This window comes from Occultella glacieicola (genome assembly GCF_004353825.1).
GTDB classification, from domain to species: domain Bacteria; phylum Actinomycetota; class Actinomycetes; order Actinomycetales; family Beutenbergiaceae; genus Occultella; species Occultella glacieicola.
Genome location: NZ_SMNA01000012.1, coordinates 56255 through 112842, shown reverse-complemented (window position 1 = coordinate 112842; position 56588 = coordinate 56255). Strand labels below are relative to the sequence as shown.

53 protein-coding genes (2 of these 53 running past the window's edge) are annotated in these 56588 nt (G+C 70.3%); 26 read left to right on the top strand and 27 right to left on the bottom strand.

Annotation, left to right across the window (positions count from 1 at the left end):
• The 3 genes in view from EXU48_RS20565 to EXU48_RS20555 are tightly spaced (each overlapping or abutting the next) and all read left to right on the top strand, a layout consistent with a single transcriptional unit that may run on beyond the window.
• Positions 1-1197, top strand: partial view of a rhamnulokinase gene (locus EXU48_RS20565; protein WP_133109561.1) — the 3' portion only. 210 nt of this gene lie to the left of the window's left edge; only the last 1197 of its 1407 coding nucleotides appear in the window; its start codon lies beyond the left edge, outside the window; its stop codon occupies positions 1195-1197.
• Complete coding sequence (gene rhaI, locus EXU48_RS20560) at positions 1194-2372, top strand: L-rhamnose isomerase (protein WP_133109560.1); 1179 nt, start codon at positions 1194-1196, stop codon at positions 2370-2372. Before EXU48_RS20565 ends, rhaI begins: the two co-directional genes overlap by 4 nt.
• Positions 2369-3127 carry a class II aldolase/adducin family protein gene (locus EXU48_RS20555; protein ID WP_165962925.1) on the top strand — a complete coding sequence of 253 codons (759 nt, stop codon included), beginning with the start codon at positions 2369-2371 and terminating at the stop codon, positions 3125-3127. Before rhaI ends, EXU48_RS20555 begins: the two co-directional genes overlap by 4 nt.
• Positions 3128-3166: 39 nt before the next feature.
• On the opposite strand, the gene EXU48_RS20550 is transcribed toward EXU48_RS20555, so the two are convergent.
• The 8 genes from EXU48_RS20550 to EXU48_RS20515 form a co-directional block, all read right to left on the bottom strand.
• Positions 3167-4198, bottom strand: a complete 1032-nt coding sequence (locus tag EXU48_RS20550) for a Gfo/Idh/MocA family protein (protein WP_133109558.1) — start codon at positions 4196-4198, stop codon at positions 3167-3169.
• A complete protein-coding gene (locus tag EXU48_RS20545) occupies positions 4195-5073 on the bottom strand; it encodes an NAD(P)-dependent oxidoreductase (protein ID WP_133109557.1) in 879 nt (292 codons plus the stop codon). The genes EXU48_RS20550 and EXU48_RS20545 overlap by 4 nt, the downstream gene beginning before the upstream one ends.
• A complete protein-coding gene (locus EXU48_RS20540) occupies positions 5070-5864 on the bottom strand; it encodes an SDR family NAD(P)-dependent oxidoreductase (RefSeq protein WP_133109556.1) in 795 nt (264 codons plus the stop codon). The genes EXU48_RS20545 and EXU48_RS20540 overlap by 4 nt, the downstream gene beginning before the upstream one ends.
• Complete coding sequence (locus tag EXU48_RS20535; RefSeq protein ID WP_133109555.1) at positions 5861-6733, bottom strand: carbohydrate ABC transporter permease; 873 nt, start codon at positions 6731-6733, stop codon at positions 5861-5863. The genes EXU48_RS20540 and EXU48_RS20535 overlap by 4 nt, the downstream gene beginning before the upstream one ends.
• A complete protein-coding gene (locus EXU48_RS20530) occupies positions 6730-7725 on the bottom strand; it encodes a carbohydrate ABC transporter permease (RefSeq protein ID WP_133109554.1) in 996 nt (331 codons plus the stop codon). The genes EXU48_RS20535 and EXU48_RS20530 overlap by 4 nt, the downstream gene beginning before the upstream one ends.
• Positions 7726-7793: 68 nt before the next feature.
• A complete protein-coding gene (locus EXU48_RS20525; protein WP_133109553.1) occupies positions 7794-9149 on the bottom strand; it encodes an ABC transporter substrate-binding protein in 1356 nt (451 codons plus the stop codon).
• Positions 9150-9160: 11 nt separating this feature from the next.
• Entirely contained in the window at positions 9161-9985 is an 825-nt protein-coding gene (locus tag EXU48_RS20520; RefSeq protein ID WP_133109552.1) for a sugar phosphate isomerase/epimerase family protein, read from the bottom strand.
• Positions 9982-11094: a Gfo/Idh/MocA family protein gene (locus EXU48_RS20515; RefSeq protein ID WP_133109551.1), complete on the bottom strand. Its 1113-nt coding sequence runs from the start codon at positions 11092-11094 to the stop codon at positions 9982-9984. The genes EXU48_RS20520 and EXU48_RS20515 overlap by 4 nt, the downstream gene beginning before the upstream one ends.
• 81 nt (positions 11095-11175) lie before the next feature.
• Here EXU48_RS20515 and EXU48_RS20510 point away from each other — a divergent pair, with 81 nt between their 5' ends.
• Complete coding sequence (locus EXU48_RS20510; RefSeq protein WP_133109550.1) at positions 11176-12354, top strand: XylR family transcriptional regulator; 1179 nt, start codon at positions 11176-11178, stop codon at positions 12352-12354.
• A gap of 30 nt (positions 12355-12384) precedes the next feature.
• Here EXU48_RS20510 and EXU48_RS20505 read toward each other — a convergent pair whose 3' ends face one another.
• A complete protein-coding gene (locus tag EXU48_RS20505; RefSeq protein WP_133109549.1) occupies positions 12385-13077 on the bottom strand; it encodes a helix-turn-helix transcriptional regulator in 693 nt (230 codons plus the stop codon).
• Between the two features lie 135 nt (positions 13078-13212).
• Here EXU48_RS20505 and EXU48_RS20500 point away from each other — a divergent pair, with 135 nt between their 5' ends.
• The 6 genes from EXU48_RS20500 to EXU48_RS20475 all read left to right on the top strand — a co-directional run bounded on the left by EXU48_RS20500 (position 13213) and on the right by EXU48_RS20475 (position 19186).
• Positions 13213-14487: an ABC transporter substrate-binding protein gene (locus EXU48_RS20500; RefSeq protein ID WP_235857169.1), complete on the top strand. Its 1275-nt coding sequence runs from the start codon at positions 13213-13215 to the stop codon at positions 14485-14487.
• Between the two features lie 70 nt (positions 14488-14557).
• Complete coding sequence (locus tag EXU48_RS20495) at positions 14558-15484, top strand: carbohydrate ABC transporter permease (protein ID WP_133109548.1); 927 nt, start codon at positions 14558-14560, stop codon at positions 15482-15484.
• Positions 15481-16311: a carbohydrate ABC transporter permease gene (locus EXU48_RS20490; protein WP_235857168.1), complete on the top strand. Its 831-nt coding sequence runs from the start codon at positions 15481-15483 to the stop codon at positions 16309-16311. The genes EXU48_RS20495 and EXU48_RS20490 overlap by 4 nt, the downstream gene beginning before the upstream one ends.
• Positions 16312-16316: 5 nt before the next feature.
• The gene (locus EXU48_RS20485; protein ID WP_165962924.1) at positions 16317-17486 is read left to right on the top strand and encodes a M20 family metallopeptidase; all 1170 of its coding nucleotides are present in this window, start codon (positions 16317-16319) and stop codon (positions 17484-17486) included.
• A gap of 27 nt (positions 17487-17513) precedes the next feature.
• A complete protein-coding gene (locus EXU48_RS20480) occupies positions 17514-18707 on the top strand; it encodes an alanine racemase (protein WP_133109546.1) in 1194 nt (397 codons plus the stop codon).
• A 74-nt stretch (positions 18708-18781) separates the two neighbouring features.
• The gene (locus tag EXU48_RS20475) at positions 18782-19186 is read left to right on the top strand and encodes a RidA family protein (RefSeq protein ID WP_133109597.1); all 405 of its coding nucleotides are present in this window, start codon (positions 18782-18784) and stop codon (positions 19184-19186) included.
• A gap of 59 nt (positions 19187-19245) precedes the next feature.
• Here the strand turns inward: EXU48_RS20475 and EXU48_RS20470 are convergent, their stop codons facing one another.
• The 11 genes from EXU48_RS20470 to EXU48_RS20420 form a co-directional block, all read right to left on the bottom strand.
• Complete coding sequence (locus EXU48_RS20470; RefSeq protein ID WP_133109545.1) at positions 19246-20130, bottom strand: aldo/keto reductase; 885 nt, start codon at positions 20128-20130, stop codon at positions 19246-19248.
• Positions 20131-20214: 84 nt separating this feature from the next.
• A complete protein-coding gene (locus EXU48_RS20465; RefSeq protein ID WP_133109544.1) occupies positions 20215-20583 on the bottom strand; it encodes a DUF1330 domain-containing protein in 369 nt (122 codons plus the stop codon).
• Between the two features lie 80 nt (positions 20584-20663).
• Positions 20664-21845 (bottom strand): ROK family protein, encoded by a 1182-nt coding sequence (locus EXU48_RS20460; protein ID WP_165962923.1) that lies wholly within the window; start codon positions 21843-21845, stop codon positions 20664-20666.
• Positions 21846-21965: 120 nt separating this feature from the next.
• Positions 21966-23057: a Gfo/Idh/MocA family protein gene (locus tag EXU48_RS20455; RefSeq protein WP_133109542.1), complete on the bottom strand. Its 1092-nt coding sequence runs from the start codon at positions 23055-23057 to the stop codon at positions 21966-21968.
• Between the two features lie 40 nt (positions 23058-23097).
• Positions 23098-23883 (bottom strand): SDR family NAD(P)-dependent oxidoreductase, encoded by a 786-nt coding sequence (locus EXU48_RS20450; protein ID WP_133109541.1) that lies wholly within the window; start codon positions 23881-23883, stop codon positions 23098-23100.
• A gap of 35 nt (positions 23884-23918) precedes the next feature.
• Complete coding sequence (locus EXU48_RS20445; protein ID WP_133109540.1) at positions 23919-25235, bottom strand: ABC transporter substrate-binding protein; 1317 nt, start codon at positions 25233-25235, stop codon at positions 23919-23921.
• A 76-nt stretch (positions 25236-25311) separates the two neighbouring features.
• Positions 25312-26376: a Gfo/Idh/MocA family protein gene (locus tag EXU48_RS20440; protein ID WP_165962922.1), complete on the bottom strand. Its 1065-nt coding sequence runs from the start codon at positions 26374-26376 to the stop codon at positions 25312-25314.
• Complete coding sequence (locus EXU48_RS24630; RefSeq protein WP_165962921.1) at positions 26373-27014, bottom strand: hypothetical protein; 642 nt, start codon at positions 27012-27014, stop codon at positions 26373-26375. Before EXU48_RS24630 ends, EXU48_RS20440 begins: the two co-directional genes overlap by 4 nt.
• A gap of 106 nt (positions 27015-27120) precedes the next feature.
• On the bottom strand, positions 27121-28140 hold the full coding sequence (locus EXU48_RS20435) for a Gfo/Idh/MocA family protein (RefSeq protein WP_165962920.1): 1020 nt from the start codon (positions 28138-28140) through the stop codon (positions 27121-27123).
• Positions 28137-29000 carry a carbohydrate ABC transporter permease gene (locus tag EXU48_RS20425; protein ID WP_133109537.1) on the bottom strand — a complete coding sequence of 288 codons (864 nt, stop codon included), beginning with the start codon at positions 28998-29000 and terminating at the stop codon, positions 28137-28139. Before EXU48_RS20425 ends, EXU48_RS20435 begins: the two co-directional genes overlap by 4 nt.
• Complete coding sequence (locus tag EXU48_RS20420; protein ID WP_133109536.1) at positions 28997-29950, bottom strand: carbohydrate ABC transporter permease; 954 nt, start codon at positions 29948-29950, stop codon at positions 28997-28999. Before EXU48_RS20420 ends, EXU48_RS20425 begins: the two co-directional genes overlap by 4 nt.
• 224 nt (positions 29951-30174) lie before the next feature.
• On the opposite strand from EXU48_RS20420, the gene EXU48_RS20415 reads away from it, so the two are divergent.
• Both EXU48_RS20415 and EXU48_RS20410 read left to right on the top strand, forming a co-directional pair.
• A complete protein-coding gene (locus tag EXU48_RS20415) occupies positions 30175-31356 on the top strand; it encodes a XylR family transcriptional regulator (RefSeq protein WP_133109535.1) in 1182 nt (393 codons plus the stop codon).
• A gap of 140 nt (positions 31357-31496) precedes the next feature.
• A complete protein-coding gene (locus tag EXU48_RS20410; protein ID WP_133109534.1) occupies positions 31497-32285 on the top strand; it encodes an IclR family transcriptional regulator in 789 nt (262 codons plus the stop codon).
• Positions 32286-32289: 4 nt separating this feature from the next.
• Here the strand turns inward: EXU48_RS20410 and EXU48_RS20405 are convergent, their stop codons facing one another.
• Both EXU48_RS20405 and EXU48_RS20400 read right to left on the bottom strand, forming a co-directional pair.
• On the bottom strand, positions 32290-33048 hold the full coding sequence (locus tag EXU48_RS20405) for an SDR family NAD(P)-dependent oxidoreductase (RefSeq protein ID WP_133109533.1): 759 nt from the start codon (positions 33046-33048) through the stop codon (positions 32290-32292).
• A 3-nt stretch (positions 33049-33051) separates the two neighbouring features.
• Entirely contained in the window at positions 33052-33750 is a 699-nt protein-coding gene (locus tag EXU48_RS20400) for an RraA family protein (RefSeq protein WP_133109532.1), read from the bottom strand.
• Positions 33751-33863: 113 nt separating this feature from the next.
• On the opposite strand from EXU48_RS20400, the gene EXU48_RS20395 reads away from it, so the two are divergent.
• The gene (locus EXU48_RS20395) at positions 33864-35048 is read left to right on the top strand and encodes an enolase C-terminal domain-like protein (protein WP_133109531.1); all 1185 of its coding nucleotides are present in this window, start codon (positions 33864-33866) and stop codon (positions 35046-35048) included.
• On the opposite strand, the gene EXU48_RS20390 is transcribed toward EXU48_RS20395, so the two are convergent.
• Positions 35049-36131 carry a substrate-binding domain-containing protein gene (locus tag EXU48_RS20390; RefSeq protein WP_268958248.1) on the bottom strand — a complete coding sequence of 361 codons (1083 nt, stop codon included), beginning with the start codon at positions 36129-36131 and terminating at the stop codon, positions 35049-35051. It lies immediately after the preceding gene.
• 149 nt (positions 36132-36280) lie between these two features.
• On the opposite strand from EXU48_RS20390, the gene EXU48_RS20385 reads away from it, so the two are divergent.
• The gene (locus EXU48_RS20385; RefSeq protein WP_133109529.1) at positions 36281-39691 is read left to right on the top strand and encodes a CBM96 family carbohydrate-binding protein; all 3411 of its coding nucleotides are present in this window, start codon (positions 36281-36283) and stop codon (positions 39689-39691) included.
• Positions 39692-39755: 64 nt separating this feature from the next.
• On the opposite strand, the gene EXU48_RS20380 is transcribed toward EXU48_RS20385, so the two are convergent.
• From EXU48_RS20380 to EXU48_RS20365, 4 genes are all read right to left on the bottom strand, one after another.
• A complete protein-coding gene (locus EXU48_RS20380) occupies positions 39756-40256 on the bottom strand; it encodes an AAA family ATPase (RefSeq protein WP_133109528.1) in 501 nt (166 codons plus the stop codon).
• 25 nt (positions 40257-40281) lie between these two features.
• Positions 40282-41697 carry a sulfatase family protein gene (locus EXU48_RS20375; protein ID WP_133109527.1) on the bottom strand — a complete coding sequence of 472 codons (1416 nt, stop codon included), beginning with the start codon at positions 41695-41697 and terminating at the stop codon, positions 40282-40284.
• An 89-nt stretch (positions 41698-41786) separates the two neighbouring features.
• Positions 41787-42590, bottom strand: coding sequence for an enoyl-CoA hydratase/isomerase family protein (locus EXU48_RS20370; protein WP_133109526.1), 804 nt, complete (start codon positions 42588-42590; stop codon positions 41787-41789).
• Positions 42587-44137: an acyl CoA:acetate/3-ketoacid CoA transferase gene (locus tag EXU48_RS20365; RefSeq protein ID WP_133109525.1), complete on the bottom strand. Its 1551-nt coding sequence runs from the start codon at positions 44135-44137 to the stop codon at positions 42587-42589. The genes EXU48_RS20370 and EXU48_RS20365 overlap by 4 nt, the downstream gene beginning before the upstream one ends.
• Positions 44138-44404: 267 nt before the next feature.
• Between EXU48_RS20365 and EXU48_RS20360 the strand changes: the two genes are divergently transcribed.
• The 12 genes from EXU48_RS20360 to EXU48_RS20305 form a co-directional block, all read left to right on the top strand.
• On the top strand, positions 44405-45775 hold the full coding sequence (locus EXU48_RS20360; protein ID WP_165962918.1) for an ABC transporter substrate-binding protein: 1371 nt from the start codon (positions 44405-44407) through the stop codon (positions 45773-45775).
• Positions 45776-45846: 71 nt separating this feature from the next.
• Positions 45847-46788, top strand: coding sequence for a carbohydrate ABC transporter permease (locus EXU48_RS20355; protein WP_133109523.1), 942 nt, complete (start codon positions 45847-45849; stop codon positions 46786-46788).
• Positions 46785-47621, top strand: a complete 837-nt coding sequence (locus EXU48_RS20350) for a carbohydrate ABC transporter permease (RefSeq protein ID WP_133109522.1) — start codon at positions 46785-46787, stop codon at positions 47619-47621. The genes EXU48_RS20355 and EXU48_RS20350 overlap by 4 nt, the downstream gene beginning before the upstream one ends.
• Positions 47618-48442 carry an enoyl-CoA hydratase/isomerase family protein gene (locus tag EXU48_RS20345; protein ID WP_133109521.1) on the top strand — a complete coding sequence of 275 codons (825 nt, stop codon included), beginning with the start codon at positions 47618-47620 and terminating at the stop codon, positions 48440-48442. The genes EXU48_RS20350 and EXU48_RS20345 overlap by 4 nt, the downstream gene beginning before the upstream one ends.
• Positions 48443-48453: 11 nt before the next feature.
• Positions 48454-49665 carry a CaiB/BaiF CoA transferase family protein gene (locus EXU48_RS20340; protein WP_133109520.1) on the top strand — a complete coding sequence of 404 codons (1212 nt, stop codon included), beginning with the start codon at positions 48454-48456 and terminating at the stop codon, positions 49663-49665.
• A complete protein-coding gene (locus tag EXU48_RS20335; protein WP_133109519.1) occupies positions 49662-50114 on the top strand; it encodes a MaoC family dehydratase in 453 nt (150 codons plus the stop codon). The genes EXU48_RS20340 and EXU48_RS20335 overlap by 4 nt, the downstream gene beginning before the upstream one ends.
• Complete coding sequence (locus EXU48_RS20330; RefSeq protein ID WP_133109518.1) at positions 50111-51295, top strand: acyl-CoA dehydrogenase family protein; 1185 nt, start codon at positions 50111-50113, stop codon at positions 51293-51295. Before EXU48_RS20335 ends, EXU48_RS20330 begins: the two co-directional genes overlap by 4 nt.
• Complete coding sequence (locus EXU48_RS20325) at positions 51292-52074, top strand: SDR family NAD(P)-dependent oxidoreductase (RefSeq protein ID WP_133109517.1); 783 nt, start codon at positions 51292-51294, stop codon at positions 52072-52074. The genes EXU48_RS20330 and EXU48_RS20325 overlap by 4 nt, the downstream gene beginning before the upstream one ends.
• Positions 52071-53180 carry a LacI family DNA-binding transcriptional regulator gene (locus EXU48_RS20320; RefSeq protein ID WP_133109516.1) on the top strand — a complete coding sequence of 370 codons (1110 nt, stop codon included), beginning with the start codon at positions 52071-52073 and terminating at the stop codon, positions 53178-53180. Before EXU48_RS20325 ends, EXU48_RS20320 begins: the two co-directional genes overlap by 4 nt.
• 399 nt (positions 53181-53579) lie before the next feature.
• Entirely contained in the window at positions 53580-55490 is a 1911-nt protein-coding gene (locus tag EXU48_RS20315; RefSeq protein WP_133109515.1) for a heparinase II/III domain-containing protein, read from the top strand.
• A 70-nt stretch (positions 55491-55560) separates the two neighbouring features.
• Positions 55561-56538 (top strand): chymotrypsin family serine protease, encoded by a 978-nt coding sequence (locus tag EXU48_RS20310; protein WP_133109514.1) that lies wholly within the window; start codon positions 55561-55563, stop codon positions 56536-56538.
• Positions 56535-56588: the 5' end (the start) of a hypothetical protein gene (locus EXU48_RS20305; protein ID WP_133109513.1), read on the top strand. 165 nt of this gene lie beyond the right edge of the window; 54 of the gene's 219 nt are visible here — the first part of the coding sequence; it begins with the start codon at positions 56535-56537; its stop codon lies off the right edge, out of view. The genes EXU48_RS20310 and EXU48_RS20305 overlap by 4 nt, the downstream gene beginning before the upstream one ends.

The following is a 56588-nucleotide window of genomic DNA, read 5'->3' as shown; positions in this document are numbered from 1 at the left end:
GGCATCGACGCGTGGGGGGCCGACTATGGCTTGCTCGAGCGAGGTGGCTCCCTCATCGGCGCGCCCTTCCGATACCGGGACACGCGGACGCGGGGAGTGAGCCGTCGCTTCGACGAGCGCAGGACGAGGGCGATCACGGGCCTGATGCCCCATGACTTCAGCACCGCTGCCCAACTGCTCACTGAGCCCAAGCCGACACTCGGCAGGACCGCCAAGTTGCTGTCGATCGGTGATCTTGTCGCATATCGCCTGACTGGCCACGCAGCGACCGACTGCTCGTGGGCGAGCACCACCCAGTTGTTCGATCTCCGGACGCTGGGCTGGTCAGCGGAGCTGTTGGCCAACGTGGGCATCCACCGGAACGCGATGCCACAGGTACAGCCGTGCGGCACCGTCCGGGGCGAGCTCCTGCCGCACCTGTGTGACCAATTAGGCGTGGCGGGCCGGACGCCGCTCGTGACGGTCGCCGGGCATGACACCGCATCAGCCATCGTGGCCACTCCTGCCGGAAGCGACGACTTCATCTATATCTCGTGCGGAACGTGGGCCCTCGTCGGAGTCGAGTCGGCCGAGCGCCTCCCCGCCGAGAGCGCGCTCGGTACCGGATTCGTCAACGAACTCGGTGTCGACGGAGTCAGCACGATCCACCGCAATGCGGCCGGGCTGTGGCTGTTGAACCAGTGCCTGGGCCGTTGGACCGACACGCCCGCGGACCCGTTGCTCGCGGCCGCCGCTGTGCTTCCGGCGGGCCAGTTGGTCTTCGACAGCGAGGATCCCCGCCTGTTCGCACCCGAGGACATGCCGACCCTCATCGCCGAGCTGACCCGGGAGAGGTCCGGCCGGGGTCCGGCGAATCGTGCCGAGATGGTGCGAGCCATCATCGACAGCCTGGTCCTGACATTCGTGCGAGCGATCGAGGACCTCGAGGCCATGCTCGGAACCCGGGGCCAGGCCATCCATCTCGTGGGCGGTGGTGCTGCCCTGCCGATCCTCGGACGAGCCCTGGCCACCGCCGCCGGCCGGACCGTTCTCGCCGGACCGGTGGAGGCATCCCTGCTCGGAAACGCCCTGCTCCAGGCGCGTGCCCTGGGCAGCGTCCAGGACACCCCAGCCTGCCGGGCACTCGTCAGCCATACCCAGACCGTTCACAGATACGAACCCGACCAGCAGCCGAACCCACGAGAGGACACCGCATGACCCGGGACCCGCAGGAAGTCGTCGACAGAGTCGTCAGGCTGGCCATCGAGACGCAGTCGTGGGGATACGTCAGCACCGGCACCCGCTTCAAGGTCTTCGACACGCCTGGAACAGCCAGAGACGTCTGGGAGAAGATCGAGGACGCCGCCGAGGTTCACCAACTGACCGGTGTCACACCGACCGTGGCCCTGCACATCCCATGGGATGCCGTTGACGACTACGCCGCGCTCGCCACGTACGCACAACAGCGAGGTGTGCGAATCGGCTCGATCAGTCCGAACCTGTTCCAGGAGGACAACTACAGGCTCGGCTCCCTCACCAACGTCGACGCGTCCATCCGCGCCCAGGCGATCGGCCACGTAGTCGACTGCATCGCCATCGCTCAATCCACGGGATCGCACCAGATCTCACTCTGGTTGGCCGACGGCACCAACTACCCGGGGCAAGGGGACTTCCGGCGCCGGCGCCGATGGCTCGAGGAAGGACTGGCCGAGATCTACGGCCACCTGCCGAACGACATGTCCCTGCTGCTCGAGTACAAGTTCTTCGAACCTGCCTTCTACCACACCGACATCGCCGACTGGGGACAGTCGCTCCTGCTGTGCGAATCGCTCGGACCTCGGGCGCGCGTGCTGGTGGACATCGGGCATCACCCGCTGGGGACCAACATCGAACACATCGTCGCGACCCTGCTCAGCCGCGGGCGGCTCGGCGGGTTCGACCTGAACAGCAAGAAGTACGGTGACGACGACCTGTTCGTCGGCGCGGTCAACCCGCACGAACTCTTCCTGATCTGTCTGGAGCTGATCAAGGCCGAGGAGGACCCGGACCCCGTTGTGGCGGGTCCCGCTCGCGAGATCCTCTACAAGATCGACCAGTGCGCGATGGTCGAGGACAAGATGTCGGCCATGCTGCGCAGCATCGATGCGGTCCAACTGGCCTTCGCCAAGGCACTCCTGGTCGATCTCGACGAATTGGAACGTGCCCAGGCCGACGGCGACGTGGTCGGGTGCAACCAGATCATCGACGACGCCTACCAGACCGACGGCCGGCCGCTCGTTCTCCAGGCACGGCAACAGCTCGGCGTGCCTGACAAGCCACTGGATGCCTACCGGCGATCCGGCGCAGCACTCGCCCGCGAACGCACCCGTGTCGGCAGTCCGGCGGGATGGTGAGCCACACGACGGCCGCCGATGACCAGGAGCTGGCGTTGGCCGCGGAGACGGCCAGAGCCGCCGGCGCCCCGGGCGGCGACCTCGTCGTCGCGGCCGAAGGCAACATCTCGGTCCAGACGCCGGACGATCGTTTCCACGTCACGGCGAGTGGCACACGCCTGAGCCATCTCCGGCCATCCGACTTCGTCGAGGTGAGCCGCAACCGCCTGGTCGCCGGGATCGAGCAGTGTTCGACCGACGCCGACTGGAAGGAGGTCTTGGTCGACCGAGCGAACCCGGCCGCCGCACGTCCGTCCGTTGAGGCCGGCCTGCATGCGGTACTCGGCGCGGAGCTCGGTGCCGGGGTCATCCTGCATACCCATCCGACACCCGTGCTTGCCCTGATGGCCGCCGGACGCGGGGAGGAGCTGGCCCGGCAGCGCATGATCCCCGATCACGTGGTGATGTGCGGGACACGATCCGTTCTTCTCGACTACCACGATCCGGGCCTGGAACTCGCGAAGCAGGCGCTGAACCTGGTTCGGGCGGGGACCGGCTGTTCGAACGTCTGGCTGTTGGAGGGTCACGGGATGGTCGCACATGCCTTGACGGCGCACGCTGCGCTGGACGTCACGCTCATGGTGGTGAAGATGGCACGGCTGCTGCTCGCGGCCGGGCGCGATGCGGTGGCTCTCCCGTCGTCCGAGGTCCGGCGGATCGCGACCCGGGAGGATGAGAGCTACCGCCGTGCCCTGCTTCGGCTGGACGCTGGCTGACCCGGGCTCATGGGGCAGCACCAACCATTGGTGAAGCCACTACGGCAGATCGACCACGACCCCACCCGCTGCCGCTGACCGGTGTGCTGCCTCGAGCACCTCGACCACCACCGCCGCCTCGTTCGGGTCCACCGGCGGCGGACCGCCGTCCCGCAGCGCGACGGCCAGCGCCTCGTAGAACTCGTCGCACGCCTGCAGGGGGCGCAACCCGGTCTCCAGCCGGCTGGTCCCGTCGGAGCGGTCCAGGCGCAGGGTCTGGAAGTCCGGGCACACGATCGTGCCCTCGGACCCGAACACCGACCACTTCGGCAGATCCACCGCGTTCTCCCGGAAGATCTCGATCCGCGCATCCCGCGCCCCGGGGAACCGCAGGCGCAGGTCGAGGTAGTGCTCCACCTCGTCGCCGGGGTAGGTGTGGGTGAGGGCCGCGACGGACTCCGGGCGGGCGCCGTGCAGCACCACCTGGTGGTCGATCAGGTGCGGCGCGATCAGGTAGCCGACGCCGCCACCGCCGGCGGTAGTGTGCGCCCACTGGGCCAGCGCGGTCCCGGCGTGGGCCCGTTCGGCGGAGACGGTGTACTTGCCGGCGTGCATGCGGCGTTCCTCGACCCGCCAGACGTCTCCGATCTCCCCGGCCGCCACGAGCTCCCGGATCAGCCGGAAGGTCGGCTCCCAGCGGCGGTTCTGGAAGACCGTCAGGAGCCTTCCAGTGCGCTCGGCGGTGGCGATCATCCGGTCGGTCTCGGCGGCGGTGACCGCCATCGGCTTCTCGACGACGACGTCCTTGCCGGCCTCCAGGGCGGCGACCGCGACCGGCTCGTGCAGGTGGTGCGGGGTCGCGATCACCACGAGCCGCACGGCCGGGTCCTCGATCAGGACCTGCCAGGTGGCGTGGCCACGCGCGCCGAACCGTGCCGCGGCCGCCTCGGTGCGCTCGGTGGTCCGGGCGTTCACGGCCGCGATGGTGTAGTCCGGGCTGTGCTCGAGGGTGCCCTCGGCGTGGTAGAACCAGCCGCTGTTGCCCATGCCGACGATGCCGACGCCGATCGGGTCCGGGCTCGTCGTGCTCACTCGTCGTCTCCGTCCGTGGCGTCCCGGTCCTGTGCGAGGAACCACTCGATCAGGGCGGTCTGACCCCAGCGCGGGTCGCCGGCGGCGAGGGTCTCCTGGAACACGGTCAGGAGGGCCTGCGTGAACGGCATCCGGGCGTCGATCTGCTCGGCGGCGCGCAGGGCGTAGCCCATGTCCTTGGCGTGCAGCGCCATCGTCCCGGCCGACCCGTACCGCCGTTCTCGCATCGCGGGCATGGTGCGCTCCAGCATCCGCGAGTGCGCGCCGGTCGGGCGCAGCGCCGCGGCCAACGCGTCCAGGTCGGTACCGGCCCGGCTGGCGAAGCCGAGCACCTCGGCGATCACGCCCATCTGCACACCGCTGAGGATGTTCTGGACGAGCTTCGCGTACTGGCCCTGGCCGTGCGCACCAACATGGGTCCATTGGGTCACGACGGCGTCCAGCCACTCCCGCTGTGCCGTCACGTCCTCAGGTGGGCCGCCGACGAAGGCGACCAGCCCGTCCGGTCCGTAACTGACCGGGGCATCGAGCACCGTGAGGCCGCGCTCGCGGCCGGTGGCCGCGAGCGTCACCGCGTTCTGCGGCAGGTTCGTGGACATGTCGATGAGCGCCCCGCCCGGGCGCAGCGCGTCCAGGGCGCCGCCGGCGAGGACCGCGTCGACCACCTCGGCATTGGGCAGCGACAGGACCAAGGTGGCTGCGCCGTCGACGGCCTCGGCCGCGGACTCGTGGACGACGGCGCCGGCGTTGCCGGCCCGCTCCCGGGCCGCGGCGTCGAGGTCGTAGACGTGCAGGTCGAGCCCGGCGGCGACGGCGGCGCTGGTCAGGTCCGAGCCGACGTTGCCCAGGCCGACGAGGGCGTACCGGGCGCTCATCGGCTACCCGCCCCGCCGCCGTCGACGGCGATCGTGGTGCCGGTGATGAAGCTCGCGTCCGCGCTGGCCAGGAACGCGATCGCGGCCGCGATCTCCTCCGGTTCGGCGAGCCGGCCGAGCAGGTTGGACCCGCCGGCCGCCCGCATCCGGCTGCGCGTCGCCTCCGGGTCGTCATGGTCGAGCAGGTGCATCTCGGTGATCGTGCCGCCGGGGGCCACGCCCACCACCCGCACCCCGTCGGGGGCCAGTGCCGCGGCCATCGAGCGGGTCACCGAGACCAGCGCCGCCTTGGACGCGTCGTAGATCCAGCGGCCGGCCCGGGAGCGGTAGGCGGCCTCGGAGGACACCGTGACGACCACGCCGCGGGCGGCCACCAGGGGTGCGACCAGCTCGTGCACCAGCTGGGCCATGCCGCGCACGTTCACGCCGAACAGCAGGTCCCAGCCGGCCAGGCCGCGGTCGAGGAACGGGTTCTCCTGCACGCCGTCGATGTGGACCACGCCGGCGCACCCGATCAGGCCGTGCAGCCGGGGGTGTTCGGCGGCCAGGGTGTGCGCGGTCTCGGTCACCGAGGCCTCGGAGGAGAGGTCCAGCTGATGCGCCAGGACCTGCCCGCCGGCCTCCCGGACGGCCTGCTCGGTGGCCGCCAGGCCGTCGAGATTGCGGTCCAGGAGCACCACCTGGGCGCCCTCGGCAGCGAGACGGGTGGCGGTGGCGCGGCCGATGCCGGAGGCGGCGCCGGTCACGGCCATGGTGCGGTTGTCGAATCGTCGAGGGGTGGGGCTGGTCATTTGAGTCCCGTCGTTGAGATGCCGTCGAGGAGGAGTTTCTGGAAGGCCAGGAAGAAGCCGATCACCGGGATCAGCGAGAGCAGGGACATCGCGAACAGGGCGCCGTAGTTGGAGGTGCCCGAGGAGTCCACGAACAGGGACAGGGCGATCGGCACGGTGTAGTTCGACTGGCTGGTCAGGTAGATCAGTGGCTGGAGGAAGTCGTTCCAGGACCAGATGAACGAGAACGCCGCCGCGGTGGTCAGCGCGGGCACCGACAGCGGCAGGATCAGCCGAAGGAAGATCCGCGGGTGTCCGCAGCCGTCGATCCGGCCGGCTTCGGTGATCTCCCGCGGGATCAGCCGGAAGAACTGCACCAGCAGGAACACGAAGAACGCCTCGGTCGCCAGGAACTTCGGCACGATCAGCGGCAGGAACGTGTCCACCCAGCCGAGCGCGTTGAAGAGCAGGTACTGCGGGATCAGCAGCACGTGGATCGGCAGCATGATGGTGCCGATCATCAGGCCGAACCAGAACTTGCGCCCCCGGAACGGGAGCCGGGCGAACGCATACGCGGCCAGGGCGCAGGAGAGTACGTTCCCGATCACCGCCAGGCCCGCCACGATGAAGGAGTTCAGGAAGAACACCCCGAACCCGCTCTGACCGACCGCGCTCCAGCCCTGGACGAAGTTTTCCAGGGTGGGCTCCGGGACCCACAGGGAATCCTCGATCAGGGCCTGCTCGGACGGACGGAACGCCGTCGCCGTCATCCACAGCAACGGGTAGACCATCACGAACGCGGCCGAGACCAGGCCGACGTGGATGAACGTGCGCTGGGCGACGTAGGGCACGATCCGGTGCCGCCGACGCGCGACTGCCAAGGTGGTCATCGTTCGTCTCCGTAATAGACCCAGTAGCGTCCGCTGGCGAACACCGCGGCGGTGGCCGCACCGATGATCAGGAGCAGCACCCAGGCCATCGCCGAGGCGTAGCCGAACCGCAGTTCGCCGAACGCTCGCTGGTAGAGCAGCAGGGTGTAGAAGAGCGTGGATCCGGCCGGCCCACCGGTGCCGCCGCTGACCACGTAGACCTGGGTGAAGGCCTGGAAGCCGCCGATCACGGCGAGGATCCCGTTGAAGAGCACCACCGGTGAGATCGACGGCAGCGTGATGTGCCAGAACCGCTGGCGACGGCCGGCGCCGTCGAGCCCGGCCGCCTCGTAGAGCTCGGCCGGCACCTGACGCAACCCGGCGAGGAAGATGATCATCGGGGAGCCGAACGTCCACACGTTCAAGACCATGATCGTCAGCAGCGCCGTGTCCGGGTGGCCGATCCAGCTGCGCCCGACGATCCCGAACAGGTCCAGGACGTTGTTCAACAGCCCGGTCTCGCCCCAGATGAACCGCCACAGCACCGCGATCGCCACGCTGCTACCGAGCAGCGAGGGCACGTAGAAGATGGTCCGGTACAGGCCGAGCATGGCGATGCCCTTGTTCAGCAGGGTCGCCACGGTCAGGGCGAAGACCAGCATGATCGGCACCGAGACGAGCACGTAGGTGAACGTCACCCGCACCGACTGCCAGTACGCGGGGTCCACCGTGAACATCAGCCGGTAGTTCTCGAAGCCGATCCACTCCACGGTCCGGAACGAGCCGGAGAAGTTCGTGAAGGACAGCACGAGCGAGGCGAGCATCGGCAGCAGGGTGATGCCGAAGAAGCCGAGCAGCCACGGGGTGAGGAACGCGTAGCCGGCGGCCGTGGTGCGTTGCGCCTCGGTCCACGCCGTGCGGGGAGGTCGGCCCCGGCGTGCCGGGTCAGCGGACGCGTCAGAGGTCGTGGGCCTCGCGGACGCTGCCGCGGTTTGCCCATGGGTGTCGATCATCGTCGATCCTTCCTGATCCGGGTGGGGCCTCGACCCCGAGGCCCCACCCGAGTGCTGCTGCGTCGGGGTCAGAACCCGGAGAGTGCGGCGTTCGCCTGGGCGATGAAGTCAGCCGCGGCCGATTGCGAACTGGTCTGGCCGAAGGCGACCTCCTGGTAGCTGGTGGCGATCTGCGAGACGAGCGCCTGAGCGCCGTCCGGCCAGACGTCGACCGTGGCGCCCTGGTCGAGCAGATCGAAGTAGAGCGCGATCCGGTCCTTGATCGCCTGCGACACCTCCGGGTCCTCCTGCAGGCCCTCCAGCACCGAGGTGACCGGCGGCAGTCCGGTCTGGGTCTCCAGGATCGTCGCGTTCTCCGGGGTGTTGACGAACGAGGAGATGAAGTCCGCCGAGGCGGCCACGTTCGTGCAGTTGGCCGAGATCGACCAGCCGTTCGCGCCGACCACCTGCGGCACGCCATCGGTGGGGGAGGCGACGATGCTGACCGTGCCCAGGCCGTTCTGGTCCAGCGCGATCTGGACGTCGGAGATGTTGTTGTCACCGGTGCTGCTCACCAGCACGCCGCCCACGGCCATCAGGGACTGCGTGGTCGGGACGCCGGCGTACTCGGCGTTCACGTCCGGCGGGGGCGCGGCACCGCCGTCGACGGCGCGCGTCCACAGGTCGAACCACGAGGTGAGGGTCTCCTCGGAGAAGCCGACCTCGCCGTCGCCGAAGAGGGTCTCGCCCTGGCCGAGGGCGTAGGCCTGGAACTGCGTGATCTGGTCGCCGCGGTCAGCGATCGCCCAGGTGCCCTCGGGCATGCTGGGCTGGGCTCCGAGGGCCCAGTCCACGTAGTCGACCCAGGACCCGGACGCGTCCGGAGGGGTCTGGCCGAACTCGGCCAGTCGCGGCACGTTCAAGGTGGCACCCTCGAACCAGATGCCGTAGGGGATCACGTAGATGTGGCCGTCGGCGGCACGCTGGCTCTCCAGCACCACCTCGGGGATGCCGGAGACGTCGATCGTGCCGTCCTCGATGAGCCCGTCGAGCGCCAGCAGGTTGCCACGGTCCTCGTAGCGGGCCTGGTAGCGCGACTGCATGGCCGCGACGCACGCGATGTTGTCCGCGGCGGCCTGCACCGAGACCCGGTCCCAGTAGGAATCGAAGGTGGTGGGTTGGGTCTCGATCTGGACGTCCGGGTTCTCCGCGGACCAGTTGTCCACCACCTGCTGGACCGCCGCGTTGCGCGCGTCCGAGCCGTACCAGGTGATCGCGATGGGGCCCTCGGACGGTACGTCCTCGGCTGAGGGCGGATCGCCGTCGTCGCCGCCGCAGGCGGTCAGTAGAGCCAGGGCGGCAGTACCGACGAGCGCGACGGACAGGCGGGCGGTTCGGGGGAGTCGGTGGAAACGGCCGGTGGCGTCCTTGCCAACTTGCGACATGGGGGAACTCCTTATGTCGAGAGGGGGGAGGTGAAATCGGGGGTGTGGCGGAGGGCCAACTCGGCTCCCGCACGGAGGTCGGCCGCCATCGTTGCGCGGTCGATGAGAGGCAGCTCGATGACGAGGTACCCGGTGTATCCGTTCGACACGGCCGTGGCGAGGGTGGCGTCGAAGTCGACGGTGCCGTGACCGAAGCGGACAAACTGTGGAGCGCCGTCGACCATGCCGGCGCAGTCCTTGAGGTCGAGGTGGACCAGGCGGTCGGCGAACCGGCCGGCCACCGCGACCGGATCGTGCCCGGAGGCAGCGAAGTGCCCGGTGTCCAGACACATGCCGACGGCGGGGGTACCGATCGCGGCGAACAACTCGTCGTAGTCCTCGGGGTGCTCGAGGACGTTGTTGGCGTGGTTCTCGACGGCGATGGTGAGCCCGCGTTCGGCCGCGATCGGGGCGATCACCCGGAGCAGGTCGATCACCGCGTCCAGGCCGCCGTGGGTGCCGCGTGCCGAGCCGGTGGCCTTGATCACGCCGACGCCGAGTCGCTCCGCGGCCTCGAGCAGCCACAGCCAGCGGCTGCTCTCGCGGGTCAGGTCGGCACTGTCCGGGCCGGGCGCGAACGGCGACACCTGCAGGGTGGCGGGCCGTAGCCCGGCCCGTTCGCTGCGCTGCCGCACCGAGTCCAGCCCGGCGGGCGTGAGGTTGCGGGGGTACCAGGTGTTGAACTCGATCTCCCGGATCCCCAGGGCCGGGGCGTGGGCGAAGGTGGGTTCGAAGTTCTCGTCGCCGAAGCCGTCGAAGCAGATCGTGGCGACGCTGACCCTCGGTCCGGTGCTCATAGCCGTACCGCCGCGAAGTCCGGGATCTGGATCCGCTCGCCGCCGGCCATCGCCGACTCGTGGGCGCAGATGCCCACGGACGTCCAGTTCGCCGCCGTGGGAGCGTCGATCGCGCTGGCGCGCTCCTCGACGATGCTGCGCACGAACTCGTGGGCGAGGTGGGGGTGTGAGCCGCCGTGGCCGCTGCCCTGGACGAACGAGAGGTGCTGGTTGTCGTCGTCATAGACCCCGCGGGTGGTGAACGGGGCGATCTCGGCGGGCAGCAGGTGGGCGAAGTCGGGGACCTCCACCCGCTCGGGTTGCTCGCCCACGTGCAGCACGTGGCCGACTCCCTGGGTCTGTTCCCACTCGAAGGTGGCGTGCTCGCCGAACACGGTGAAGCTCTCCACGTACTCGCGGGCGGTCTCGAACAGCGACCGCGCCACCTCGGCGGCGACCGGGGAGTCGCGCAGGGTGAGCAGCGCGGACTCGACGGCGAAGGGAGAGCCGTACTTCGCCGTCAGCTCCTCGGAGATGCGGCCGGATCCCTGGCACACCACGCTCTCGGCGAGGGTGCCGGTCAGCGCGAGCAACGGGCTGACGGCGTGGGTCGCGTAGTGCATCGGCGGCAGCCCCTCCCAATACCCGGGCCAACCGGCCATCTCCTGGTGGTGCGCGCCGCGCAGGAACTGGATCCGGCCAAGGGTGCCATCGGTGAGCAGCTGCTTGGCGTACAGGAACTCACGGGAGTAGACGACCGTCTCCATCATCATGTAGTTCCGGCCGCTCTCCTGAGCGGCCCGGACGATGGCACGGCACTCGTCGACGGTGGTGGCCATCGGCACCGTACACGCGACGTGCTTGCCTGCCCGGAGGGCCGCGATCGACTGTGCCGCGTGGTCGGGGATCGGGGTGTTGATGTGCACCGCGTCGATGTCCGGGTTGGCGAGCATGGCGTCGAAGTTCGTGTAGCGGCCCTCGATCCCGAAGTGGTCGGCGGTCCGACGCAGCGCATCCTCGCTGCGCTGACAGACGGCCACCAGTTCGGTGTCCGGGTGTGCCTGGTAGATGGGAATGAACTCGGCTCCGAAGCCGAGACCTGCGATGGCAATGCGAACGCTTGTCGTCATCTGTGACCTCCTGTTGCCACCGTATGAAGCGGCCCAGCCGATCACCATGCGTAATTTAGCAGGACTCTGTAGAATATTTACGTGCCCGGATCGGAGTCGACGAGACACGTGGCGCTGCTCGTGGAGACCTCCAACGGGTACGCGCGCGGGCTCCTGCACGGGGTGCGTGAGTACGTCGCGGTGCACCGGGGCTGGTCGCTCTATCTGGTGGAGCATTCGCGGCTCGAGACCGACTTCTCGTGGCTCGAGGGCTGGACCGGCGACGGGGTGTTGGCGAGGATCGAGAGCCCGGAGGCGGCTGCCTTCGTGCGGCGTCTCGGACTGCCGGCCGTGGATCTCTCCGCCGGTCGGCTGGTGCCGGAACTGCCCGGCGCGGAGACGGACGACGACCAGATCGCCCGGTGGGCGGTCGAGCATTTCGCCGAACGGGGGATCCGGCACTTCGCCTTCTGTGGCGACCCTCGGTATGGCTGGTCGGTGAAGCGAGCGGAGAGCTTCGTCCAGCACTCGGAGGTGTATGGAGCCCCGGCCCTGGAGTTCCGACTGCGGCCGACCGGCAAGAAGGCCACCGACCGAGACCGACTGGTCCGGTGGCTGGCCGGACTGCCCAGGCCCGTGGGTGTGCTCGCCGCCTACGACATCGCCGGCCAGGAGGTGCTGGAGGCCTGCAAGATCGCCGGCCTGGAGGTTCCCGACCAGGTGGCCGTCATCGGGGTCGACAACGATGAACTGCTCGGTACCCTCTCCTCGCCCGCCCTCTCCAGCATCGAGCCGAACACGCGACGCACCGGGTACCTCGCGGCCGAGCTCCTGGATCGGATGATGGCCGGGGAGACCGTCGAACCCGGACTGCGCCTGATCCCGCCGGTCCGGGTGGTGGTGCGTCAGTCATCGGACCTCCTCTCGGTCGACGACGTGACCGTGGCGCAGGCGCTGCGCTTCATCCGGAACCATGCGGGCCGCAACATCACCGTGACCGAGGTGCTGCGGGAGGTGGGCCTGTCCCGGCGGGCCCTCGACCTGCGCTTCCTCAAGCACTTGGGCCGGACCGTGCACACCGAGATCCTGCGGGTGCGGATGAACCAGGTGGCAGAGCTGCTCGGCTCCACGGACTGGACCATGACGCGGATCGCGGAGCACCTCGGTTTTCCGCACGCGGAGTACATGGGGGTCGCGTTCAAGAAGCACACCGGGCGCTCGCCCGGTCGGTATCGCCGGGATGTCACCGGGTCCGTGGTGGCCCAGGGTGGCTGGCGCTAGGAACCGCGCGGCTCGCGGGCTCACGCCGAACTAGCGGGCGCTGCGGACCGACTCCAGGTCGCTGTAGGCGGTGACCTTCGAGATGCCCAAGCGGGCAGCGACCCGGTCGACGGCGCGCTTGATGTGGAACGCGCCCCGTTCCTCGAGCAGCCGCAGCACTTTGATCCGGTCGGCCTTCGTCATCAGGCTCACCGGCTTGCCGATCGACTTGACCGCGGTGTCGATCATGTCCTCGAGGACCATCTGGATGTCGGGCCCGACGATCTCCTGGGGTGCGGACTCGCCGTCCGCCGGCAGCAGCGCAGCCAGGATCGCCTGGGCGTTCTGGACCGCGGTCAGGTCGATGTTGATGCAGAAAGCCGCGATCACCGAGCCGGCCCGGTTGCGGTAGTAGACCGACGAGCAGTGCAGGTCACGGCCGTCGGAGGTACGTCCGTGGTAGCCGAACGCGTCGTGGTTGGCCTGCTCGTCCTGCAGCACGCCCAGGCCCAGGTTCGTCGACGGTCCACCCACGGAGCGGCCCGTGACCACCCCGTTCTCGATCGCGTAGATGGTGCTCTCCATCGACCGCGCCGTGAGGTCGTGGAGCACCACCTCGCAATGCGGGCCGACGGCGCTCGTGATCGCGCGCATGACCGGATGCAGCACGGCGTAGAGGTCGTCGATGCTCTCGAAGGTCGGTTTCGCCCCGGCCGGGGCGCTCTCCACGTCGGCGTCGGTCATGTCGGCCCTTCCTCGGGTGTTTTGACAGCATGTCCAGCGTACTGTAGAAATTCCGTTAACTTGATAGAAGTTCGGTTAGATCGCACCGGTTGGCACCGCCACCGGCCCGACGACGGAGTCACCGATGGAGGAAACATGAGTATGCGGTATCGGCGCACGTGGATGCTCGGAGCCACCCTCGCCACCGGGGCGATGGTCCTGGCCGGGTGCAGCGGTGGTGGCACGGACGACACGATCAACATCGCCGTCGCGAACCACCCGTGGACCGACGCGGTGCTGGCGAACGTCGAGGACTTCGAGGCCGAGTCCGGCCTGAACGTCGAGGTGACCTCCTACACCGAGGATCAGCTCTCGCAGCAGCTCAACGTTCGCCTGAACGCCAACGCCGACGACATCGACGTGATGATGGTCCGTCCTCTCCAGGAGATCCGCACCTTCGACCGGAACGGGTGGCTCGCGGACCTCACCGAGCACGCGACCACGGACGAGGAATGGGACTGGAGCGACTTCCAGGAGGGCCCACAGGAGTCCGTCACTCTGGAGGACCGGGTGCTCGGGGTGCCGCTGGCGACCGAGCGTGAGGTGCTGTACTACCGCACCGACCTGCTCGAGGCCGCGGGGCTCGAGGTCCCGCAGACCCTCGAGGAACTCGAGGCCGCGGCGCAGACGATCCAGAACCAGAACCCCGACGTGTACGGGTTCGTCTCCCGCGGCGCCCGCGCGGCTGCGGTGACCCAGTTCTCCAGTTTCCTCTACAGCTACGGGGCCGACTGGGTGGCCGAGGACGGCACGTCCGGCATCGGCACCCCCGAGGCACGGGAGGCCTACACCTTCTACGGCGACATGCTCCGCAACTACGGCCCGCCCGGAGTCACGAACATGAGCTGGCCCGAGGCGATGGGCATCTTCACCCAGGGCCGTGCCGCGTTCTACACCGAGGCGGACAGCCTCTACACCAACGCCACCGACCCGGCGAACTCGACCGTCAGCGACGTCGTGGGCTTCGCCCAGTTCCCCGAGGGGCCGGCCGGCTCCCGCCCCACCAACGTGCCGTCCTGGGCGCTCGCCGTCCCGGGCAGTTCCAACAACCAGGACTCCGCCTGGGAGTTCATCCGCTGGGCGACGAACCAGGAGAACACCCTGGTGGCGCAGGAGAACGGCGTCATCGGGGCGCGGGCCTCCGCATGGGAGACCGAGATGCCGGACATCCCGGCGGACCTCGCCGAGGCCCAGCGCAGCAGCGCGGAGGTCGGTGTCGGCTACAGCCACCCCGTGGTGCTGAACGTCAGCCGGGCCCGCGACATCGTCGGCGACCCGATCGTGACCTCGATCGAGGGCGGCGACGTGGACGCGGCACTCGACGCCGCCGACGGGGCGTTCAACGAGTTCCTCGCCGAAGAGAACGAGTGACCCTGAGCACGAGGCCGCCCGGGTCGGTCCTGACGCGGCACGGCGGCGACGACGAAGGAGGTGGGCACGGATGAGCACAGTGGTGACCGGTCGACCGCGGCGACCCTGGGACGGGTTCTCCGACTGGGCCAACAAGCACCGCAAGTGGGTGCTCGCGGCACCGGCGATCATCTTCGTGATCGCCCTGATGGTGGTGCCGCTGCTGTACACCGTGGTGCTGAGCTTCACCGACGCGGAAGGCTCCATCCAGAGGGCCTTCGACTTCGTCTGGTTCGAGAACTACGTCAGCATCCTCACCGACACTGCGCGGTTCTGGCCCGCGGTGTGGCGCACGGTGATCTTCACCGCCGTCGCGGTCACCCTCGAGATGACCATCGGCATGGCCGTGGCCCTGCTGCTCCGGCGCCCGTTCATGGGGCGTGGCCTCATCCGGGTGGTCATGCTGCTGCCGCTGGTGGCCACCCCTGTGGCCGTGGCCATGATGTGGCTGCTGATCTTCGAACCGACGGTCGGGTTCGCCAACCAGCTCCTGGGCTGGCTCGGGCTACCCGCCCAGGGCTGGATCTCCGACCCGTCCACCGCGCTGGGCACCCTGATGCTCGTGGACGTGTGGCAGTGGACCCCGATGGTGATCCTGATCCTGCTCGCCGGGCTCGTCGGCCTACCGGAGGAACAGCAGGAGGCGGCCCGGATCGACGGCGCCTCGAACTGGCAGCGGTTCTGGCACGTGACCCTGCCGATGCTGAAGACGACGGTGATCGCCGCGCTGCTCCTGCGCAGCATCGACGCGATGAAGACCTTCGACCTGCTCTACGTGACGAAGGGCACCGGTGGTGGGTCCTCGCACGAGGTCGAGACCCTGAACATCTACGCGTACGCCCTGAGCTTCGACTACAACGAGTACGGCATGGCCGCGGCCCTGGTGCTGATCTACTTCCTGATCATCGTCGGTGTGCTCGTGGTGCTCAACATGCGGCGGAAGGAGAAGGTCCGGTGAAGGCGCGTTCCTCCCTCGAGTCCCGAGGATTCGTCGGGCTCCGGGCCGTTCTGCTGATCGTGTTCGGGCTGATCTGCCTGGCCCCGATCGTGTGGATGCTGCTCGCGTCGTTCAAGACGAACATCGACATCTACGACCCGTCCAGCACGTTCTCCTTCACGCCGACCCTGCAGAACTACTCGGCCGTCTTCGCGCAGGCCGACTTCCTGCAGTTCTTCTTCAACAGCCTCGTGATCGGCGTCGGTTCGACGGCGCTCTCCCTGCTGATCGGGGTGCCTGCGGCGTTCTCGATGCAGCGGTTCGGGATGGCGAAGTCGTCCGGCCTGGTGTTGCTGTCCCGGGTGATCCCGCACGTGACGCTGCTGGTGCCGTGGTACTTCATCTTCGCGTCGTTGCAGATGGTCGGTGGCTACAGCTCGCTGATCATCTCGCACATGTTCATCTCGGTTCCGCTGATCGTCTGGGTGATGATCGGGGTGTTCGAGGGCGTGCCCGTGGAGCTCGAGGAGGCCGCGCGGGTGGACGGGCTCACCCACATCGGGGCGTTCCGAAGGATCGTGATCCCTCTGGTGGTCCCGGGCATCGCGACCTCGGCGATCCTGTCCTTCATCTTCTCGTGGAACAACTTCGTGTTCGCCCTGGTCCTGTCCGGCACGAACACCAGGACCCTGCCGGTGGCGATCTTCAACTTCATCGGCTACGCCAGCATCGACTGGGGCGCCTTGATGGCCGCATGCGTCAGCATTACGGCCCCGATGATCGTGATGGCACTGCTGGGACAGAAGTACGTGGTCGCCGGCATGACCGCCGGCGCCGTGAAGGGCTGAGGGACATGACCGACACGATCAACCCGGACGCGACCGCCCTGCTCTCGGACCTGGTCGCCGTCCCGAGCGTGAACCCACGGGGGGCGGCCGAGCCCGCGGAGACGCCGGTGGCCCAACGGATCGCCGACTGGTGTGCCGCGCAGGGGATCGCCGCCGAGGTCCGGCCCGTGGTCGACGGGCGGTGCAACGTCGTCGCCACCGTCCCCGGGCGCGACCCCGGTACCGCGGTGCTCTTCGAGTCCCACCTGGACACGGTCGAGGTGGAGCACATGACCACCCCGCCGTTCACGCCCACGGTGCGCGACGGGCGCCTGTTCGGCCGCGGAGCGTGCGACGCGAAGGGACCGCTGGCCGCGTTCCTGATCGCGCTGCGCGACGTCGCGCGCTCGCCGCAGCCGCCCCCGCGGACCGTCATCGTGGCGGGCGTCGCGGACGAGGAGCACGAGTACCGGGGTGTGCTGCGCCTGCTCGAGGACCTCGAACGGGACGCGACCACGAAGGTGAGCGGCGCCGTCGTCGGCGAACCGACCGACCTTCGGGCGGTGGTGGCCCACAAGGGCGTGATGCGGTGCCGGATCGTCGCCACCGGCCCCGGCGGGCACAGTTCCCGTCCCTGGGGACTCGACAACCCGATCGAGACCATCGCCCGGGTGGTGACCTTTCTCGCCGAGGAGGTCACGCCGTCGCTCGCCGACGCCCCGCACCCACTGGTGGGCCCGGCGTCCCTCGTGCCCGCCCTCATCGGCGGCGGAACCGGCCCGAACACGGTGCCGAACGAGTGCGCCGTGAGCCTGGACCGCCGGACGCTGCCGGGTGAGGATCCCGAGCAGGTGTGGCGCGAACTTCGCGACCGCATCACCGACCGGTTCGGAGAGGACGTCACCGTGGAGCCACCGTTCCTCACCGACCTGGCCCTGGACAACGACCCGGGCGACCGGTTCGTCGCAGGTGTGCGCGACGTTCTCGCCCGGGTGGGCCGCGATGCCGACGCCATCGGCACCGGCTGGGGCAGTGACGCCAGCAAGATCGCCGCTGCCGGCATCCCCGCCGTGGTGCTCGGGCCGGGCTCGATCGCCGACGCCCACACCCCGGACGAGTCGATCGACCTCGCCGAACTGGCCGACGCCGTCGAGATCGCCCGCGCCATCATGCTGGCGCCCGCACCCCCGCACTGACCTCCGCCGACCACGAGGAACGAACTCATGAACCCCGACGACGGCGCCACCCCGACGGTCTTCGAGCCCGGCTCGGGCGTGGCCTGGCCGGCGCTCCTGCTGAAGGAGCCGGCGCTGCGGCACAACGCCGATCTGATGGCCCGCTTCTGCGCCGAGCGTGGGGTCAGCCTGGCCCCGCACGGCAAGACGGCCGTCTCGCCCGAACTCTGGGAGTTCCAGGAGCGGGTCGGGGCGTGGGGTGTCAGCGTGGCGACCCCGGCCCAGGCGCGGGTGTTCCGGCGCGCGGGCGCCCGGCGGATCCTGATGGCCAACCAGCTGGTGGACCCGGCCTTCGCCGCCTGGGTGCAGGCGGAACTCGCCGGCGACCGGGGCTTCGAGTTCCTCTGCTACGTGGACTCGGTGGCGGGGGTGCGGCTGCTCGAGGCGGCGCTCGAGGCCAACGGGCCGGCGTTGCCGGTGCTCCTCGAGGTGGGGCACCCGGGTGGGCGGACCGGCTGCCGGACCGCCGCGGCCGTGGACGAGGTGGCCCGGGCCGTGGCCGCGTCGGCGGTGTTGGCGCTCGTGGGCCTGGCCGGCTACGAGGGCAGCGTCAGCCATTCGCGGGACCCCGAGGCGCTGGGTGCCGTGGCCGCCTACCTGGGGGACGTCGTCGGGCACTTCGAGCGGGTCGCCGGGGCGGGCCGGCTGGACGGCCGCGCCTCCGAGTACCTGCTGAGTGCCGGCGGCAGCCTGTATTTCGACGTGGTCGCGGAGGTGTTCGGGGCCGTCCGTGAGGCTGGGCGCCCGGTGCGCACCGTCCTGCGCAGCGGCGCGTACCTCACCCATGACCACGGCCTCTATCGGCGACTCTCGCCGCTGGGGTCTGCTGCCGACGGCGGCTTCATCGCCGCCGGTGAGGTGTGGGCACAGGTCCTGTCCGTGCCCGAACCGGGCTTGGTGATCCTCAATGCCGGACGGCGGGACGTGCCCTACGACCAGGGGCTGCCGGTTCCGCTGGGGTACCGCCGCGACGGCGTGCTGCGCCCGCTCGAGGATGCCGAGGTGTTCGAGCTGAACGACCAGCACGCCTTCGTGCGCACGGCCGCCGGCGCGGAACCCGCCGTCGGAGAACTCGTGGTGCTGGGCACGTCGCACCCCTGCACGCTCCACGACAAGTGGCCCCGCGCGGTCCTCGTGGACGACGCGTACCGCCAGGTCGGCACCGTCCACTCCTACTTCTGACTTTCTGTTTGATCCACGCCCCGGCGGCACCGTCGGGACGAACCATCGCACGACCCAACTGGAGGTTGGTCAACATCGTGAAGAAGGCACTGTCGACTACGAAGGCACCGGCGGCGGCTCACTCGTTCTCGCAGGGTGTGCACGCCGGCCAGATCGTCCAGGTCTCCGGTCAGGGCCCGCAGGACCCCGAGACCGGTGCGTACCTCCACGCCGGCGACGTCGGAAGGCAGACCACGCAGACCCTGGAGAACGTCCGTCACGTCGTCGAGGCGTCCGGGGGAACCTTCGACGACGTCGTCTCGTTACGGGTGTTCCTGACCGACCAGGCCAACTTCGCAGCGATGAACGACGCCTACGAGGCGTTCGTGCTCGAGCACGTGCCCTCCGGCGTCCTGCCGGCGCGCACGACGGTGTTCGTCGGGCTGCCGTGGCCGCAGATGCTGGTCGAGATCGACGCGATGGCCGTCGTCGACCAGTGACGCGCACGAGCGCGACCGGCCGCCGTCGAGCGGTCAGGTTCGCGGACCTGGCATGCGGGTCATTCACGGTTGAGCAGTGTGAGTTCCTCCGGTGTGAGTTCGAGGTCGGCTGCGGCGGCCGAGTCGGCGATGGAGGTGGGCCGCTTGGCACCGGGGATCGGGATGACGCCTGGCGCCTGGGCTAGTTCCCATGCGAGGGCGACCTGTTGCGGGCTCACCCCCCGGTCGGCGGCTACCTGCGCGAACGCCGGGTGCTTGTCGGCGAGGTCCTTCGCGCTGCCGAGGCCGCCGAGCGGGCTCCATGGCAGGAACGCGAGGCCGAGTTCGTCGCACACCTCGATCTCGGGGTGGCTGGAGCGGAACGCGGGGGAGAACTGGTTCTGGACGCTGACGAGGTGGTCGCCGAGTACGGCGTGCGCGGCCCGGATCTGGTGCGGGTTGACGTTCGACAGGCCGACCGCGCGGACCTTGCCCGAGTCGGCGATCTCGCGAAGGACGCCGATCGTCTCGTCGTAGTCGCGGGTCTCGTCCGGTCGGTGGTGCTGCCACAGCCAGAGCTGGTCGACGCCGAGGCGCCGCAGGCTGGCGTCCACGGCCTCGCGCAGGTGCTCGGGGGAGCTGTCGCGTGACCAGCCGCCGCCGTCGGTGCGCACGCACCCGCCCTTGGTGGCCAGCCGGACCTGGTCACGTACGCCGAGCTCGTCGAGCAGTGAGGCGATCAGTTTCTCGTTCTCGCCCTGGCAGTCGGCGCCGAGCAGTTCTCCCGGGCCGTAGGCGTCGGCGGTGTCGAAGAGGGTGACCCCGGCGTCGAGGGCCGCCCTGACGGTCTCGGCGAGTTGTTCGCGCGGTTGCGGGCCGGTCTGGTCGAACGTCATCAGTCCGAGCCCGATCGCTCCGACCTCGTCCGTGCCGAGGGTTACGTTCCCGATCGTTCGTGTGCGCATGCGACTCACGGTAGCCAGTCGCCTTGGTCGTCGCCAACGCCAGGGGGCCCCGACCCGGGGCTCGTCCCGCTGGGAGCTTTCGGGTCAGTCGGATCCTGATTCGACGGCCGACCGCAGCTGGGCCACGGTCTCCTCGGCGCGGTATCCCGGTGCGACCCCGGTCAGCACCGCCAGGACCGAGCGTGAGTGCTCGGCACGCAGGCCGATGATCTCCTGGTAGTCGGGTGAGGCGTACCAGCGGTGGGCGTGGCCGGCGCTGGGGAACTCGATGATCACGACGTTGCCGGGCAGCGGGCCCTCGAGGACCTGCGGGAGCGTTCCGTGGACGAGCCACTGGCCGCCGAAGGGCACGAACGTCGACTCGACTTGCGACATGTACTCGAGGATCTCGGGCCCGACCTCCACGTCTTCCAGGTAGGCGATCGCAAAGCCGCGTACGTTGTCGTTGGTCATGTTTGAGGGCTCCTCACTCGGGCGCGTCACGATCAGCACAACAGGATAGGCGGGCGGTGCACGTCTGGGAGCCGATGCGATCAACCACCCAGGACCGCAGGCTTCACGAGCCATCGTTCCGCATCGGCGAGCGCCTCTTCGAGGATGCTGAGCGCACCGCCGCGCATGGCGGCGTGTGAGGACGTGATCGAGGCCTCGAGCCGGGGCCGCAGGACGTGGCCTGCGGGGAGGCGCTGCCGCAGTGCCACGTCGACCTGCTCGGCCACGAACGGCAGGATGGCGGCGAGAGTGTCGCCGAAGACGACGACCGGGGTGCTGACCAGGGTCATCATCGTCGCGACCACCTCGCCGAGGGCCGCGCCGGCGTCGGCCAGCGCCGCCTCGAGGGAGGCCGCGGACCCGGCGTGGGCGATCTCGGCGAGTTCCTCGATGCTTGTCGTCGTCGGCAGCCCGGCACGCCGGAGCAGCGCGCGCCGTCCGACGTACTCGTCGAGGGGCTCTCGCTCGAGAGGGCGTCCACCCACGACCGTGCCCCCGACGGGGATCGAGCCGACGTTCCCGTCCCAGCCCATCATGTCGGTGACGAGCTGCCCGTCGACGATGATCGAGGACCCGATGCTGTTGTCGCCCGATACCCACGCGAAGGAGCCACCGCCCCGAGACGTCTCCCGGTAGCGGCTCTCGGCGAGCGCCGACATCGGGCCGACCGAGCCGAGCCGCAGCGGGCGCGCACCCAGCCGGGGGTCCGTGCCGAGCCGGCCGAGGATGTCGAGGTCGTGCCAACCGAGGTTGCGTGCCACGACGATCGTTCCGTTGTCGACCGCGCCGGGCAACGACACGTGCGAGCCCACGTGTCGTCGTCCGCTCGCCGAGTGCCCGGCCAGAAGCGCGTCGGCGAGAGCGGCGAGGTCGGCGAGCACCGCCGTCGGGTCGCTGGCGAAGTAGTCGCCGTCCACGACACGCTCGGCCACCACGTTCCCGGCCAGATCGACCAGGCACCCGCCGAGGCTCGTCGTGTTGACCTCGAGCCCGAGCGCGACGTGTGTCCCGGCCGCCGGAGCGAGTGGCCGCACCGGGCGCCCCGCCCCCCGCGAGGGTGGCGGCTCGCGCTCCTCGACCACGGCAGCGGCGAGCAGGGTCTCGACCAGGCGCGACACGGTGGCCCGCGTCAGCCCGCTCGCGGCGACGATCTGTGCGCGTGAGACCGGCTCGTCGGCGGTGAAGATGTGCGCGGCGACCAGCGCGAGGTTGGAGTGCCGCATGCTCTGCTGACGCACCGGTTGCCGTAGCAGACCGGCAGCGCCGAGCCGGGGCCGCTCGGGGTGGGCCGCTCTATCGGACCCGGACCCACCCCGAGCGCTCACGGCAGGCGTGCTCCCCGCCTAGAACCGAGGCAGCGCGAGGGTCGCGCCGCCCTGCATCGCCGACTCGTGGGAGAGCAGCCCGACCGAGGTCCAGTTCGCTGCCGTGCGAGCGCCGATCGACGGTTCCCGACCCTCGACCAGGCTCCGCACGAACTCGTGGGCGAGGTGCGGGTGCGAGCCGCCGTGCCCGCTGCCTTGCGCGAATGAGAGATGCGCATTCTCGGCATCGTATACACCGCGCGTGGTGTACGCCCGGATCTCCTCAGGCAGGAGGTGGGCATAGTCCGGCACCGTCAGCGACGACGCCTCCTCGCCGCGGAAGAGCACCGGCGTACCCGCCTCGGTCTGTGCCCACTCGAACGATGCCAGCGAGCCGTAGACATCGAAGCTCTCGACGTACTCGCGTGCCGTCGCGAACAGTGACCGGCTTGCCTCGGCGGTGACGTCACTGTCCCGTACGGTGATGTGCGCGCTTTCCACGGCGAACGGCGACCCGTACCGGGCCTGGAGATCCTCCGGGATCCGCCCGGACCCGACGCAGGACACCGTGTCCGCGGGGGCGCTCGCCAGGGCCAGCAGCGGACCGACGGCGTGGGTGGCGTAGTGCATCGGCGGCAGGCCGGCCCAGTAATCGGGCCAGCCGGTCATGTCCTGATGGTGCGCCCCGCGCAGGAACTGCAGGCGCCCGAGCTCGCCCTCTCGGTAGAGCCGCTGCACATGCAGGAACTCACGCGAGTAGACGACCGTCTCCATCATCATGTATGTGCGCCCGCTCGCGTCGGCGGCGGCGACCACCCGAGCGCAGTCCTCCACCGACGACGCCATGGGCACCGTGCAGGCCACGTGCTTGCCCGCCTCCAGCGCGGCCACCGACTGGTCGGCATGCAGGGGGATGGGCGTGTTGAGGTGGACGGCGTCGATCTCCTCGTCGCGCAGCAGCTCCTCGTAGGAGGTGTACCGCCGCTCGACGCCGAAGGCATCCCCGATCGCGTCGAGCTTGCCCCGGTCCCGCTGACAGATCGCGACGAGCTCGACGTCCGGGTGCGCCTGGTAGATCGGGATGAACTCGGCGCCGAAACCGAGCCCGACCAGGGCCACCCGAACCGTCACGGGATGCTCCCGAGCGCCGCCGTCGACGCGGCACCGTGGCTCATCCGAGCCTGCCGGAGAGCGCGGCCAGCCCGCCGTCGACCGACAGGCACGCTCCGGTGACGTAGGAGGCGTGGTCGCTCGCGAGGAAGGCGACCGCGTGCGCAACCTCCTCCGGCCGGCCCTGACGGCGCAGCACACCCGGACCGCCCTCGTGGGGCTCGGTGATGGTCGGATCGATCTCGCGGCCGGCCTCGGCGGCGCGGTCCTTGTGGAAGTCGGTGAGCGTCGGGCCCGGCAGGATGGCGTTGACCCGGATGCCCTGGTCGGCGTGGTCACAGGCCAGCGAGCGGGTGAGTCCGAGCACGCCCGCCTTGGTGGCGTCGTACTGCGCCATTCCCGGCCGCCCGACGACGCCGTTCGCCGACGAGATGTTCACGATCGCCGCGCCGCGCCCCGCCATCAGCGGGATGAGGTGCTTGCAGGTCAGACCGGGGCCGATGAGGTTGACGTCCGTGATGAACTTCCAGGACTCGAGGGTCGCCTCGGTCACCGGACCGTAGACCCGCGCCGCCGCGTTGTTGACGAGGATGTCGACCCCGCCGAACCGGTCGCGGCAGAGCGTTGCCAGCGCGATCGCGTCGTCCTCGGATGCGATGTCGAGCTGGATGGCCGCTGCGTCCGGCGCACCGAGTTCCAGAGCGGCCGCGCGGGCCTTCTCCGCCCGATCGGCGTCGAAGTCGGCGACCACGACCGTCGCGCCCTCCGCAGCCAGAATGTTGACGGTCTGTCGGCCGATTCCGGCTCCGCCACCGGTGACGACGGCGACCTTGTTGCTGAAACGCATGCTTCTCCTTCTGGATGGGTGGTGCAGGTCTGAGGTCAGGCGAGGGTCGACGCGGCCTGGTCGAAGAAGCTGTCGACCGCCGTCGGGATGTCCGTCTGGCCGAAGCGGACCTCCTCGGCGATACGCCCGAGGAGTTGGTAGACGTCACGGCCGGACCGCGGCGTCAGGTAGTCCATCGGCGAGCCGATCTCGGTGATGAGCGCGAGGTATTCCGAGGGTGTGCGCAGGCCCGAGGCGTCGGGCTCGTCCTCGACGAGGACGGCCGCCTCTGGGCTCGGCGGCACCCCGCGGGAGTTGCCGATGACCTCCACGGCCTCGGGGTCGTTGATCCAGAAGTCGAGGAACCGCGCGCACTCCGTCGGGTACGGGGTGCCGGCCCAGGCGCTCATGAAGAGGTTCGGCCGCACGAAGTTCGCGGGCTTGTCGCCGCCGGCGGTGTCGGGCATCGGCAACGCCTGGATCGACGACTCCATCAGTGCTCGGATGCCGGTGAGCTCGCTCGTCGTGGTGAAGTACAGCGGCGCGCGGCCCCCGACGAGTGGGCTGGTCTCGTGACTGAGGTTCTCGGCCTCGATGTCGGGGGTGACGCAGCCGCCGTCGGCCCGCATGCGCGCCCACCACTCCCAGAACTCGGCGAGGTCCTCCTTCTCGAAGCCCAGGGTGACCGGGGTGTCCTCGGCGTTGAAGAACCGCTTGCCGCGGCCGCGCACCCAGGGCTCAAGCAGCTCATAGCGGCCGGATCCGTCGGACATGCCGTACAGATCGTCGCCGCCGCCTTCGCGGATCGCCAGGGCGAGCTCGGCCAGGTCGTCCCAGGTCCATCCCTCCTCGGGCAGGGAGAGCCCGAGTTCCTCGACCCGGTCACGATCGGCGAGGACCGTGAAGCCGTCGGTGCTGATCGGGACGCCGGCGCGGATGCCGTCGATGACGCCGTAGGACCGCAGGTCCTCGTTCCAGGTGCTCGTGTCGATGACGTCGCCCATGTACTCCTCGAGATCGAGCAGGGCGCCGCGCTGGGCGTAGTCCACGATCATCTGGTTCGACATCTGCATCGCGTCCGGGCCGTTGTCGCCCGCGATCTGGGTCGCCATCCGATCCCAGAAGTCATCCCAGGAGGCGTTCTCACCGGTGATGGTGACGTTCTCCGACCGGCTGTTGTAGAGGTCGATCGCCTCGGCGGTGGTGCGGTTCATCTCCTCGTGTCCCCACCAGGCGAAGCGCATGTCCTTCGGTGCGTCGTCGTCCTCCGGGGCGGCGTTGCCGCCGCCCTGCCCGCAGGCGGCGGTGGCGCCGATCGCGGCGGCGCCGAACGCAACGCCGGTGGAGCGGAGCAGGAGTCTTCTGCTGATCATGGTCGTTCCTCTCGGAGGGGTCGCGTCCTCGCGACCGGGTCGGGTGTTACAGGGGCGTGTGGCGCAGTGGGTCCGGTCATGGAGCGCCGGCTGACGCGGATATGGGGTGGACCGCCGGGTTGGTCCCAGGGACTTCGCAGGAGGCCAGGGCCGCCTCGATGACGGCGAGCGTGCGGGCGCCGTCCGCGACGTCGACGGGGCTCGGGGCGGTGCCGTGCACGGCGTCCACGAACGCGGACATCCCGCGCCGCATCAGCTCGACGTTCTCCGTAGCCATGCAGGCCCGGATCGCGTCGGCGTCGTCGTGCGCGACCGGCGAGATCACGTCCGGTACGTGCGTCCCGGTGCCGAGCGCCGTGCGGGCGGGGGTGATGTGGAAACGAAGCGTGGCGGCGTCGCCGAAGAGTTCGCCGCCCCAAGCCGTGTTCCACGGGTCGGCCTCGTGGGCGGTGAAGTCGATGGTGGCCACTGTCCCGCCGATGCGCATCGTCGCGGCGAGCGCGTCCTCACCCGGGCTGGGGGTGCCTGGCCGGCGGACACGGGTGGCGCGGATCTCCTCGGGCTCGCCGAGCAGGTGCCGGACGACGTCGACCATGTGACAGCCCGCCTCCATGAACGGGGTGACGACGTTCGTGCCATCGGCGAACCAGTGCGCCATCGTGCGCCACGCCTGGTGGGGGATCGCGGAGTGGAACCGGGCCAGGTAGAGGTCTCCCAACGTGCCGTCGGCAAGCGTCCGCGCGGTGCGCTCGACGGCGTCGGAGTAGCGGGCGAAGTAGCCCATCTGGCTGACGACACCGGCCGCGCGGGCGCGTTCGCCGACGTCGGCCAGTTCGGCCGCGGTGCGCGCGCCGGTCTTCTCGACGAAGACCGGTAGTCCGGCATCGATCGCGGCGAGCGCGAAGGCGACTGCCTCGTCGTTGCGGCCGTCGACGACGACGGCGTCGACCTCTCGGAGCGCGTCGCCGCTCGTCGGTCGTGCGGATGTGTCGTAACGGGTGGCGAATGCGCGGCCGGCGACGGTGTCGGGGTCGTGGACGGCGACGATGGTGGTGCGCGGGTCGGCGTGAGCGGCGTCGGCCCAGGCAGCGGCATGGGGGTGCGTCACACCGAGGAAGGCCAGGCGCAGGGGGGCGGTCACGGGGTCACCTCTCGAAGGGCGGGGATGGGACGGGGGTCGGCGAGCCGACCCAGGAGCAGGGCGAGGCCGGGGGCGAAGAAGGCTGCGACGAGCGGGCTGACGAGCACGAGAGCGACGGCGAGCACCGCGCCGAGTGCGAGAGCCGCGTGCCAGCGGCCGACGTGCACGGCCCGGGTGGTGCCCGCCCGCAGGAGTTCGCGGCGGGTGCGGCCGGGGTCATCGGCGAGTTCGCGGGCGCAGGCGGCCGTCCAGCAGCCACCGAGCGCGACGACGGCGAGGTTGACGGCGAGCAGGTAGGCCGCCAGGACGGTCGCCTGCTGGGCGAGGAAGATCAGGTTGGCGCCGACGGCGGCGAGACCGAGGGCGACGGCCACGCTGACCGGCCAGGTGACCGGGGTGGTCCGAACCACGAGCGCGAGGGTGTCGCGCAGCGGGCGGACCCGGCGGCCGGCCAGGTGTCCGGCCAGCACCTGGGAGCCTGCCGCGAGGCCCGGCAGCAGCGTGAGGACCGGGACCGCGAGCACGAGGACGATCGCGCTGACGGCGGCGAGCATGGCGACGGTGCGCGTGCCGTCGAGCACCCGTTCGCCGAACGGCGCGCGCGGCGTCGTCGGACGGCGGGTCGGACGCCGCGACAAGCGGGCATCCGACGTGAGGCCGGTCAGGGTCCCGGTGGCCGGCGGACCGACGTGGCGGGCGGTCCGGCCGCCGGTTCGCCCCCGGAGCAGGTCGGCGACGGTAGCCTCACGCCAGTTCAACGGTCCGCCCCTCTCGTGCCGAGCGGTAGGCCGCATCGAGGGTGCGCATCGAGGCGAGCGCGTCGTCGACGGTCACCTGCGGACGGGCGTCGCCGGCGGCGCAGTCGAGTGCGTGGGCCAGCGAGCGGCGCACGGAGCGGGCGAACCAGTCGTCCTCGACCGCGAGCACCCGGTCGGTGCCGTCACGCTCGCGCAGCCGGAGGGCGTTGCTGTCTCCGGTCTCGACCGACAGCCGCACCTGGCGGGAGGTGAAGACCTCCTTGCGCCAGTCCCATCCCGGTGCCCCCCAGAACCCGACGAGCGTCATGACGGCGCCGCTCGCGAACTGCACCACCAGGGTGGCGGTGTCCTCGCCCTTGTCCGGGTTGTCGGCCGCGAGCTGGTGGGTGGTCGCCGTGACCCGGGCGGCGGGTCCGAACCAGAAGTGAGCAAGGTCGATGAGGTGTGAGCCCGACTCGAACAGGCAGCCGCCGCCGGTCATGCGCGGGTCACCGCGCCAGTGCTCGCGTGAGCGCAGGGCAGCCAGGTGGTCACCGAGGATCTCGATATGGGCGACGAGCCCGGTGCCGTGGGTGCCTTCGGCGAGAAGGTCTCGCATCCGCTCGTGCACGGGGTCGAACCGCTGGTGGTACTTGACCAGCAGCGCTCCGGGCGAGGACGCGGCGACGTCGGCGAGTAGGAGCGCCTCCGACAGGTCCAGCGCCATCGGCTTCTCGCAGATGACCGATCGGCCGGCCTGCAGAGCGGCCGTCGCCTGCGGGGCGTGCAGCGCGACCGGGGTCACGAGATCGACCACCTGGACCTCGTGGTCGGCCAGCACGGCGGCCAGGTCGGTGGCGACGTGCGGGACGTCGAACTCGGCGGCAGTCCGCCGGGCGGCGTCGACGTCTGCATCGCAGACCCACGCCACGTCGGCCCGCTCGAGCTGGGCGTAGGCCCGCAGGTGCGCCTGCCCGAACGATCCGGCGCCGACGACGGCGACCCGCACCTTCTCCGCCGTGCTCACTTCAGTCCCGTGGTTGCGATGCCGCGGATCAGGTAGCGCTGACCGAAGACGAAGAAGATGAAGATCGGTAGCAGTGAGAGCACCGACATCGCGAAGAGCGCCCCCCAGTCCGTGCCGCCGATGTCGGCGAACAGTCGCACCGCCAGCGGGACGGTGAAGAGGCTGTTGTCGGTGAGGAAGATGAGCGGGCGGAAGAAGTCGTTCCAGGTCCAGATGAAGGAGAAGATCGCCGTCGTCGCCAGGGCCGGCGTGATGAGGGGCAGCATGATGCGCGAGTAGGTCTGGAACGGGCCGCAGCCGTCGAGTGCGGCGGCCTCGTCGATGTCGCGGGGGATGCCGCGCATGAACTGCACGATGAGGAACACGAAGAAGGCCTCGGTGGCGAAGAACTTCGGCACCGTGAGCGGCAGGAAGGTGTTCAACCAGCCGAGCTCGGAGAACAGCACGTACTGGGGCACGATCGTGACGTGCTCGGGCAGCATGATCGTGCCGAGCAGGATCGCCATGAAGAACGCCTTCAGGCGGAAGGTCATGCGGGCGAAGGCGTAGGCGGTGAGGGAGCAGGCGGCGATGTTCGCGACGATCGCGAGCCCGGTGATCAGGAAGCTGTTGCCGAAGTAGGTGGCGAAGGAGTTCTGCTGGGCGTCCCAGCCGCGGCTGTAGTTGTCGAGGCTGAGGTTGCGCAGCGCGAGCGAGGCGTCGCTGAAGATCGCGGAGTTCTCCCGCAGCGAGCTGACGATCATCCACAGCAGCGGGTAGAGCATCCCGAGCGCGAGGAGGATGAGCAGCACGTGCATCGCGACGCGGCGGGTGAGCGAGCTCTGGCGCCGCGGGGCGTCGGCGAGGTCGGCGGCGCTCATCGGTCACCGTCCCCGTAGAAGACCCAGTACTTCGAGAGCAGGAAGTTGATGCCGGTGACGATCGCGATGACGGCCAGCAGCACCCACGCCATCGCGGAGGCGTAGCCCATCTGGAAGCTCGTGAAGCCCTGCTGATACAGGTAGAGCGTGTAGAAGAGGGTGGAGTCGGCGGGGCCACCCGAGCCGTTGCTGACGATGTAGGCCGGCACGAACGCCTGGAAGGCGTAGATCGTCTGCAGGATGAGGTTGAAGAAGACGATCGGCGTCAGCAGCGGGACGGTGATGTTGAGGAACCGCCGGACCGGGCCGGCGCCGTCGACCTCCGCGGCCTCGTAGTACGAACGCGGGATCTGGCGCAGGCCGGCGAGGAAGATGATCATCGGTGACCCGAAGGTCCAGACGTTGAGCGCGATGATCGTCATGAGCGCGGTGTCGGGGTTGCCGACCCAGCTGCGGGTGGACTCGATCCCGAGCAGGCCCAGTGCGGAGTTGACGAGGCCGTCGGCGCCGAAGACGGTGCGCCACAGCACCGCGACCGCCACGCTCGATCCGATGAGCGAGGGCAGGTAGAAGACTGCGCGATAGATCGCGATGCCCGCGATCGCACGATCGAGCAGCAGTGCCAGCCCGAGCGCGAAGGCGAGTTGCAGCGGCACCGACACCAGCACGTAGACCGCCGTCACGCCGACCGAGGCGAGGTAGCGAGGATCGCTGGTGAACATGCGGACGTAGTTGTCGAACCCCACGAACGTGGGGTCCTGCAGGAAGTTGTAGTCCGTCATGGACAGGTAGAGCGAGACGATCATGGGCCCGACCACGAACGCGAGCAGGCCGATGAGCCATGGCGTCAGGAAAAGGTAGGGCGCGATCGCGCGGCGACCGGCCGGGCGCCGTCGTGGTGGTTCCGACGGAGCCCGGAGGCGTTGGCCTTCCAAGATGGTGGTGGTCATGTGGTTCCCGTTCGCGTCGTTGCTGACAGGTGCGGGTGCCGGTAGGCATCCTGTGGGATTATGTGCTCCCATGAGAAAAATTACACGGTCGGAGTATCCCAGGGTTCATGGGATGGCTCCGAGGCTTCGTCACCGGGCCGGCTGTTACCGTCTGCCCTCAATGCTAGGGAGACGGGTGGCGCCGCTGCGATGCGATATATAGCCGACTTCCTTCGATTTCTGGCATGACGGCCGCTGCCCATCCGGTCCGTCAGGTGGCGCTGCTCATCGAGACCTCGAACGCGTATGCGCGAGGGCTGCTCGCCGGGATCCGGACGTACGTGCGTGCGCACCACGGTTGGTCGCTGTATGTGGCAGAGCACAGCCGGAGCGAGACCGACTTCTCGTGGCTGGAGGGGTGGCAGGGAGACGGACTGATCGCACGAGTCGAGAACACCGAGACGGCAGACCTGGTGCGCGAGCTGGGGTTGCCCACGGTGGATCTGTCGGCCGCGAGACTGGTGCCGGAGCTCCCCGGGGCCGAGACCGACGACGACGACATCGCGCGAATCGCGGTGGAGCACTTCGCCGAGCGAGGCGTGCGTGAGTTCGCGTTCTGCGGCGACGACCGGTTCGGGTGGTCGCGGGTGCGCGCGGAGCGGTTCGTTCACCACGTGGCGGAGCGTGGTGGGAACGCGCGGGTGTTCGCGATGCGGCGGTCGGGGATGCGGTCGCGGGACCGGCAAGCGCTGGCAGGTTGGCTCGGGGCCCTGCCGAAGCCAGTGGGCGTGCTGGGCTGCTACGACATTGCCGGGCAGGAGATCCTTGAAGCCTGCCGGCTGGCCGACATCCCGGTGCCGGACGCGGTGGCGGTGCTCGGGGTGGACAACGACGAGTTGATCGCGACGCTGACATCGCCATCACTGTCGAGTATCCAGCCGGACACCACCCGGACCGGTCATCTCGCGGCTGCGATGCTCGACCGGATGATGGCGGGCGAGGTCCTGGAGCCGGGCCTGCGGCTGATCCCACCGATTCGGATCGTGGCACGGCAGTCGTCAGACATCCTCTCGGTCGACGACCCTCAGGTGGTGTCCGCCCTGCGGTTCGTCCGCGATCGTGCGCACCACGAGGTTGTCGTCGGCGACGTCCTGCGGCACGTGGGCTCGTCGCGGCGTGCCCTCGACCAACGGTTCGTGCAGGAACTCGGGCGTACGGTCCATGCCGAGATCACCCGGGTCCGGATGGAACGAGTGGCGGACCTGCTGTCGACGACAGATCTGACGCTGCCGCAGGTGGCCGAGCGGCTGGGGTTCCGGCACAGCGAGTACATGGGAGTGGCGTTCAAGCGCGTGACCGGCAGGTCGCCGGGACAATACCGGAGGGACGTGCGCGGGACCTCGATACCCGCGGACTCGCATCGTTGATCGCGGCAGGTGCTCAGCGACGGGGAGTACCCTGACCGAAGGTCGGTAATTGCTGTTGTCGCAACAACTGCCACCGTAAGCGCAACACAACTAGGGCGACAGCACTGGCGGAAACCTGTCGCGTGCGAGTGAGGAGAGACATGCCACGAGCACAGGCGCCACAGGGTCCGACCGCCGCGGTCCCGGCGGCGGCCAGCACCCTGGTGCGCGGCCTGTCCGTCCTGGAACTGGTCGCAGCTGCGGGAGACGGGATCGGCGTGACCGACGTGGCCGCGAAGGTCGGCACCGACAAAAGCACCGCGTCCCGTCTGCTGGCCACGATGCGCGAGCTCGGCTACGTCCAGCAGCGCGCTCGCGACCGGCGTTACGTCCTCGGGTCCCGGTGTCTGTGGCTGGCGCAGGCCTATCGGGCCGATCACGAGGACCTGGTGGGTCTGGCCCGGCCGCAGCTGATGGGCCTGCGCGATGCCACAGGGGAGACCGTGTACCTGGCCGTGCGCGAGGGGGTGCACGTGGTCTACGTGGCACAGGAGCAGTCCGGGCAGACGGTCACCGTCCAGTCCGTGATCGGCACCAGGACACCGTTGCAGCGCACGGCGATGGGGCGTGCCATCCTGGCCACGATGGGGGAGGCCGACCGGGATCGGCTCCTGGATCAGATCCGTGCGAACGCCGCCGTGAGCCACGCGGCGCTCGACCTGGAGGAGGTGCGCGCCGACGTGCGCCAGGCCCGGATCCGCGGCTGGGCGGCCGTGGACCGCCACGACGACGTGACCCGCCTGGCCGCCGCTATCACCGACCCGCGCGGCGAGCCGATCGCCGCCATCACGCTCGCAGGCCCGTCATTCCGGGTGGACCCGAGGGTCGACGAACTCGGCGCCGCCGTGGCGCGGGTGGCCGGAGAGGTCTCCGGAGCGCTGTCCGGCTGAGGGCTCACAGTGACATGCCGCCGTCGACCACCAGGTCCTGCCCGGTGAGGTAGCCGGACGCGTCCGAGCAGAGCAGCAGCGCGGTGGCGACGAGGTCCTCCGCGCGGCCGATCCGGCCGACGGGGATGGCCTCGAGGACTCGTGCACGGTAGGCCGCTTCGGACAGGGCCGCCTCGTTGCGCGGCGTCTCGATCACGCCGGGTGAGAGCGTGTTCGCCGTGATGCCCGACGGCGCGAGTTGCTTTGCGAGGCCGAGCAGCAGGTTGTGCTGGGCTGCTTTGGTCGCCGCGTAGATCGCCATCTGCGGGTGCGGCGTACGTTGCTGCACGCTCCCGATCGCCAGGATCCGGCCCCATCCCCGCTCTGCCATCGGGGGCACCAGCACCTGCAACAGTTCGACGGCCGAGAGCAGGTTCACCTGGAGCTGGCGCCGGGCGTCGGCGGGGCTGATGTCGGTCCACGCGGCGCGGACCTGGACCGACGCCGCGTGGACCAGGATGTCCACGGGGCCGCGGCGCAGCGTGTCGGCGGCCAGGGCTGCCCCGGCGCCCTCGACGGAAAGATCGTGCTCGAACGGCGCCGTCGGGCCGACCCCGAGCTCCTGGGTGACCGACCCGCTCGGGCCGCCCTCCGCCGTCGGGCCCGGCAGTCCATGCCGAACGACGGTGGCGCCCGCACCTTCCAGGGCGTCGGCGATCGCCGCCCCGATCCCACTCGTGGATCCGGTGATCAGTGCCGTGCGGGCCCCGACTGCGGTCGGCATGGGTCAGAGCCGACCATGCTTGCGATAGACCGCCACCGGATCAGGGCTGGCCAGGAACTCCGCTCGCACCTCGTCCTCGCGCTGCACCAACTCCTCGGTGCGTTCCAGCACCTCGACGGTGACGTCCCTCGGAATCACCACGACGCCGTCGAGATCGCCGATGATGAAGTCCCCCGGCGACACCTGCACAACCGAGGTGAGGGCGCCGCGCAGGCCCACGGTGATCTGCCAGTCGTAGTAGCTCCAGCGCTTCACCGCCTCCACCGGGGTGAGGTAGCGGCAGAAGACCGGGAAGTCGCGGTCCACCAGGAACCGGGTGTCGCGAGAGCCGCCGTCCACCACGGCGCCGACCACCCCGTTGGCGGCGCCGAGGGTGGCGTTCATCTCGCCGTAGTGTGCGGCCTGGTCGTCGAAACTCGTGTCCCGCACATCCACGATCGGCACGCCCGTGGCCTTCATCGCCTCGAACAGATGGATGCGGCGATCGCGCAGCCCGGGGTCGCCGGTCGGGTCCGGGATGCCCTTGATGGTGAACGCGGGGCCGGCGACGACCCAGTGGTCCTTCACCGGCCTCAGCGCCGTGGCGAGCGCCTGGTGGGGGAGCCCCATCTCGTCGAGGATGTCGTAGACGGCTCCGGTGTAGGTCTTGCGGTAGCGCTCGATCAGTTCGGGAACGGGTAGGGCGTACTCGTAGGGGTTCATCCGTGACCTCGTCGTCAGTGGCGGTCGGCGTTGTGGCAAGTGCACCACAAGGTAGCATCGGTTGAGATGAATGCAAGTGTCGTTCGAAATGATGCAACAAGAGGGAGTGGTCGATGAGGATCGTGGACATGAGGGTGCGCACCGTGGCCATCCCGACCCACGCGAAGCTGCGGCACAACACCGGCGTCCATCCCGGCTACTTCATACGTACGATCCTGGAGCTCGTCACCGATGAGGGCATCGTCGGCCTGGGGGAGGTGGGCGGCGGTGACCAGCGCGGTGCGTTCGAACGGCTGCGTCCGCGCATCATCGGAGCGGACCCGTTCCGGCTCGAACTGCTCAAGCTGAAGACCCTGCGGGCCATCTACTACCTGTCCAACGACCGCCTCTACGCCGCGATCGAGATGGCCTGCCTGGACATCCAGGGCAAGGCACTCGGACGGCCGATGTCCGATCTGCTCGGCGGGCGCGTGCGGGAGGCGGTCCCGTTCATCGCCTATCTCTTCTGGCGCTACGACCGACCGGGCGGCGGCGACGACCGCACCGCCGAGGACATGGCGGACCAGTGCCAGGAGCTGAACGAGACGCTCGGTGTGAGCGCGATGAAGCTCAAGGCCGGTGTGCTGGACCCGACCGAGGAGGCGCGCGTACTCGAGCTCTGCCGGGACCGGTTCGGCGCCGAGTACCGGCTCCGGATCGATCCCAATGGTGGCTGGTCGGTGCCCACCGCGGTACGGATCGGGCGCCGCCTGGAGGCGGTGGCCCCGGAGTGGTTCGAGGACCCGGCCTGGGGGCTGGTCGGCAACGCCGCGGTCCGAGCGCAGGTGCGCATCCCGATCGCCACGAACATGTACCCGGCGAAGTTCGACGATCTCGGGCCGGCCATCCGGATGGACGCCGTGGACATCGTGCTCACCGACCTCCACTACTGGCAGGGCCCGCGCGGGGTGAAGGACCTCGCCGCGGTGTGCCGCACGTTCGGGCTGGGCGTGGCGATGCATTCCGGCGTCGAGTTCGGCGTGGAGCTGGCCGCGATGTTGCACACCGCCGCGACCATCCCGGAGATGACCACCGCGGGGGACGCGCACTACCACTACCTCACCGACGACATCATCGCCGGCGGCAAGATGACCTACCAGGACGGCGCCATCGCGGTGCCCACCGGCCCGGGTCTGGGCGTGGAACTGGATCCGGAGAAGATGGACAAGTACGAGCGCCACTTCGAGCAGGTGGGCGACTACTACGCCCGGTTCCACGTGGACGAGCGCAAGCCGGAATGGCTGCCCACCGGGTTCTAGTTACTCCTGCCGCTCGAGTGGGTGGCGTCGCGGCGGGCCGGACGAGGCGCGCACCTGCAACCGTGGCAGCAGCATCGCCTGTTCTATCGGTGCGGAGTGGGTGCGATCCTCGATGCGGCGGTGCAGGAGTTCCACTGCTCTGGTGCCGAGTTCGCGCTTGGCCGGGCTGACGGCGCTGATCGGGATGCTCGCGTCGGCGGCGAGCTCGTCGTCGTAGGTGAGCAGGGTCAGGTCCTCGGGTACACGCCAGCCCCGCTCGAGGACTGCCTCGAGAACGGTGACGGCCTGTATGTCGGAGTGGATGAACAGGGCGGTGCTGTCGTGCCTCTCGATCGCGTCCAGGACTCGGACAATGGCCTTCGCCTGCGGTCGCCCTGCCTCCCAGGGGAGCGCACAGCCGAGGTCCTGCAGGTCCAGGTCCACGGTCGCTCGCGCGCGGGTGACGCCCTGCTCCAGGGCTGCGAATGTCGCGGTCGGGACCGAGACCCAGGTGACCCGGTGGTGTCCGAGGCTCGCCAGATGCTGCAGGCCGAGCAGCGCTCCGTAGGCGTGGTCGGAGGACACCCGGTCGCGTTCCACTTGCAGGTCGGGGAAGGACAGCGGACGCTCACAGACCACCAGTGGTGTGCTGATCTCGTCCAGACGCTGGTAGGTGGCGAGCTTCGCCTCACTCTCATGACCGGGCGTCACGATCAGGCCATCCACGTCGAGTTGGCCGAGCTGGTCCAGGCGCCGCAACTCCGTGGTGGTGCGCGAGAAGTGTGCACCGTAGATCAGCCGGTAGCCCAGCGCTGACGCCGCGGACTCCGCGCCCTTGATCACCGCGCCGAAGTAGTAGGTCACGTTCGGCGTGAGGAACCCGATCCGAAGTGCCGGGCGCGCTCGCGGCGCCCCAGGACCCGCGGGAGAGGGTAGGACCGCGCCGCCATGGACGCGCTCCAGCAGCCCGGCCTCGGCCAGCTCGGCGAGGTCGCGCCGGATGGTCACCTCCGTGACGCCGAGCGACGCAGCCGCCCGGCTCACGACGATCACACCCTCGGTGCGCACCAGTCGCAGCAGTCGATCGTGGCGAGCGGCCCGCACCACGTCAGGGACGCCGTCGCCACGCCTGCAGGGTCATCCCGCCGACGGTAGCGGACCGGTGAGAAGTTCGGAAATGTTCGAGCGGGCGGATCCTCGTCGGCGCGGTGGTTCGATCACCCCAGGACGTCCGTCAGCAAAGGAGCAGCGGCATGAACTCACGCACGGCCCCAGACGATCCGGGCTCTGCACCCACCCGCGACACCGGTGCCGGGGTCGGCGAACCAGGTGCCCCGTACGTGGCCAGGCGTGGCTTCCTGCTGGGGTCGGCGGCCATCGGCATCGGCGTCGGGCTTGGCCTGATCGCACCGCGTGGCACGCTGCCCAGCGCCGCCGCGCCGGCCACTCCGGCGGAACTGATCGACGATGTCATCACCACCCATCCCAGGCTCCTCCTCACCGACTTCGCCGACATCACCCAGAAGGTGACCACCGTGCCCCGGGTGGCCGCGTGGGCAGACAGCATCGTGGCGCAGGCGGATGATCTGCTTGGTCTGCCGGTGCAGGTCTACGAGATCCCGGATGGCAAACGGATGACGCATGCCCCGGTGATCCTGCGCTCGTACGTGCTCGCCCTGACCTACCAGCTCACCGGGGACGACACCTACGCCGAACGGCTCTGGGACGAACTCGAGGGAGCCGCGGCGTGGCCGGACTGGAACCCGTCGCACTTCCTGGACACGGCCGGGATGACGCATGCCTTCGCCATCGGCTACGACTGGCTCCACGAGTATTGGACGCCCGATCGCCGTGAACTCCTTGCCGCGACCATCGTGACGAAGGGACTGGAACCGGGGCAGCAGGAATACGCCGACGGTGCGTTCTGGACAAAGGCCGCACACAACTGGAACGCGGTCTGCAACGGTGGGTTGACCATGGGCTCGCTCGCCGTTGCGCAGGAGTATCGGGAGATCGCCGGGGACCTCATCGCCAAGGGGCTGGTGAGCGTGCCCAGGGCCGCCGACGAGTACGCGCCGGACGGTGGCTACCCGGAGGGCACGGGGTACTGGTCCTACGGCACCGGCTATCTGGTCAAGTACCTCGCCAGCCTGATCAGCGCCAGCGGAGGCGCCGCTGATCTGGAGAACAAGCCGGGCCTGGCCGAGACCGGGTATTTCCCGATCGATCTCACCGGTGCGTCGGGCCAGGCGTTCAACTACTACGACAGCGCGGGCTCGCCGCCGCGGAGCACGGAGTTCTTCTGGCTCGCCGGCCAGTTCGACCAGCCCGCCCTGACGGACTGGGCCGCCTTCCGTGCCGACCTCAACGCCGAGGTCACGGATGTGATCTGGTTCGATCCGTCGCACTCCCAGCCGGGTGCCACGCGTTGGCAGGATCGCGCACTCGACCACTTCTACGAGGGCGTCCAGGTGACGACCTCGCGCTCCTCGTGGTCCGATCAGGCGGCCCTGTTCGTGGGGGTGAAGGGTGGCTCGAACGCGACGAACCACTCCGACCTCGACCTGGGCACGTTCGTGCTGGATGCGCTCGGCGTCCGGTGGGCTCTCGACCTCGGCGCCGACGACTACAACCTCCCGGGATACTTCGCCGCCGGTGTGGCCGGCCAGCGCTGGGAGTACTACCGCAAGCGAACCGATGGGCAGAACACTCTCCTGGCGGGACCGTCGCTGCAGGGTGGTCAGGCCGAGCGGGCCGGGGCCCAGGTGGTGCGGCACGAGGCGATCGCCGAGGAGGCGATCACCGTGCTTGACCTCGGGGCGGCAACACCCGCACTGACCTCGTGGCAACGCGGGATCCGGATGCTGGACGAGCGCCGTCAGGTGATCGTCCAGGATGAGTTCACCTGCGCCGCCGCAACCGACGTGTGGTGGTTCCTGCACACGGGGGCCGTGGTCCAGATCGCCACCGATGGACGCGCGGCGGAGCTCATCGCCGGTGACGCGCGACTGTTGCTGCGGCTGCTCGGCACCGGGACGGAGACGTTCGTGCAGATGCCGTCCTCCCCGCTGTGGACCTCGCCGCAGCCGACCCAGAACCTCAACGCCGGCACATCGAAGCTGGCGATCCGCGTTGCCGGGGTCACCAGCGGGGTGTTCGCCGTGCAGATCTCGCCGCTACGCGACGGTGAGAGTGCACCGACCGCTCTGCCGGTGACTCCACTCGAGGAGTGGGCGCTGGGTCGACCGGGTTGGCGGCTGAGCGACCTGAGCGTGGACGGTGCCGCGCTGCCGGGCTTCCGTCCGGACGTCTTCGACTACACCGTGGTCGTGCCCGAGGGTGCGTCGGCGCCCGTCGTGTCCGGCTCGGTCCGTGGACCGCTGCGCGTGACGCAGCTCGACGCGGTGCCGGGCAAGGCCGTGCTGCGCGTCGGTGCGGGGCGTGAGGAACGCACGTACACGGTCGGCGTTCGGCACGAGGTCTCCGACCTGCGGCCCGGGCAGCCCGTGGTGGCCAGCGGTGACGACGGAAACCTGCCGGTCAATGTGGTCGACGGCGACCTGTTCACCCGGTGGTCGTCGCAGGGCAGCGGCGAGTGGATCCGCCTGGACCTCGGCGCGGTGGTCTCTGTCGATGCGGTCGGGATCGCTTGGTATCAGGGTGATCGTCGGGCGTCCTACTTCAGCATCGAGGTCTCCGACGGCGGCGCATGGGTCAGCGTGTTGGCCGACCAGGTCTCCGGTACCTCAGGAGGAGTGGAGATCTTCACCTTCGACGGCGTGCTCGCCCGGTACGTGCGGTACACCGGTTACGGCAACTCGACCAACGCCTGGAACAGCGTCGCGGAGTTCTCCGTGCCGGGGCATCCGGTCACCCTGCCGGACCCACCGGTGCAGTTCGACCGGGTGGAGTTGGAGGCGCCGGCGCAGCTGACCGTCGGAGGTGAGGCGCAGGTGAGCGCCACCGCCTACCTGTCCACCGGCGCGACGATCGACCCGCCTGCGGCGACCTGGGAGTGGCTCACCCTGGATCCGCAGGTTGCCGAGGTCAACGACGATGGCGGGCTGAACGCCGTCGGGATCGGCACCACCCGCGTGGTGACCGTGGTGGAGTTCGAGCGTCAGCTGCGCTGGGCACTCGCGGAACTGACCGTGACCGACCCCACCCTCCAGCTGATCGTCACCGACGCCGACACGTTCGTGCGCTCGGGCACCTACGCGGACGCGAACACCGGAACCACGTCGGCGCTCGCCCTGAAGAACGACAGCAGCCCCAACTACCACCGGGAGGCGTACCTGCGCTTCCCCGCACTCGCGACCGGTGACTTCGTCTCCGCCGAACTCCAGATCGGCGGCCGCGTGACCGACGGCACCCCCAGTGCCACGGTCGGCGTGTTCGGGACCAGCGCACTCTGGGAGGAGCGCGCGCTGACCTGGAACAACCGACCCCCGATGACCGAGCAACTCGGGTCCGTCATCCTCGACACGGAGGTGCGAACGTACACGGTCGACGTCACCGACTACGTTCGGGCCGCTGCGGGAGGCGGTGCGGCACTCGCGTTCGGTCTGCAGCAGGTCCGGGCGGAGTCGGCGCCGGGCGTGAACATCAACATCGACGCCAGGGAGTCGGGAAGCCCGGCGACGTTGCGGATCCGGCTGGCGTAGGCCACGAGGTCCCCTCGGCGCCGACGTCCCGGGCGCCGGCGGCGGATACCGTGCGGCATCGCACCTACCTGTCGGTCTCGCACCGACGAAGGATCTCGTCGACCACGCGCTCGACCGGTGCGGTGGCGTCGATGGCGATGCCGTTCGCCGGGACGTCGGTGTTCGTGCGGTGCCAGTGAACGATGCGATCGCGTTCCGTCGGCTGTCCACCGCCCCACTCCTGGTCCGGGCGCTCGTCGAGCCGTCGATTCAGGGTGGCGAGGTCGACACGGAGGACGAAGACGCCGTCGAACAGGTCGATGAACTTCGAGAAGTTCCGGGAGCCGCCGCAGAAGAAGGTGGCGGCGTGTTCGCGGTCGGCGACCAGGGCCCGGACCTTGTCGACGTCCCAGATGTGGTGCTCGTGTCCGAAGCCCGCCGTCGGCCTACCGGTCTCGGGGTCCCCGCGGTAGGCCAGTTCCCGGTCACCGTGGATGGCGTGGTGACCGCGCCGCTGCAGTTCGTCGCACACGGTGGTCTTGCCGGTGCCCGAGAGGCCCTCGATCAGATAGTTCGTCCGGCCCATCGGGCCACCCTAGTGTTCGGACGGTTCACCCGACGTGGTAGCCGATCTGCGTACGCCAGGCCAGATGCAGCGCGGTCAGTCGCTCGACGTCGCCGGGCCGCTCCGCCGACAGGTCGTGCTGCTCGCCGACGTCGACAGCGAGATCGTGCAAGGTGAGGCCGTCGCCCGGGTCGGCGTGCTCGATCCGTCGGATCCCCTCGGCCTCCGGGCCGGCGCCGTCGACCCAGCGCAACTTCAGGTCACCACTGCGCACGGCCCACTGGAACGCGCAGTCCCAGTGCAGCGACTCCCGACCGGCGATCTCGCCGCCAGCCAGCAGTGGAGCGAGATCGACGCCGTCGCAGGCCGGCAGGTCGGTCCCGCCGGCAGCGGCGAGGAGGGTCGGATACAGGTCCAGCGAACTGACCGGTCCGGCCCGCACGGCGCCGTCCGCCCAGGCGGCTGCCGGCCACCGGACCAGGAAGGGGACCCGGATCCCGCCCTCGCCGAGGGTGTACTTCGATCCGGACAGCGGAGTGTTGTCGCCGTAGTTGCAGGTCGAGCCGCCGTTGTCGGTCAGGTAGACCACCAAGGTGTCATCCGCGACACCGAGTGCCTCGAGCTGATCCTGGAATGCCAGGATCTGCGCGTCCATCAGTTCGAGTTGGGCCAGGTAGTACTCGCGTCCGTGGTCGAGGTTCGGTGAGATGACGCCGTCGTACCAGTCCTCGTACTCACCGTCGGCGTCGTGCCAGTCCGCTCGTGACGGCAGTCCCCGGCGGCGCAGTTCCGCCTCCGGCAGTTGCCAGCAGAAGTTGTGGACGGCGTTGAAGGCCACCATGGCGAAGAACGGACGGTCGTCGTCCGCGGCCACGAACTCCCGGGCGCGTCGGCCGATCTCGTCGGTGAGGAAGCCCTCGACCTCCACCTCATCGTCCCCGACCAGCATCGGTTGCACGCCCATCCGCCACGAGGCCTCGGGACCGTACCGCTGCACCGCATCATCGGAGTGATGCAGGTAGTTGAGCCGACCCTGTTGGAGCCCGGCCAGGCCGTAGAAGGTCGCCTCGAACCCGTGGTGCGGTGGGCAGGCGCGGTCGCCGGGTTGTTCGGCGCCGTAGTGCACCTTGCCGAAGTACCCCGTCCGGTAGCCCAGCCCGGCCAGTTGTTCGGCGAGCGTCTCCCGGTCCGGTGCGAACCCGGAGTTCCCGAACCAGGTGGCCCCCCAGCGCTGCTGGTACAGCCCGGACATGATGGCTGCCCGCGACGGGCTGCAGATCGGCGCGGTCACATAGGCGTCCGTGCAACTGACGCCGGTCGCCGCCAGTCGGTCCAGGCCGGGCGTGCGCACCGCTGGGTCGTGCTGCAGGTAGCCGCGGTCACCGTAGCCGTGGTCGTCTGAGACGATCAGAAGGATGTTCGGTCGCACCGGCGCCCCGGACGGTCTCGATGCCTGCGTCACGACTCAACTCCCTCGATCGGTGTGTCTCGACGTGCGCACCGTAGCGCCGGCGCGGACCGCCCCGGTACCGATCGCGATGGCGGGCGCGTTCACCGCGCGGCCGCGTCGACCCCCACGGCCGCCCGCCGAGCCGCCCGCTCGGCCCGCGCCGCCAGGAACGCCGCCATCCGCTCCCCGAACTCGCTGCCCTGCAAGGTCTCGCGGGACAGCTCGCTCAGCGCCGCGGCCGCGTCGGCCATCCCGGTGCCGAGCAGTTCCCGGTTGAGCCAGCGCTTGGTGCGTGCGGTGGCGTCCGGTCCTGTGGCGCCGATGCCGGCCAGCACCCGGGCCAGTGCGGCGTCGACAGTGTCGGCACGGTCGACGGCGTGGCTGACCAGGCCGTGCTGCAGCGCCTCTGCCGGGCCGATCACCTCGCCGGTCAGGGCCAGGCGTGCGGTCAACCGGCGGGTCGCCGAGGACGGGGCGGCCCCGAGGAAGACCGTGGGCCACGCGCCGATCCGGGTCTCGGGCAGGCCGAAGGTGGCGCCGGGGCCGGCGATCACGAGGTCGCTGACCAGGACGATCTCGAGTCCGCCGCCGAGCGCGGCGCCCTCGACCACGGCGATCACGGGCAGGGGAGCGGCGGCCATCGCGGCGAACGTGGGCAGCATCCCGTCGACGAAGTAGGCGACCGCGGCGTCCGGGCCGTCCAGTTCGCGCATGGCGTCGATGTCGTTGCCGGCGCTGAACGAGCGCGCGTCGCCGCGGATCACCACGGCCCGGTTGGAAGGGTTCGCGGGTGCGGCCTCGATGGCCTCGCGCAGGGCGGTCCACGCGTCCAGGTCCATCGCGTTGCGGAGCGCGGGGCGGTCCAGGGTGAGGACGACGTGGTCGGGGTTCTGGGTGAGGATCACGGTTGCTCCTGCAGCACGGGGTCGATGGGGGCGAAGACGGCGGCGGGCATCGGGCGCAGGTCCCGGATGATCGGCCGCCAGGGCAGGCGCGCGAGGATGTCGCGCTCGAGGTCGATCCCGGGCGCCACCTCGGTCAGCGCGAGTCCCTCGGGGGTCAGCTCGAACACGCAGCGTTCGGTGACGTACAGGGCGCGCCGGCCCTCGCGGGCGGCGAGGTGCCCGGAGAAGGTGACGTCGTCGACGTCGGCGACGAACTTGGGGACCGCACCCTCGCGCACGAGGCGGACTGCGCCGTCGTCCAGTTCGATCTGCAGGCCCTTGGCGCTGAAGGCGCCGCAGAAGACCGACGTGCGGGCGTACTGGCTGATGTCGACGAAGCCGCCCGGGCCCATCACCTTGCCGCCGAACGCGGACACGTTGACGTTGCCGTGGGCGTCCGCCTGAGCCATGCCGAGGCAGGTGGTGTCGATGATCCCGGTCGCGAACGTGTCGAACTGGACGGCGGAACTCACCCGGGCGGACGGCCCCACGGACATCCCGAACAGGTCGCCCAGTTCCGGGGTGCCGTCGTAGAGACCCTGCTCGACGGCGAGGGTCACCTCGTGCAGGCGACCCTCCTCGCGCAGGGCGGCGGCGACGTCGGCGCTCATGCCGAAGCCGAGGTTGAGCACGTCACCGGCGCGCACCTCCAGCGCGGCCCGGCGGGCCACGACGGCCCGGATCGGGTCGAGGAAGCGGGCCGGGACGCCCTCGGGAAGCGCCGGTGCGGGGTCGAAGAGGGTGTGGTCCTCCTCGGTGAGGTAGGTCTGGCGCTGCTCGGGCACGACCACGACGTGGTCGACGAGCGCGGCCGGGATGAACACCCGGCGCGGGTCCAGCGGCGCCGCGGTGCGGCGTTTGACCTGGACGATCACGATGCCGCCGGAGCCCCGGGCGGCCTGCGCGCACTCCAGGGCGTCGAGGGTCGCGGGCTCGGCGTCGGCGCCGATGTTCCCGCGCTCGTCCACCTCGGTGCCGCGGATCAGGGCGACGTCGACGTGCAACGGGCGGTAGCGCAGGTATTCGGCGCCGTCCAGCTCGAGCACGTCGACGACGGCGTCCCGTGCGCTGGCATTGGCGCGGCACCCCTTCAGGCGTGGGTCGGCGAACGTGTGCAGGCCGGTGCGGGTGATCAGTCCGGGGCGGCGCGCCCCGGACTCGCGCAGCAGGTGCGTGATCACGCCGGCGGGCATCGTGTACGCCTCGATCTTCTCCTCGGCGGCCAGGCGCATCATCGCGGGGGACCAGGTCCAGTGCCCGCCGGTGACCCGCCGGACCATGCCCTCGTGGGCGAAGCCGTTCAGGCCGCGGGTGGCGCGGTCGCCGGCGCCGAGGGCGTGCACCACGTGTAGGTCCCGGGGGGAGGCGGTGTCCAGGAAGCGGCGCTCGATCGCGCCGATGAGCTCGGTCGGCTCGAGCATCCCGCCACCGTTGGCCGCCAGGGCGACCGTGGCGCCGTCGGCCAGCAATGCCGCGGCGGCGTCGACGGAGAGCAGCTCTGCTCGCATGGGGGTCCTTCCGAATCTGGGCTCGACATATAACACCGGTTTCCATCGGGTCTGTCAAGCCGACGCTCTTCCGGCGAGCGCCGGCGCCTGCGGCAGTGCCAACTCACCGGAAACTCGATTGATGTGACCACTTGACAGATGGAAACCGGTGTTACAGAGTGTGCCGCGAAGCCCTCCCAACTCCGAGATGGAGGGCCCGGGAGATGTCACCGCCGACCTCGAGTCGCACGGCGACGCTCCCGGAAACCAACCCGGCAAGGAGGCCGTATGCGAAGCAAAGCCCGCTTGGTGACGACGCTGGCGATCGCCAGCGTCGCCGCACTGACCGCGTGCTCCGGTGGCTCGTCCGGCGGTGACGACGGCGGCGACGGCACCGCCACGATCAACCTCTGGCACACCGAGTCGACACCGATCACGGTGGAGGCGATGCAGGCGATCATCGACGAGTACGAGGCCGCCAACCCCGGCGTCGAGATCATCCAGGAGACGGTCGGCTGGGGTGACCTGCAGGTCAAGTTCCAGGCCGCGCTGGCCGCCGGCGACCTGCCCGAGATCACGCACGTCGAGCCCATGTTCGTGCGCACGCTCTACGGCCAGGACCTGCTGCTCCCGCTGGACGAGGTGGTCGAGTCCCTCGACGGCGACTACCTGCCCCAGCTGCAGGAGATGTTCGAGCTCGAGGACGGGCACAGCTACGGCATCGTGCACGCCTGGGGCACGGACACCACCACCTACCGGGCCGACCTCTACGCGAACGCGCCGGACGCCGGCACGCCCGCGGACGTGACCACGTGGGAGGAATCCATCGAGCAGTGGACCGCCGTGGCCGAGGCCAACCCCGGCGTCTCCCCGCTGCTGCTCGCCGGGTCCGCCGCGCACAACGTGAACGAGGAGGTCTACCTCTGGCTCGGTTCGAACGGCGGCACGCTCTTCGACGAGGACGGTCACGTCACCATCGACACCCCGCAGATGATCGAGGTGCTCGAGTACTGGAAGGAGCTCAAGGACTCCGGCCTGCTCTCCCCGCAGTGGTCCTCGGCGGCGTACGCGGACAGCCTCAGCGGGCTGGCCAACGGCGACGCCGCGACGATCTACTCGTTCGGTCGGGCCGTCTACACGTTCCAGGAGCAGGCTCCCGACCTCGTGCCGGGTGAGGACATCCAGGTCTACGGACCCCGCCCGATCGGGCCCTCGGGTGACGACTGGATCACCCAGCTCGACGCGGAGCCGTTCGTGGTGTTCAAGGACTCCCCGGACGCCGACGCGACGGTCGACTTCCTGAAGTTCTTCTACGAGCACGACAACTACCTCAGCTGGATCGGCACCGTGCCCACCCAGCTGCTGCCGGTGATGCCCTCGATGTTCGAGGACCCCGAGTGGCAGGCGCTGCCCGAGGTGCAGAACTGGGACTTCTGGATCGACGTGCAGCGTGAGGCCCTCGACTCCGGCCGTGCCTACCCGCTGATGGTGACCAGCCCGGAGGAGATGCAGCTGCCCTATCTCAGCGACCTCTACGGCTCCGGGATCCTCGTCGACATGGTCATGGAGGTGGTCGAGAGCGGCGGGGATCCCGCCGAGGCCGCCGCCACCGCCCAGCAGCGGGCCGACGAGCTGCTGTCCCCGCAGTACCAGGACTGAGTCCAGCCGGTGTGGTCCCGGCCAGCAGGTCGGGACCACACCGGATCGACGCGACCTCCCCGAGGAATCCCATGCTCACCGACACCCCTGTGCGTGCCGAGGCCGGCACCTCGCCACCGCCCGTGAAGCCCGCCCGCAAGCCGCGGATGCCCCAGTGGTTCTGGGGCGTGCTCCTGGTCCTGCCCTCCGCAGTCCTGGTGATCGGCGTGATCGCCGTGCCGATCGCCTACCTGGCGCGCCTCAGCCTGACCGACGCGCACGCCTACCTGCCCCGCATCAATGACGTCGGCCTCGGCAACTTCGCCGACCTGGCCGCCTCACCGCAGTTCTGGCAGAGCCTGCGCACCACCGTCGTCTACGCGACCCTCACCGTGGCCATCCAGCTCGCCCTCGGCGTGGTCGTGGCCCTGCTGATGCACCAGAAGTTCCGGGCCCGCGGCCTGGTCCGGCTGATCGCGATCGCGCCCTACATGATCCCGGCGATCATCGTCGCGCTGGTCTGGCGGTGGCTGCTCGAACCGAACAACGGCGCCTACTCCTGGATCGTGCGCAACGTGATCCCCGGCGCCGACCAGGTCAACCTGCTCAGTCCCACCTGGATCTTCGTCTCGCTCGTGGTGGTCTCGGTGTGGATGTACACCCCGTTCGTGGTGATCAGCGTGCTCGCGCGGCTGCAGACGATCGACCTGTCGATCATCGAGGCGGCGACCGTCGACGGCGCCGGGCCCTGGCGCCGGTTCTGGGCGATCATCCTGCCCGAGCTCAGCCCGGTGCTGCTCACCCTGGTGCTGCTGCGGTTCATGTTCATGTTCACCAAGTTCGACATCGTCTACCTGTTCGCGGGCACTGGGCAGGAGGTCCGGACCCTGCCCCTGCTGACCTTCCAGACCATCTTCGGGGAGTCCCGCCTCGGTGCCGGAGCGACCCTCGCGATGGTGATGTTCGGGCTCCTGGTCATCTTCACCACGGTCTACCTGCGGACCATGCACCGACGTTCGGAGGAGACCGAATGACCACCCTCAAGCGCCTCGCGCAGCCCCGCTGGATCCTGGGCATCGGGATCCTGATCGTCCTGGCCGTGAACCTGTTCCCGTTCTACTGGATGGTGCTCACGTCCGTGAAGCCGGGCACCGAGCTCTTCTCCAACCCGCCGCGGTTCTTCACCACGGCACCGGACTTCGGCGCCTACGGCAGACTCCTGGAGAGCACCGGATTCCTGACCTTCGCCAAGAACAGCCTGATCATCTCCACCGGCGCCACACTGCTGTCGATCGCGGTCTCGGCGATGGCCGCCTACGGGCTCACCCGGTTCCGGTTCCCCGGCAGCCGCGCCTTCACCACCGCGATCCTGTACGCGTACACGTTCGCCCCGATCGTGGTGGTCGTGCCCCTGTACGGGCTGTTCCGTGACATGGGCCTGATCAACACCTACGCGGGCATGATCCTGGCGTACGCCTCGTTCGGGGTCCCGTTCAGCATGTGGTTGCTGCGTCCGTTCTTCAACGCGATCCCCAAGGAGCTCGAGGAGGCCGCGTTCCTCGACGGCGCGAACCGGGTCAAGAGCGCCTGGTACGTGATCCTGCCCCAGGCGACCCCCGGGATCATCGCCGTCTCCGTGTTCACCTTCCTGCTCGCCTGGGAGGACTACCTGTTCGCCCGGGTTTTGATCACGGACACGAACATGAAGACCCTGCCGGTCGCGCTGCACGACCTGCAGAACGCGAGCCTGCAGGACTGGCCGCTGCTGATGGCCGCCGCGGCCCTGGTCAGCCTGCCGGTTCTGCTCGCGTTCCTGTATCTGCAGAAGTACCTGATCGCCGGCTGGGGCGCGGGGGCGATCAAGTGAGCACCACCGACACGACCGAGCTCGACCACGATGAGGAGCAACGACAGATGTACGTCAGGTACGAGGTCCGCGGCGACACCGCCCGGATCACGATCGACCGCCCCGGCAAGCTCAACGCGCTGGACCTGGACGGCTGGCACGGGATCACCGCGGCGCTGACGCGGGCCGCGGAGGAGGCACCCGGGCCCGTGGTCCTGACGGGCACCGGCCGGGCCTTCTGCGCGGGCGATGACATCGCGACCTTCGCCGAGCACACCACCCGCCAGCGCGCCCATGACTTCTTCATCGGCGGGCTGCTCGGCACCATGACCGCGATCGCGACCCACCCGTACCCGGTGATCGCCGCCGTCAACGGACTGGCCGTGGGCGGCGGCTGCGAGCTGGTCCTGGTCTCCGACCTGGCCATCGCCGCCGAGTCCGCCCGGTTCGCCCTGCCCGAGGGCCGCATCGGCGCCTGGCCGACCGTCCAGGTCGGGGTCGCCGCCCACGAGAGCGGGCGCAAGCTCGCCGCTGAGATGGCGTTCGAGATGGACTGGGTGAGCGCCGTCGACGCCCCGCGCTTCGGCCTCGTCAACCGGGTGGTGCCCGACCAGGACCTCGAGTTCGAGCTCGAGGAGACCATCGCCCGGATCCGCACCGCCTCCCCGCACGCACAACGGCTGACGAAGCGGTTCCTCAACGAGGAACTCGTCACGGCCGGGCTGCCGAAGGTGCGCCGCGCCCTCGAGGCGCTCATCGACGAGACCCTGCCCACCCGCGACCTGCAGGAGGGCACCAGCGCCTTCCTCGCCAAGCGCCTGCCGACCTTCATCGACGCCTGAGGACGCCACCCATGACGCACACGCTTCCCCTCGAGGGCATCCGGGTCCTCGACTTCGCCCACATGATGCAGGGCCCCTGGGCTGCCGAGATGCTTGCCGACCTCGGCGCCGACGTGATCAAGGTCGAGGCGGTCGACGGCGGTGAGCGCGGCCGCCAGTCCGGCACCACCTTCCTGAACGGGCACAGTTCGCAGTTCCTCGCGATGAACCGCAACAAGCGGTCGGTCGCCGTCAACCTGAAGGACCCCGACGGACTGCGGGTGGCCCTGCGGCTGGTCGAGACGGCCGACGTGCTGGTGCAGAACTTCCGGCCCGGGGTGATGGACCGGCTCGGCCTCGGCTGGGACCGGGTGCACGCGCTGAACCCCCGGCTCGTGTACTGCTCGGCGTCCGGGTACGGCCCGCATGCCGCGGACCAGCGGATGCCCGGCCAGGACCTGCTCGCCCAGGCTCGGACCGGGGCCCTCTGGCTGACCGGCACCCGGGCCTCCGACCCGACGCCGGCCGGGCCGTTCGTGGCCGATGTGCACGCCGCGACCATGCTCGCCCTCGGCGCCGCCGCCGCCCTCGTTGAGCGCGGCGCCACCGGGCAGGGCCGGCTGATCGAGGTCGACCTGGTCGGCGCCATGCTGCACCAGACCACCCAGGAGGTGGTCACCGCCCTCAACTCCGGTGAGGTCCCGGAGCGCCCGACCGTGCCCGGCAGCGCCTCGATCGAGGCCCCGTACGGCGTCCACGCCACCCTGGACGGGCACGTCGCGATCTCCCTGACCACGATGGCGGCGCTGGCCGAGGGGCTGGGCCGGCCGGACCTGCTCGCCGAGTTCCCGGACAAGGACGCCGCGACCCAGCGCCGCGACGAGCTGAACGCCCGGGTCGGCGAGATCGTGGCGCGGCTACGCACGGCGGACTGCCTCGCCGCACTCGACGCGGCCGGGGTCTGGTGCGCACCGGTGAACGACTACCCCGCGATGACGGCGGACCCGATGGTCGCCTGGCCGAGCCGCCGCCTGCAGGTGGACCACCCCGAGGCGGGCCGCCTGGACCTGGTCGGCAACCCGATCACCCTGGACGGCGGCCAACTGCCCGCCCGTCGTCCCGCGCCGCTGCTGGGCGAGCACACCGGCGAGGTGCTCGCCGAACTCGGCCTCGCCGACGACTACGACGCGCTCCTCGCCCGCGGCGCCGTCGGCGCCGGACGACCCGAGCGAGTGAGCGCATGAGTGCCACCGGACTGCGCGACGGGCTCCCCGCCGTCGGCGCCTCGGTCGTCTTCCGCAAGACCGTCACCGAGGCCGACGTGGGCCTGTTCGCCGGGATCACCGGCGACCTCGCGCCCCAGCACATCGACGAGGAGTACATGCAGGAGCGCCCGCAGGGGCGCCGGATCGCCCACGGCAGCCTCGTGCTCGCGCTCACGTCCACGGCGGCCGCGCGGCTGTGCGACGAGCACGGCGTGACCGCGGTCTCCTACGGCTACGACCGGGTGCGGTTCATCCGCCCGGTCTTCCTCGGGGACACGGTCCGGGTCGAGTACACGGTCGCGTCCGTGGACCCGGGCCGGCATCAGGCCCTCGCCGAGATGCGCGTGACCACCCGGCGGGGCGAGGAGCTCGTCCTGGTCGGGACCCACATCCTGTACTGCTACCCGGAGACCGGCGGTGCCTCATGATCCCTGGACTGGAAACCTTCATCGACGCCGAGGTCGCCCCGCGAGCGCAGGCGATCGACCGCGACGCAAACATCCCACCCGACCTGATCGAGCGGGCCGCCGCCCTCGGGCTGCAGCGGATCCTCGCCGGACCGGGGGGCCGGCCCGACCCGACCCGGATCGAGACCGCCTGCGAGGTCTCGATGTCACTCGCGGCGCACTCCCCGGCGGTCGCGCTCCTGGTCGCCGGGACCCGGCTGAGCACCTACCTGCTCGGCAAGTACGCACCCGCCCACCTGGTCGAACGGTGGCTGGAGCCGACGCTCGCCGGGCGCACGTTCGGGTCGTTCGCGATCACCGAGCCCGAGGCCGGCACCGACGTGCGGGGTCTGCAGACCGTCGCGATGCCCGACGGCGACCGGTACGTCCTCAACGGCGGCAAGTGTTGGGTGGGGTTCGCCCCGGTCGCGGACTTCGCGATCGTTCTCGCCAAGGTCGGCTCCGCCGACCGGGACGCGCCGATGGTCGCGCTCGTGGTCGACATGTCCAGCCCCGGCGCGTCCGGCCGCCCGGGTCCGGAGCTCTCGGGGTTCCGCGGGATGCCGAACGGGGAGCTGCACTTCACCGACGTGTCCGTGCCCGCCGCCGACCGTCTCGACGTGGAGGGGTTCGCGGGGATGATGGACGGGCTGAACATGGCCCGCATCGACGCGGCCGCCTACGGCTGCGGGCTGCTGCGGGGAGCGCTGGTCGCGAGCCTGGACCGGGCCAACGGCCGCTCCGCGTTCGGGCGACCGCTGGCCGAGCTGGCGATCATCCAGCGCAAGATCGGCCGGATGGCCACCGACCTGCACGCGGCCTCGGCCCTGACCCTGCGCGCGGCCCGGTCCTTCGCCGACGGTGACGGCGGCGACCAGGACCTCATCTCGATGGCGAAGATGTTCGCCTCCGACGCCGCCCGCCGAGCCACGGACGAGGCGATGCAGATCCACGGTGCCCTCGGCATCGTGACCGACGAGCCGGTCAACCGGATGCACCGGGACGCGAAGGTGACCCAGATCTTCGACGGCACCAGTGAGATCCACGAGACGATGCTGGGGCGTAGGGCACTGCGAGCCCAGGCCACCGGCCGGCTCGACCCCTTCATCCATACCGAGCGGACCGCGGCACTCAGCGCGACCGGACCTGGAGGCCTCCGATGACCGACGACCGAACTCCCGCCGCTGCGGCCCCCGGGACGCTGACCGGATCGGTGGCCCTGGTCACCGGCGCGGTCGGTGCCCTCGGTGCGGCGATCTGCCGTGACCTCGCCCGCGCGGGCGCGGACATCGTGGTGCACCACCTCGACCAGCGTGAGCAGGCGCTGGCCCTGTGCGGCGAGCTCGAGGACCTCGGCGTGCGCACCGTCGAGGTCTCCGCCGACGTGACGGACTGGGACGCCGTCGCCGCCGCCCTCGAGGACGCGCAGGAGCGGTTGGGTCCGATCGATATCCTGGTCAACAACGCGGGCTGGATGGAGTCGCGACGGCTCGTGGACACCGACCTCGCCCAGTGGCGACGGACCATGTCCGTCGACCTGGACGGCGTGTTCATCGTGACCCGCCTGGTGGTGCCGGGCATGCTGGAGCGAGGGGAGGGGCGCATCGTGAATCTGAGCTCGCAGCTCGCCTACAAGGGCGCCACCGACTTCGTCGCCTACTGCACGGCGAAGGCCGGGCTGCTCGGCTTCACCCGGGCGCTGGCCCGCGAGGTCGGGCCGACGGTACGGGTCAACGCGATCGCGCCCGGGCCGATCGACACCCCGATGGTGACCCCGCACGCGACCCCGGAATGGGTGCACACCCGCACCCGGGACTCGGTGATCGGCCGGCTCGGCCTGCCCGAGGAGATCGGGCCGGCGGTCACGTTCCTGGTCGGCCCCGGTGCCCCCCTGTTCCACGGGCAGACGCTGCACCTGAACGGCGGCGGGGTGCTCGGGTGAACGACGGGCCCGCGGTCGAGGGCGCGGCCGAGTCGTGGGCCGCGCCCGGTGAGGGCGCCGAGGCGCGCCGGCCCGCCAAGCCCACGATCAACGACGTGGCCGCGCGCGCGGGCGTGTCGAAGGCCACGGTCTCGAAGTTCCTGAACGTCTCGCTCGGGTACTCCGTGGCGCCGAAGACCCGGGCCAGGATCGAGGACGCGATCCGTGAGCTCGACTATCACCCGAGCCCGATCGCCCGCAGCCTGACCAGCGGCTCCTCGATGACGATCGGCCTCGTGATCGCCGACATCATGAACCCGTTCTTCCCCGATCTGGTCGCCAGCCTGCAGAGCGTGGTCGAGACGCGCGGCTACAACCTGATCCTGGGCAGCTCCGGGCGGGACGGCGACCGGGAGGTCGAGATCATCCGCTCGCTCATCCAGCGGCGGGTGGACGGGCTGATCCTCGCCTCGGTCCAGGGCGGTTCCGCCGAGCTGGAGTTCATCGAGGAACTCGGCGTCCCGACCGTGCTGGCCAGCCGCGACCTGCCGGAACTGCTCTGGGACACCGTGGTCATCGACAACGTCCAGGGCGCCGAGATCGCGGTCAAGCACCTGCGCGACCTCGGCCACACCCGGATCGGTTACGTGGCCAGCAACCAGAGCGTGAAGCCGTTCCACGACCGACTGCGCGGCTTCGAGGCGGCGACGGCGGACCTTCCGGACGCCGTCTCGGTCACCGTGGGCTCGATGATGGAGGACGGCCGGCTCGGCACGCACGAGCTGCTCGCCCGCACCCCGCGGCCCACCGCGCTGCACTACGCGAACGACGTGATGGCCCTCGGCGGACTGGTGGCCTGCGCGGAACTCGCGCTCAGCGTGCCGTGGGACGTCTCGATCATCGGGCACGACAACATCAGCGCCGGCTCGCTGCCCGGGATCGGGCTGACCACCGTGGACAGCGCCGCCGCGTGGGTGGGGGAGCGGGCCGGGGAGCTGTTGCTCCACCGGATCGGCGGGCCGGCCGCCCACGGCGGGCCGCCGCAGCTCGTGGTGCGGCCGGCCAAGCTGATCCTGCGGTCCTCGACCGCCCCGCCGGCCGAGGCGAGGGGCGCGGCGCACGCCTGAGGGCAGAGCCGAAGAACAACTATCTGCGGAAAGTTCGTTCCTGCGACGGCCGCCTGGAGCATGCTCCGGGCGAGGCTCAGGACCGACCGGGTGCACGGCGCCTGGCTTCCCGCGAGAACGTCTTCAGGGCCGCGTTCGGTACTCGCTCCAGAACGTCGCCGGCGGTGCGCCGGCCGATCACGCCGAGATCGCGACCACGGCGGTCAATGCCCTGATCAAGAGGATCGCCAACCCGGACCGCGGCCTCAGGGACGGGGCGCGGCAAGGGCACCGGTTTCGGCGCGACGGCGGTGGCAGCGGTGGTCGGCGACGGACCGCCGCGTGGCCGGTGGCGTTCGGCAACGGCCGGCCGGTGCGCAAGGATGGCGTGGTCGTGTTCGAGGGTGACCAGGAGGAACAGTGCGTGTCAGTGACCGACTCGCCGAGGCGGTGCTGCGGGAGCACCTCCCGGAGCCGGGGGCGTGGCGGCCGGTGCCGCCGGTCGATGATCGGGCCGCCTGGGATGCGGTGGACGCCGCCGTGCGGAGCGTCCTGCTCGTCGAGGCCGAGCAGCGGTGCACCGGGCCGTGGCCGACGCTGCCCGCGACGGCCTGGCTCGCCTACGCCCGGGACGGGCTGCGGCTGCCGTTCGAACGGCACTACTTCGCCCGCCGGGACCGGCTCGCGGCGGGCGTGGTGGCCGCGGCCCTGACCGCGGACGACCGCTTCCTCGACGACGTCGTCGACGGGCTCTGGGCCGTCTGTGAGGAGAGCGCGTGGTGCCTGCCGCCGCACGACTTCGGCGAGCCTGACGGCGGGGGTGCGCTGCCGGACCCGGCTCGGCCCTCCCTCGACCTGTTCGCCGCCGAGACGGCGGCCGCGCTGGCCTGGGCCGACCACGTGCTCGGCCCGCGCCTGGCCGACCGTGCACCCGGGCTGCGGTCCCGGATCCGGGGTGAGGTCCGCCGTCGGGCCCTGGCCCCCTACCTCTCCGATACGACCTGGCGCTGGTACTCCGGCTCCGCGAACAACTGGAACCCGTGGATCCACTCCAACCTCGTGGCCGCCACCCTGCTGCTCGAGGACGACCGGGAGCGCCGCGTGGCCACCATGCTCAAGGTGGCGGCCGGGCTGGACCACCACCTGGCCGCGGTCCCGGACGACGGTGGCTGCGACGAGGGCGTGGACTACTGGTGGCGCGCCGCGGCGAGCCTGTTCGAGTGCCTGGAATGGCTGCACTCGGCCTCCGGCGGCGCCCTCGACCTCTACGACGAGCCGTACCTGCGCGCCGCGGCCCGATACCCGCTCGGCGTGCACGTGGGCGGGCCCTGGTACGTCAACTTCGCCGACGGAGCCGCCCGCGCCGACCGGGGCGCGAGCCGCAACGGCGCCTCGCCCCGGTTGCTGCACCTGTTCGGCCGCCGCATCGGGGACCACCAGGTCCAGGCGCACGCCCGGGCGATGCGGGGCGCGGGACCCGCGGTCGAACCGTCCTACTCCCTCGGCCGGGTCCTGCCTGCCCTGTTCGACGCAGACTGGCACGCCGCGCCACCCGCCGACCCGCCGCTGCTCGCGCACACCTGGCTGCCGCGCACCGAGGTCCTCACCGCCCGCACCCGGGCCGGCAGCGCGCAGGGCCCGTTCGTGGCGGTCAAGGGCGGGCACAACGCGGAGAGCCACAACCACAACGACGTCGGGTCGTTCGTGCTCGCGTGGGACGGCGACCCGGTGGTCGTGGACGCCGGTGTCGGGGAGTACACCCGGCGCACGTTCTCGGCCGACCGGTACCAGATCTGGACGATGCGTTCGACGTTCCACAACCTGCCGCAAGTGGGGCGCTGGGAGCAGCGGGACGGGCGCGAGTTCGCCGCCCGCAGCGTTGCGGCGACCCTGGACGAGCAGTCGGCGACGTTCCGGGCGGATCTGGCCGACGCCTACGACCGCGGCGCCGGGATCCGGTCCTGGTGGCGCGAGGTGATGCTCGACCGGGCCGCCGGGCAGGTCACCGTCCGGGACACCTGGGACCTCGAGGCCGCGGGCCCGCTGCGGTGGCACCTGCTGCTGCGCCGCGAACCGGTGGTGATCGTCCCCGGCGTCCTCGAACTCGCGGGCGAGCGGGCGCGGGTGCGGCTGCACCACGACGCCGGGCTGTGCCGCACCGAGCACGAGGTGATCGACATCGACGACGTGCGGCTCGGGCCGGTCTGGGGAGAGTCGCTGCACCGGCTCACGCTGATCGCCGACGGCGCCCCGAACGTCGGGAGCACGAGCGTTCGGTTCGAGGGGGCCCGCGAGGGCGACGATCGGCGGTTCCGGTTCGAGAGCCGGTAGCGCCGAGAAGCCGCTCCGGTGCCGGTAGCCCCGGGCGCGGATGTCGGAGGCGGGGCGCAGACTGGACGCCATGGACCTCAATGACGCACGTGCACTCAAGAGACAGGTCATCGCGTCCGTCGGCGACCGGTTCGCGAGCGCGGCCGGCGCGTTCGCGACGCCCGGGCTGGCGCCGTTCGCCGTCGGCATCGCGCCGCGCGGCGGGGCCGATTACGGGGTGGCGGTGCGCTACGACCACCACGACGACCGGGTACTGGCGGTCGCGGAGGACCTCGCCGCCGAGCTCGGTCCGGACGCGGACGTGCGGGCGGTCGGACGGGTCCGGGCGCTCACCGAACCCACCGCGCCAACGGTGGGGGAGCAGGGCCGGGTCCGCCCGCTGCGGCCGGGCCTCTCGATCGGCCACCGCGACGTCACGGCGGGCACGCTCGGCGCGTTCGTCACCCGGCCCGACGGCGATCCGTACGTCCTGTCGAACTTCCACGTTCTCGCGGGGTCGCCGCAGGCGCGGCTCGGCGACCCGGTGCTGCAACCGGGCCCGGCCGACGGAGGCCGCTACCCGCAGGACCGGATCGGCGCCCTGGCCGCCGTGGTGGCGTTGGAGGCCGGCCGAGCCGCGACGGTCGACGCCGCCCTCGCCTCGCTGGAGGACGTCGAGTTCGACCCGACCTACCCCGCCGGGACGCTGACCGGCACGACCACGGTCGAGGGCGACGAGCCGGTGCAGAAGATCGGCCGCACCACCGGCGTCACCGACGGTCGGGTGAGCGCCATCGAACTGGACGGGATCGTGATCGACTACGGCGAGGGCCTCGGCCAGCTCACCTTCGACGACCAGATCGAGGTGGAGTCCACCACGGCCGGGCCGTTCTCCCAGGGCGGCGACAGCGGGTCGCTCGTCTACCGCCCGGACGACGCCGCCGCAGTCGGGCTGCTGTTCGCCGGCAGCGAGACCGGCGGCACGAATGGCACCGGCCTGACCTACCTGAACCAGATCGAGGCGGTGCTGACCGCCCTCGACGCCAGCCTGGTCCGCGGCTCGCGATGAGCGACCTCGAGGCCGCCCGGGCCGCCAAGGAACGCGTGCGCGCCGAGTTC

Excerpts from the sequence above, each read along its gene's own strand:
- EXU48_RS20500 (WP_235857169.1), top strand. The coding sequence starts at position 13,213 with ATGAGTATGCGGTATCGGCGCACGTGGATGCTCGGAGCCACCCTCGCC.
- EXU48_RS20485 (WP_165962924.1), top strand. The coding sequence starts at position 16,317 with ATGACCGACACGATCAACCCGGACGCGACCGCCCTGCTCTCGGACCTG.
- EXU48_RS20415 (WP_133109535.1), top strand. The coding sequence starts at position 30,175 with ATGACGGCCGCTGCCCATCCGGTCCGTCAGGTGGCGCTGCTCATCGAG.
- EXU48_RS20410 (WP_133109534.1), top strand. The coding sequence starts at position 31,497 with ATGCCACGAGCACAGGCGCCACAGGGTCCGACCGCCGCGGTCCCGGCG.
- EXU48_RS20495 (WP_133109548.1), top strand. The coding sequence starts at position 14,558 with ATGAGCACAGTGGTGACCGGTCGACCGCGGCGACCCTGGGACGGGTTC.
- EXU48_RS20380 (WP_133109528.1), bottom strand. The coding sequence starts at position 40,256 with ATGGGCCGGACGAACTATCTGATCGAGGGCCTCTCGGGCACCGGCAAG.
- EXU48_RS20465 (WP_133109544.1), bottom strand. The coding sequence starts at position 20,583 with ATGACCAACGACAACGTACGCGGCTTTGCGATCGCCTACCTGGAAGAC.
- EXU48_RS20470 (WP_133109545.1), bottom strand. The coding sequence starts at position 20,130 with ATGCGCACACGAACGATCGGGAACGTAACCCTCGGCACGGACGAGGTC.
- EXU48_RS20335 (WP_133109519.1), top strand. The coding sequence starts at position 49,662 with ATGAGTGCCACCGGACTGCGCGACGGGCTCCCCGCCGTCGGCGCCTCG.
- EXU48_RS20425 (WP_133109537.1), bottom strand. The coding sequence starts at position 29,000 with ATGAGCGCCGCCGACCTCGCCGACGCCCCGCGGCGCCAGAGCTCGCTC.
- EXU48_RS20515 (WP_133109551.1), bottom strand. The coding sequence starts at position 11,094 with ATGACGACAAGCGTTCGCATTGCCATCGCAGGTCTCGGCTTCGGAGCC.
- EXU48_RS20400 (WP_133109532.1), bottom strand. The coding sequence starts at position 33,750 with ATGAACCCCTACGAGTACGCCCTACCCGTTCCCGAACTGATCGAGCGC.
- EXU48_RS20395 (WP_133109531.1), top strand. The coding sequence starts at position 33,864 with ATGAGGATCGTGGACATGAGGGTGCGCACCGTGGCCATCCCGACCCAC.
- EXU48_RS20340 (WP_133109520.1), top strand. The coding sequence starts at position 48,454 with ATGACGCACACGCTTCCCCTCGAGGGCATCCGGGTCCTCGACTTCGCC.
- EXU48_RS20445 (WP_133109540.1), bottom strand. The coding sequence starts at position 25,235 with ATGATCAGCAGAAGACTCCTGCTCCGCTCCACCGGCGTTGCGTTCGGC.
- EXU48_RS20540 (WP_133109556.1), bottom strand. The coding sequence starts at position 5,864 with ATGACCAGCCCCACCCCTCGACGATTCGACAACCGCACCATGGCCGTG.
- EXU48_RS20520 (WP_133109552.1), bottom strand. The coding sequence starts at position 9,985 with ATGAGCACCGGACCGAGGGTCAGCGTCGCCACGATCTGCTTCGACGGC.
- EXU48_RS20310 (WP_133109514.1), top strand. The coding sequence starts at position 55,561 with ATGGACCTCAATGACGCACGTGCACTCAAGAGACAGGTCATCGCGTCC.
- EXU48_RS20405 (WP_133109533.1), bottom strand. The coding sequence starts at position 33,048 with ATGCCGACCGCAGTCGGGGCCCGCACGGCACTGATCACCGGATCCACG.
- EXU48_RS20450 (WP_133109541.1), bottom strand. The coding sequence starts at position 23,883 with ATGCGTTTCAGCAACAAGGTCGCCGTCGTCACCGGTGGCGGAGCCGGA.
- EXU48_RS20385 (WP_133109529.1), top strand. The coding sequence starts at position 36,281 with ATGAACTCACGCACGGCCCCAGACGATCCGGGCTCTGCACCCACCCGC.
- EXU48_RS20545 (WP_133109557.1), bottom strand. The coding sequence starts at position 5,073 with ATGAGCGCCCGGTACGCCCTCGTCGGCCTGGGCAACGTCGGCTCGGAC.
- EXU48_RS20505 (WP_133109549.1), bottom strand. The coding sequence starts at position 13,077 with ATGACCGACGCCGACGTGGAGAGCGCCCCGGCCGGGGCGAAACCGACC.
- EXU48_RS20360 (WP_165962918.1), top strand. The coding sequence starts at position 44,405 with ATGCGAAGCAAAGCCCGCTTGGTGACGACGCTGGCGATCGCCAGCGTC.
- EXU48_RS20365 (WP_133109525.1), bottom strand. The coding sequence starts at position 44,137 with ATGCGAGCAGAGCTGCTCTCCGTCGACGCCGCCGCGGCATTGCTGGCC.
- rhaI (WP_133109560.1), top strand. The coding sequence starts at position 1,194 with ATGACCCGGGACCCGCAGGAAGTCGTCGACAGAGTCGTCAGGCTGGCC.
- EXU48_RS20530 (WP_133109554.1), bottom strand. The coding sequence starts at position 7,725 with ATGATCGACACCCATGGGCAAACCGCGGCAGCGTCCGCGAGGCCCACG.
- EXU48_RS20420 (WP_133109536.1), bottom strand. The coding sequence starts at position 29,950 with ATGACCACCACCATCTTGGAAGGCCAACGCCTCCGGGCTCCGTCGGAA.
- EXU48_RS20460 (WP_165962923.1), bottom strand. The coding sequence starts at position 21,845 with ATGCGGCACTCCAACCTCGCGCTGGTCGCCGCGCACATCTTCACCGCC.
- EXU48_RS20355 (WP_133109523.1), top strand. The coding sequence starts at position 45,847 with ATGCTCACCGACACCCCTGTGCGTGCCGAGGCCGGCACCTCGCCACCG.
- EXU48_RS20535 (WP_133109555.1), bottom strand. The coding sequence starts at position 6,733 with ATGACCACCTTGGCAGTCGCGCGTCGGCGGCACCGGATCGTGCCCTAC.
- EXU48_RS20325 (WP_133109517.1), top strand. The coding sequence starts at position 51,292 with ATGACCGACGACCGAACTCCCGCCGCTGCGGCCCCCGGGACGCTGACC.
- EXU48_RS20330 (WP_133109518.1), top strand. The coding sequence starts at position 50,111 with ATGATCCCTGGACTGGAAACCTTCATCGACGCCGAGGTCGCCCCGCGA.
- EXU48_RS20525 (WP_133109553.1), bottom strand. The coding sequence starts at position 9,149 with ATGTCGCAAGTTGGCAAGGACGCCACCGGCCGTTTCCACCGACTCCCC.
- EXU48_RS20480 (WP_133109546.1), top strand. The coding sequence starts at position 17,514 with ATGAACCCCGACGACGGCGCCACCCCGACGGTCTTCGAGCCCGGCTCG.
- EXU48_RS20350 (WP_133109522.1), top strand. The coding sequence starts at position 46,785 with ATGACCACCCTCAAGCGCCTCGCGCAGCCCCGCTGGATCCTGGGCATC.